This window comes from Ancylobacter tetraedralis (assembly GCF_014195655.1).
Taxonomy (GTDB): domain Bacteria; phylum Pseudomonadota; class Alphaproteobacteria; order Rhizobiales; family Xanthobacteraceae; genus Ancylobacter; species Ancylobacter tetraedralis.
In genome coordinates, this window is the sequence record NZ_JACICD010000008.1 from 1 (window position 1) to 56,332 (window position 56,332).

Sequence of the window (56,332 nt, forward strand, 5' to 3'; positions counted from 1 at the left end):
ACGTTGAGATGGCCGACGATCTTCACCCCGTTCGCCGTGGTGACGACCTCGCCCGGCACGGAGCCTTCGACATTGCCGCCGCGCTCCACCGCGAGGTCGATGATCACCGAGCCCGCCTTCATCGCCGCCACCATCTCCGCCGACACCAGCTTGGGCGCCGGCCGCCCGGGGATCAGCGCCGTGGTGATGACGATGTCCTGCTTGGCGATGTGGCTCGCCGTCAGCGCCGCCTGCTTGGCCTGGTATTCCGCCGACATCGACTTGGCGTAGCCGCCCGCCGTCTCCGCCTGCTTGAACTCCTCGTCCTCCACCGCGATGAACTTGGCGCCGAGAGACTCCACCTGCTCCTTCGCCGCCGGACGAACGTCCGTCGCCGACACGACCGCGCCCAGCCGGCGCGCCGTGGCGATCGCCTGCAGCCCGGCCACGCCCGCGCCCATCACGAACACCCGCGCCGCCGGAACCGTGCCCGCCGCCGTCATCATCATCGGAAACGCCCGGCCGAACTCGGCAGACGCATCGATCACCGCGCGATAGCCCGCGAGGTTCGCCTGCGAGGACAGCACGTCCATCACCTGCGCCCGCGTGATGCGCGGCATCAGCTCCATCGCGAAGGCCGATACGCCGGTTGCCGCCAATTCCGCCAGTTCCGCCTCGTGGCCGAACGGGTCGGCGATCGAGATCACCAGCGCCCCGCGCCCGGCCCCCGCCACCAGTTCCGCCGCCGGACGGCGAACGCCGAGCACGATATCCGCACCCGCCACCGCGGCCGCGTTATCCGCCACAACCCTCGCTCCCGCCCCCTCATACTCCCCGTCGCCGATCCCCGACGCCAACCCAGCACCCGAAGCCACAAAAACCTCAGCCCCTAGGCCGACATAACGCTTAACCGTGTCCGCAGACGCAGACACCCGTGGCTCCGAAGCAGAGCTCTCTTTGACAATCGCGATGCGCATGGTTCAGCTCAGGAGGTGATGATCAGGGCGAGCGTGAGGACGATCAGCAGCCCGAATTGCAGCTTGGGCTTGCCATCCGTGGAGGCGAGGCCGACCGCGGCGCCGGCGATCGAGGCCAGCGTGCCGAGGGTGAACAGGCCCCAATGGCCGTTCGCCCCGCCAATGGCGAAGGACACCATGAAATTGATCAGCGAGAGCGTGCTGACGAAGGTCAGCTTGGTGAAGAGGTGATAGGTGCCTTCGTGCTCGCTATAGTCATTGCCAGCAGCCGTGGCGTACTCCGGCGTTCCGTGATCGGCCATCGCGACCCCCTCCCAAAGTTTTAAAAGCCCGTCATCCGCTTTAACCGAAGACGCCCCCTGCGGCAACGGCGACGACCGCCGCGCTCACGTGAGTCCGACCTGCGCGAGCGCGGCGCCTTGCCGCGCCGTGACGGCCTCGACCGAGAATCCCTCGATCGCCGCCTCGAACAGGGCGTGGAAGTTGAGCTCCGCCTTCAGATGCAGGAACACCCCGCCGAGGCCAATGGCGGCGCGGTCCATGAACACGAATTCGCGCGGCACCTTGACCGGCCCCCGCTCCTTCAGCGCCTTGTGCACGCGGAAGGCCTCGCGCCGGCCATACTCGCCCGGCGCCACCCCGTCCGCGATGGTGCGCACGCGATCGTCGAGCAACGGGCCATAGATGAAGCGCGCCCAGATGTTCAGCACCTCGATCAATTCGCGGCTCAATCCACGGAAGCCCCATGTCTCATAGGCATGCACGGTGCGGGCTTCGTCATTCGCCTCCAGGCCGCGATAGAGATCGACCACGCCGCCGACAAAGGAGGGCGGGAAGATGCGGATGCAGCCATAATCCAGCAGGTTGATGCCGGCCGGCGCCCCCTCCTCTTCGAACACCGTGTAATTGCCCAGATGCGGATCGCCATGGATCACCCCGTGGCGGCTGAAGGGCAGCCACCACGCCGCGAACATGGCGCGGGCAATGGTGTTGCGCTGCTCCAGCGAGTGGTCGACGAAATCGAGCAGCCGCCGGCCCTCCAGCCAGTCCAGCGTGAGCAGGCGGCCGGTGGAGAGGGCGGAATGCACGCCCGGCACCCGCACGCCCGGCTCGTCCGCCAGCATGAGCGCATAGAGCCCGGCATGCAGCGCCTCGCGCCGGTAGTCGAGTTCCTCGCGCACGCGCGCGCCGATTTCCTGGGCGATCTCCGTGGTGTCGATCGCCGGGTCCATGCGCCGGTGCAGGGCGAAGACGAGATCGAGCTGCTTGAGATCGGCTTCCACGGCGGACTGCATGTCGGGATATTGCAGCTTCACCGCCAGTTCGGTGCCGTCGAGCGCGCGGGCACGGTGCACCTGGCCGAGCGAGGCGGCGGCGGTCGGCTCCTTGTCGAAGCTGGAAAAGCGCGCCATCCAGTCCGGCCCGAGCTCGGCGATCATGCGCCGCTTGACGAAGGCCCAGCCCATGGGCGGGGCCTGGTTCTGCAAGGTGGCGAGTTCGGCGGCATATTCGGGCGGCAGCGCGTCGGGAATGGTCGCCATCAACTGGGCGACCTTCATGATCGGCCCCTTCAACCCGCCCAGCGCCGCCGCCAGCGCCGCCGCATTGCCGCCGCGCTGGCCTTCCAGCCCGAGGATGCGGGTGCCGGCGATGCGCGCGGCGACGCCGCCCACACGGGCCCCGACCCGCGCATAGCGCACGGCCCGCGCCGAGAGGCGGTTGGCCTCGCGGTCCGGGCCGGCGTCAGTCGTCGCTGAGCTGGGGCTGGGAGGAACGGGATTGGGGGGAACAGTCTCGTCGGAATCGGACACGGACGGCCTCGCTGGTTACCCTCTAGCTAGGCCCTCTTGCCCCACATGCAACGGCGCCGCGATCACGTCGTCGTCGGACGGCCCACCAGACGCTGCGCCAGCAGCAAGCCGAGCACAGCGAGCGGGGTGAGGAAATCGGTGTAGAGGATGGGCCCGGCATTGCCGGCCGCCTGATTGCCGGTTTCCGCGACCTGCACCACATGTCCGACGCCGGCGCCGCCGAGAAAGCCGAGCATCACCACGCCAACCGCCGCGCGAAAGCCCGGTGAACCGAGAAAGCCGCCGATCAGGCCGGCGACGCCGATCCCGAGATTGGCCATGCCCACCTCGTACTGGAACGGGCTCGGCGCCCAGCCGATCGAGGCGGCGGCCTGCTCGGCGAAGAAAACATGGCCGATGAAGGCCCACACGCCCATCAGCCCCACCGGGAACACGAGAATGTAGCGCAGCAGCCGGTCGAGGATCGCCACCAGCGTGATGGGACGCGCCCCGCGCAGCAGGCTGAAGAGGGCGGCCGCAAGAGCAGCGAGCCATGCCAGAATGGGAACCCAGAAAACCAACGCGCCCTCCCTCGCCCTCGACCGCGGCAGTCTACTCCCCGCGCGCGATGCCCTCCAACACCGCGGCGATGGCGTCGCGATGCTCCGTCATCGCCTTGTAGGCCAGCTGGTCCGCGTCGAGGCCAAGGATCTGTTCGCGCAGCGAGGCCGCCAAAATGCGGCCTTCCGGATGGCGGCGGAAGGCATCGAACGGATCGACATGGATGCGCACGGTGAACAGCATGTCTCCGCTTTCGGGCATGCGCCGCAGCGTCTGGCGCTCGACGCGCACGAAGGCCTCGGGCGCCAGATTGGCGGGATCCTCGAACCAGTGGCGCGGGCGCTCCTTGGATTCGGAGTGGTGCAGTTGCGCGTCCGGGTAGATCGACCAGTTCACCCGCCAGACCGGCTGGTCGACCTTGAGGTTCTCGAAGATGCGGTTCATCACCCGCGCGAGCTTCGACTGGTATCCGGGAACGGATTCATGCAGCCCGTCCAGTGTCTGGCCGAAGCGCTGGGCGAGCGACCAGGAGGAGGGAAAGCACAGCACGGCAGCTACCAGCCGGTAGCCCGCCGGGCTCGGCGTCAGGATCAGCAGGTCGTCGGTGACGATCTGGCCGGCAAGGGCGAGCGGAGCCTCGCTCGCATCATCCAGGTCAAAGCTGCGGCCGGTGGGCAGCACGGTGAGCTGCCGGCCCTCGAGGCGATAGATCTCGGGATAACGCCGGGTGACATGCGCGACGACCAGTTCCAGCGCCTCGCGCTGCGACGTCCGCGTGCCCGGCTCCTCGCGCAGCACCACGTCCCGCTTGTCGCGCAGCAGCGCCGCGCGCTCGGCCAGCCGTGCCGCGATCTGCCGATCCGGCTCGATCCACGCGTCAAGATCGAGCGGGGCGAGGCCGACCGCGAAGGCCTTGCGCGATCCGTCGAACGGCGTGTGGGCGAAGGGGATTGCATCGTCGGTGACGGCGTCGGGGAATTTCTCGGCGGCATTCATGGCGTTGGCACAGGCGGGTCTCGCCGGACCGCCAGCCGGCCCGGACTTCGCGCAGACTAGAATGCATCGACACCGCCGTCAGCCCGGCTTTTCGTCAGCGGCGAGACGACGCAGGCGCGGTCAGGAGGCGCGCACGCTCGCGACCGGCACCATCAATTCGTCCACCACCTCGACGACCCGCTGCTGCCAGGGGGCCGCTCGCACGCCGAAGCGGGCGGCGAACAGGTCGCTCGATAGTTCGGAATTGACCGGCCGGCGCGCCGGCGTGGGATATTCGGCGGTGGTGATGGCGGCAACCTCCGGCCGCCGCCCGGTATGCTGGGCGGCGCGCGCGACGATGGCGGTGGCGAAGCCGTGCCAGGTGGTCGCGCCGCTGCCGGCGAAATGATAGGTGCCCGGCACCGCGGTGCCCGCAGCGAAGGCGGCGGCCGCAGCCAGCAGCGCCTCGGCAATGTCGCGCGAGGCCGTGGGGCAGCCGCGCTGGTCGGCCACCACGGTGAGCCGCTCGCGTTCGCGGGCGAGACGCAGCATGGTCTTGAGGAAATTCGCGCCCTGCGCGCCGAATACCCAGGAGGTGCGCAGGATCGCGTGGCGCTCCAACCCCTCGCGCACCGCGCGCTCGCCCGCCTCCTTGGAAGCGCCGTAGACGCCGAGCGGGGCGACCGGATCGGTCTCGACATAGGCGGTGGGCTTGGTGCCGTCGAACACATAGTCGGTGGACATGTGGACCAGTGCCGCCCCATGCCGCGCGCAGGCGGCGGCGATCAGCGCGGGCGCGGCGGCGTTGACGCGGAAGGCCGCCTCGCGCTCGCTCTCGGCCCGGTCCACCGCGGTATAGGCGGCGGCGTTGATCACCACGGCGGGCTGATGCACGACCAGCGCGCGCTCGACAGCCCCGGCATCCGCGATGTCGATGCGCGCATGGTCGAGCGCGACGAGGTCCACGCCGCGCGCCTCGGCCAGCGCGAGCGTCTCGCGCCCGACCTGGCCGCCGGCCCCGAGGAGAAGCAGCCGGCTCATGTCGCGAGCCCGATGCGTGCGCGATCGTAGCGCGCCTTGAGCGGCTCCCACCACGCGCCATTGTCGAGATACCAGCGCACCGTCTTCTCGATCCCGCTCTCGAAGGTCTCGGACGGCTCCCAGCCCAGCTCGTTCGTCAGCTTGGTAGCGTCGATGGCGTAGCGCGCATCATGGCCCGGCCGATCGGCGACGAAGGTGATGAGCCCCTCGCGCGGCCCGATCGCCGCGTCCGGCACTACCCGGTCCATGATGGCGCAGATGGTGCGCACCACGTCGATATTGCGCCGCTCATTATTGCCGCCGACATTGTAGCTCTCGCCCGGCCGCCCGCGTGTGGCGATCAATTCCAGCGCGGCCGCGTGGTCGTCGACATAGAGCCAGTCGCGCACGTTCTCGCCCTTGCCATAGACCGGCAGCGGCTTGCCTTCCAGCGCATTGAGAATGGTGAGCGGGATGAGCTTTTCCGGGAAGTGGTAGGGCCCGTAATTGTTCGAGCAGTTCGACATCACCACCGGCAGGCCATAGGTGTGGAACCAGGCCCGCACCAGATGGTCGGATGCCGCCTTGGAGGCCGAATAGGGCGAATTCGGCTGGTAAGGCGTGTCCTCGCGGAACAGGCCGTCCGCGCCGAGCGTGCCGAACACCTCGTCGGTGGAAATGTGGTGGAAGCGGAAGCGCTTCTGCGCGCTGGCATCGAGCGACCGCCAGTAGCGCAGCGCCTCGTCCAGCAGCGTGTAGGTGCCGACGATATTGGTATTGATGAAGTCGCCCGGCCCGTCGATCGAGCGATCGACATGCGACTCGGCGGCCAGATGCATCACCAGATCGGGGCGGAACTCCTGCAGCGCGGCGCGGAAGGCCTGCCCGTCGCAGATGTCGGCCTTGAGGAACTGATAGCCGGCATGGCCGTTCACCTCGGCGAGCGAGGCGAGATTGCCGGCATAAGTGAGCTTGTCATAGGTCAGGACCGCACGCCCCTGCCGCACCAGCCGGCGCACCACGGCCGAGCCGATGAATCCGGCTCCGCCGGTGACGAGGACGCGTTGGGCAATGCTGGTCATGCGTGCTGCTCTTCCGTCGCCGGGCCTTTGCGTCACAGGACGAAGGGCGTGTCGAAATCCCTGAGCCGGGGCAGCGCCCGATCCTTGTCCGACAGCACCACATCGGCGGCCGCGACCGGCCAGTCGATGGCAAGGTCGGGATCGCTCCACAGGATACCGGCGTCGTTGGGGCGAGAATAGGGCGCGTCCACCTTGTAGGCGACCAGCGTCTCGGCTTCGAGCGTGCAGAAGCCATGCGCGAAGCCGTGCGGCACCAGCAACTGCTCGCCATTCGCCGCCGTCAGCGTCGCCGCCACCCACCTGCCGAAGCTCGGCGAACCCTTGCGCAGATCCACCGCCACATCGAAGATCGCCCCGCGCAAGACGCGCACGAGCTTCGCCTGCGAGAAGGCGGGGGTCTGGAAGTGCAGCCCGCGCACGACACCGACCTGACGCGACAGCGATTCATTGTCCTGCACGAAGACGAGGTCGATTCCGGCCTCGTCAAAGGCGCGTTTTGCATAGGTCTCGCAGAAATACCCGCGCTCGTCTCCGAACCGCGCGGGCTGGATGAGGATGACGTCGGGGATGGCGAGACGGGTAAAGGTCGTCATGAGGCGAAGCGATGGTCCTGTAGGAACAGAGGGAAGCTTCTAGCCAATCCGGTCGCCGCTTCCAATAGACTTCATGTTGCAACTGCGAAAAATGCCAGCCTGCGCTGTCCGCACGGGACTACGGACCCGCAACCGCCCGGCCTCCAAAGCCTTTGTGCTGCGGGGCCGGGATCTCAGGCCTTCTTGGCGAGGATATCTCGAATTTCGGTCAAAAGTATCTCTTCCTTGGTGGGGGCAGCGGGCGCCGGAGGCTCGGCGGCGGCGTTGCGGCGCAGGCGGTTGATGCCCTTGACCACGAGGAACAGGATCCAGGCGATGATGAGGAAGTTGATCACCACGGTAAGGAAGTGGCCATAGGCAAGCACGGCGCCCTGTTCGCGGGCAGCGGCCAGCGAGTTGGCGGTGACGTTGGCCGACAGGCCGACGAAGTAGTTCGAGAAGTCGAGCCCGCCGAACACGGCGCCGACAACCGGCATGAACAGATCCGAGACGATCGACGTGACGATCTGGCCGAAGGCGGCGCCGATGATCACACCGATCGCCAGATCCACGACATTGCCCTTCACGGCGAATTCACGAAACTCCTTGAGTACCTTGGCCATGACACCCCCTGCTGCAACGCTGCTTCGCCCCCACTCTTCACCGCTCGCCCGATGATCGCAAGCGCCGACATGCGCCGGGGCAGGCGATTGACGCTCCGCCCCTTCCAAAGGCAGTTGCACCCCGCTGGCCGCCGTCAACAGGCGCCGGCCCCTCGCGTGCTTGCGGTGCCCTGCCGCAAGGGCGCATAAAAGAACGACGCCGCCTTTCGCGCGGAACCATCGGGACACCCCATGCTTCAGGCCTGGGTCATCATTGCGGTCGCCCTCGTCTATGTCGGCTTCCTGTTCGCGGTCGCCAGCTATGGCGACCGGCGGGCGGCGCGCGAGCGGCGCGGCCGGGACGGGCGACCCTATATCTACGCCCTCTCGCTGGCGGTCTACTGCACCTCCTGGACCTTCTTCGGCTCGGTCGGCCTTGCCACCACGCAGGGTGTGAATTTCCTGACCATCTATGTCGGGCCGATGCTGGTCTTCGCCTTCGGCGTGCCGTTCCTGCTGCGGCTGGTGCGGCTTGCGAAGGCGCAGAACATCACCTCGATCGCCGACTTCATCGCCGCGCGCTACGGCAAGAGCCAGGGCGTGGCGGCGCTTGTCGCGGTCGTCGCCATCGTCGGCTCGCTGCCCTATATCGCGCTGCAGCTGAAGGCGGTCTCCGCGTCGCTGGTCGCGATGCTGGGCGACTTCGAGGGCCTCGGCCTGCACTACCCCATCGTCGGCGACCTCGCCCTGATGATCGCGGTCGCCATGGCGGTGTTCGCCGTGCTGTTCGGGACGCGGCACATCGATGCCACCGAGCACCAGGAAGGGCTGATGCTGGCGGTGGCGACCGAGTCGATCGTCAAGCTGGTGAGCTTCCTGATCGTCGGCCTGTTCGTTACCTTCGTCATGTTTTCCGGCCCGGCCGACCTGTTCGCCAAGGCGGCGGAGAAGGCCGTGCTGCCCATGCTGACCGAGGGGCTGTCCGCCGATAACTGGGCGGTGATGACGCTGCTCTCGGCGCTCGCCATCATCCTGCTGCCGCGGCAGTTCCACGTGGCGGTGGTGGAGAACACCTCGGAGCGGGAGATCCGCACCGCCTCCTGGCTGTTCCCGCTCTATCTCGTGCTCATCAACCTGTTCGTCATCCCCATCGCGGTGGCCGGCCTCGTCTCGTTTCCGCCCGGCTTCATCGATGGCGACATGTATGTCCTCACCCTGCCGCTCTCGGTGGGCGCGCGGGCGATCGCGCTCATCGCTTTTGTCGGCGGCCTGTCGGCGGCGACCGCGATGGTGATCGTGGAAACCGTGGCGCTGGCGGTGATGGTGTCGAACGACATCTTCATGCCGCTCATGGTGCGCGGCCGGCGGCTGAGCGAGACGGACGACGCCTCCGGGCGGGCGACGCCGCATCTCGACATGGGCCACCGCCTGCTCACGGTGCGCCGCATCGCCATCTTCGCCATCCTGCTGCTGGCCTATCTCTACTATCGCCTCACCGGCGAGGCACAGCTGGCACAGATCGGCCTCCTGTCCTTCGCCGCGGTGGCGCAGTTCGGCCCGGCGCTGCTGCTCGGCCTGGTCTGGCGGCGCGGCACGGCGGCCGGCGCCATTGCCGGCATCGCCGCGGGAATCGCCATCTGGGCCTATACGCTGCTGCTGCCGAGCCTTGTCGATTCCGGCCTGTTCACGCCGCAATTCCTGGTGGAAGGCCCGTTCGGCCTTTCCATGCTGCGCCCGCAGGCGCTGCTCGGCGTCGAGGCCAGCCCGCTGGTGCATGGCGTGATCTGGAGCCTCACGGTGAACGTGCTGTGCTTCTTCACGGTCTCGCTGATGCGCCAGCCCACGCCCATCGAGCGGCTGCAGGCGAGCGTGTTCGTGGAAAGCGACCGCACCCCCTCCGCGCCCAGTTTCCGGCTGTGGCGCTCCCCGGTGACGGTCGGCGAGCTTCTCGCCACCGTGTCGCGCTATCTCGGCGAGGATCGCACGCGCGCCTCGTTCGAGAGCGTCTCGGCCATGCGCGGGGTGACGCTGGAGCCGGGGCGTGAGGCCGACTTCCAGCTCATCCGCTATGCCGAGCATCTGCTCGCCTCGGCGATCGGCGCGGCCTCCTCGCGGCTGGTGCTCTCGCTCATGCTGAGGAAGCGCACCGTCTCCACCAAGGCGGCGCTGAAGCTGCTCGACGATGCCTCGGCGGCGATCCAGTATAATCGCGAGATCCTGCAGACCGCGCTCGACCATGTGCGCCAGGGCATCGCGGTGTTCGACCGCGACCTGCGCCTCATCTGCTGGAACCGGCAGTTCGGCGACATGCTGGACCTGCCACCGGAAATCGTGCGCATCGGCGTCGGCATCGACCAGATCATCCGCTTCAACGCCGGCAACGGCGTGTTCGGCCCCGGCCCGGTGGAGGAGATCGTCCGCGAGAAGCTCGGCCGCTATGCGCGGCGCAACGTCACCTTCCAGGAGCGGCTGTCGCCGCGCGGCGTGGTGATGGAAGTGCGCGTCAACACCATGCCCGATGGCGGCGTGGTGGTGACCTTCACCGACATCACCCCCACCGTGGAGGCCGCCGAGGCGCTGGAGCGCGCCAACGAGACGCTGGAGCGCCGCGTGAAGGAGCGCACGAAGGCGCTGGAGAAGCTCAACACCCAGCTGGCGCAGGCCAAGGCGGAGGCGGACGAGGCCAACATCTCCAAGACCCGCTTCCTCGCCGCCGCCAGCCACGACATTCTCCAGCCGCTCAACGCCGCCCGGCTCTACGCCACCAGCCTGGTCGACCGCGCGCCGGAGGGCGAGGAAGCCCGCCTCGCCCGCAATGTCGATGCCTCGCTGGAGGCGGTGGAAGAAATCCTCGGCGCCCTGCTCGACATTTCCCGGCTCGATGCCGGCGCGCTGAAGCCCGACATCGCCGCCTTCCGGCTCGACGACATCTTTCGCCAGCTGGAACTGGAATTCGCCCCGCTCGCCAAGGAGAAGGGGCTCGCGCTCACCTTCGTCACCAGTTCGGCGGCGGTGCGCTCGGACCGGCGGCTGCTGCGCCGGCTGCTGCAGAACCTCGTCTCCAACGCCATCAAGTACACCCCGCGAGGCCGGGTGCTGATCGGCGTGCGCCACTGGCGCGGCAAACTGCGCGTCCAGGTGCTCGATACCGGGCTCGGCATCCCCCAGGCCAAGCAGAAGCTGATCTTCAAGGAATTCCACCGCCTCGACCAGGGCGCCAAGGCGGCGCGCGGGCTCGGGCTCGGCCTGTCCATCGTGGAGCGCATCTCGCGCGTGCTGGATCATCCGATCAGCGTGAATTCGGCGTCCGGCCGCGGCAGCGTGTTCACCGTCGAGGTGCCGACCGCCCCGCCCATTCCCGCCGAGGTGCCGCGCCTGCTGCCGCGCGCGACGGCGGCGGCCTCGCTCGACGGCCTCACCGTGCTGTGTATCGACAACGACCCCGCCATTCTCGACGGCATGGAGACGCTGCTGACCGGCTGGGGCTGCCGGGTGATCAAGGCGGCGGACGTGGCCGGCGCGCTCACGCTGGTGCGCGAGGCCCGCCTCATGCCGGACGCGCTGCTGGTCGACTTCCATCTCGACGACAGCGACGGCATCGAAGCCGCCAAGCAACTGCGCTGGAAGCTCGACCAGAACCTGCTGGCGGTGCTGATCACCGCCGACCGCTCCAAGCGCGTGCGCGACGCCGCCCGGGCTACCGAGATGGAAGTGCTGAACAAGCCATTGCGCCCCGCCGCGCTGCGCGCACTGCTGGCGCAATGGCGGGCGACGCGGGCGGCGGCGGAGTGAAGCTTGAGCCGGGCCGGCTCAGCCGGGCCTGCACCATTCCATGATGTGGAAATAGGGCACGCGGCGATAGAGATCCGCCTTCGACGGATCGCCGCCTGTGGGGGCCGGCTCGCTGAAATGCGTCAAGTGCAGGCCAAGGTCGAGCAACAGGCTCATATAGGTGCTGAGCGGCCGGTGCCAGTTGAGGATGCGGATGCCGCGCCAGTTCGCCCGGATCGCCCGTTCCTCCAGATAGTGGTCGATGAGGAAGCACGGCTCGCCCTGCGCATCACGCCTCCAGCCATCGGGCTGGCCGGCCGTGTTGAAGCTGGTGAGATTGGCGATGAGCAGGCTTCCGCCGGGGCGCAGGCAGGCCGTCATCCGTGCCAGCGCCGCCGGCAGATCGGCAATATCGATGAGGCTGAGATAGCTCACCACCAGATCGACGGGCGCGGCAAGCTCCAGCGTCTCCGCCCGACCCATTCGATACTCGCCGGCGGGATCGAGCGCGCGGGCCCGGGCGAGAAGCGTCGCGGTGGGATCGATGCCGATGGTGCGCAGGCCGATCGCCTGCATCATGCGGCAGAACCGCCCCTCGCCGCAGCCGACATCCAGCGCGGTTGAAAAGCCGCGGTCGCGGATTCGCGCCAGCATCGGCGTGTCGAGCACGAAGCGCCGGCCGAAATCGCCGCTGTCGCCCTGTTCGTTGATCCAGGCCTGCGCCGATTCATCCCATCCGCCGGATGACGGCACGCTCACGGGTGATGACAGGTTCTCGGGTGCCACACTGCCGCCCCCGCCTCAGCCCGTCGCCTGCGCCCAGTTGCCGCCCTCGATCTTGGAAGCGGCGATCACCGCCTGGGTGCGGCTTTCCACGCCCAGCTTCTGCAGGATGGCGGAGACATGCGCCTTCACCGTCGCCTCGGAAACGCCGAGCTCATAGGCGATCTGCTTGTTGAGCAGGCCTTCCGACAGCATCATCAGCACGCGCACCTGCTGCGGGGTGAGCGTGGCGAGCCGGGCGACCAGCGCCTGCGTTTCCTTGTCCGCGCCGCTCGACAGGTCGACATCGGGCGGGGTCCAGGTGCGCCCTTCCAGCACGGCGGCAATCGCCTCGCGCATCGTGTCGACCGCGCTGGTCTTGGGAATGAAGCCGCTGGCGCCGAATTCCATGCAGCGGCGGATGACGCCGGCTTCCTCGTTGGCGGAGACCACCACGACCGGCACGCCGGGATATTGCGCCCGCAGGTACATGAGGCCCGAGAAGCCGCGCACGCCGGGCATGGTCAGATCGAGCAGCACGAGATCGACATCGCCCTCGCGTTCGAGCAGCGCCTGGAGATCCTCGAAGCCGCCGGCCTCGAATAGTTCGACAGCGGGAAACTGACGGGATACCGCCTCGCGCAGCGCGCCCCGGAACAGCGGGTGGTCATCGGCGATCACCAGCCGGAAACTCATCGTCGTGTCCACTCGCAGCGGTCCTCTCAACCCGCGCGGACATGCGCTCGCCGCACGCCGCGCCGCGATCATGGTCTCGCGGAACCTGGCGGGCAAGCCGGCGGCCGCCATGGGCCGAAGGCGTGCTTACCGGAACCTTCCGTATCGACGTTTAGTGGGCATCGCCGACAAACGCCACCACCAATTCGCGCCGGTGCGCACGGGTCCGGTGCTCCACCAGATAAATGCCCTGCCAGGTGCCCAGCGCCATCCGCCCGCCGATGACCGGCACCGCCAGATGGATGCCGGTGAGCACGCTCTTCACATGGGCGGGCATGTCGTCCGGGCCCTCCATGTCATGCACCCAGCCGGCATCCTCGGGCGCCAGCCGGTCGAGCGCGGCGAGGAGATCGAGCCGCACATCCGGGTCGGCATTCTCCTGGATGGTGAGGGAGGCGGAGGTGTGCCGGCAGAACAGGCTCACCTCGCCGTCCCGCGCCCCGATGGAGCCCAGAAACCGGCTGATCGCCGCGGTGATGTCGGTGAATCCGCGACCCGCCGTCTCGACGCTCAGCAGGGTCGAGAAGCGCCGTGTCACGGGGCTTTCACGCAGTTCGCCCTGCCGGATCCTGCTCATCGTGGTGATCTTTCCCGGTCTCGATGCTGGACGAATGCGCCCGGCTGGGGTTGGATAGAGGACATCAGCCGCCGATGACAGACATCACAAACCCCTCCATCGTCGGAGCGTGCCCTTTCATGGCCACCCCTCTTCTCCACGACGTCCCCGCCTCGCCCCTCATTTCCGATATCGCCCTCGATCCCGCGCTGTTCGACCCATCCGCCATCACGGCCGATACGCGGGCGGTGAATGCCGGCATTCTCAAGGCGCTCGGCGCCATACCCGACCGCTGGGTATTCCCCATGGCCGTGCTGCGCGCGCTGCGGCTGGAGGGCAAGGGCCCCTTCCCGCTGGCGCCGGAGAGCCCTTATGCGCAGGTCGAGGAGATCGACGGCGCGCACGGGCCGGTGCGGCTGCGCATCCTCACCCCGCCGGCGGCGCCGAAGGGCGTCTACCTGCACATTCATGGCGGCGGCTGGTCGCTCGGCTCGGCACGCGAGAATGATGGGCTGAATCACCGCTTCGTCGAGCGCACCGGCTTTGCCGTCGTTTCCGTCGACTACCGGCTTGCGCCCGAGCAGCCCTATCCTCGCGGTCCGGACGATTGCGAGGCCGCTGCGCTCTGGCTGGCGCGCGAGGGAATGGCGCGCTTCGGCACCGATCGGTTCGCCATTGGCGGGGAATCGGCCGGCGCCAACCTCGCGGTGGCCACGCTGCTGCGGCTGCGCGACAAGCACGGGCTCACACCCTTTCGCGGCGCCAATCTCAATGCCGGCTGCTACGACCTCGCCCTCACGCCCAGCGCTCGACACTGGGGCGAGGCGCCGCTGGTGCTCAACACGCGCGACATAAGGGTATTCGTCGGCCACTATCTGCGCGAGGGCGGCGACGTCGAGACGCCGGATATCTCGCCGCTTTTCGGCGATCTCAAGGGCCTGCCGCCGGCGCTGTTCACCATCGGCACCAGCGATGCGCTGCTGGACGATACGCTGTTCATGGCGCCGCGCTGGCTGGCGGCGGGCAATCCGGCGCAGCTCGCCGTCTATCCCGGCGGCTGTCATGTGTTCATCGGCTTCCCCGGCAGCCTCGCCGATCAGGCCCTCGCCCGCATCTGCGCCTTCATCGGCGGCATCTGAGCGCCGGCCGCGATGTCGCTCACAGGCTCTGCTCCTGCGGCGCGGGCTCGCGGCCACGCAGGCGCTCCACCATGTCGAAGAAGCGGCGGAAGGCGTGTTCGGCCATGTCCATGGCCTGATCGAGCCGCTTCTGCGCCTCCTGCGTGCCACTCTCCTCGCCATCCGCTGCCGGAGGAGCGGCGGCGGGTGGTGATGCAGCCGGCGGCGCGGCTTGCGGCGGCACTGGCGCGCCCATGATATCGGGCACGCCGCCGGCGCGGCCCTTTTCCAGCTCGGCGATGCGCGCGTTGAGGCGCGCGATCTCGGCCTCCAGCGCCGCCCGGTCCTCGGGCACCGCCTCGCACACCCACGCGCCCGACTTCATGGAGCAGAAGGAAAGCGCGCCGGTGCGGGTATCGAGCTTCAGCATTCCGCCATTGGCCGGCTGCAGCGTGAAGCGCGGATCCGATGCCACCGGATCCGCTGTCTGCGCAACAGCTGCGGGCATGCCGCCAGGGAAGGCGAGGAGAGCCATCATGGCAAAGACTGCCACGGCAATTTGGCGCGACACGCAAACCATCTGAAAACCTCCCTTATCGCCCGGCAAGGGGCGGATCAGGGCGTCAACGGCGCCCGCCCGCTGGACAACGCGGCGTCCAGCAGTTCGATCCGATCCTGCCCCCAGAAGACCTCGCCGTCGAGCACATAGGAGGGAGAGCCGAACACGTCGGCCTCCACCGCATCCGCGTGGTTGGTCTGGTAGATGGTGCGGGCCTTGTCGCTGTCCGCGGCTTCGACCAGCCCGGCCGGCAGGCCAAGCTCCGCCAGGGTGAGCGCCAGCGTCGCCGGGTCGGCCATGTTCTCCTGCCGCTGCCAGGCGCCCGCACCCAGCCGCCCGACCAGCGGCGCGACATCGTGGCCGGCGATCTGGGCGGCAATGATCAGCCGGTCGGCGAGGCCGGGATCGAACGGCCAGTGCACCGGGGCCAGGTGCAGCTCGATCCCGCGCACGTCCCGCCAGCGCTTCAGTTCCACCAGCCGGTAGCGCTGGCGCGCGGGGTGGCGGCGGGCCAGCGGCAGGCCGCCGGTCTCGGCAAACAACTCGCCCAGCTGGACAGGACGGAAATTGATGCGAAGCCCGTGCCGCCGTGCCACGTCGAGAAAGGCGGCATAGCCAAGAAAGGCCCAGGGGCTGTGGATCGAGAAATAATAGTCGACGGAACGGGACATGCGGCTCTCGGCTGGCGACTCGCGCGGAGCGCACACGCTAGCTCAAGAAGGTGACAGCGAGAAACGCCCTGGCGCAGCTTCAAGCCGGTGACCACCGCCCAAAACGCCAGCAGCGCCCCCGAGGGAGCGCCGCCGTATGCAGGAAGCCGTATGCAGGAACGAGAGGCGTGGTCCGATCGGACTGCGCCCGATCAGGCGGCGTTGCGCACCGGGAAGGCCGCAACCATCTGGCGAAGCTCGCCGATGGCGTCCTCGATTTCCGCCTTCTGGTGTTCGAGAAGACCAAGCTGCTCGACGCACTTCTCGCGGGTCAGCGCCAGACCGCCGGCCGGCATCGGGCCGCCTTCGCGCAGGGCGACCATCGCCTTGATCTCGGCGAGGGTGAAGCCGAGCTTCTTGCCCTTGAGGATGATTTCGAGGCGCGCCCGCTCAGCGGCGCTGTAGAGGCGGGTCAGCCCTTCGCGGCGGGGGGAGAGGAGGCCCTTGTCCTCATAGAAGCGCAGGGCCCGCAGCGTCACGTCGAATTCGCGGGCGAGATCGCCGATGGTGAAGAACGCCGCCTCGGACCCGGACGGGCTCACCTGATTCACTGCACGATCCGCGTCGTAAGAGGAGAAATCCATTGCCGAACTCCGTTGGTTCCGGGGGACACGTCAGGAACGTTGACCGGAGTGTTGCAGATGGGGTTCCGCTAGGGGAGAAAGTCGCACCCGACGTTAGGGAAACTTACTGTTAAATGACAACCTAACCCATTGATTTCATTTGACTGCACACATCGCCTCCGGCGAGACGCGAAAGGCCCATCTGCCGGGGGTAATGAGCCCCCGGGCCTGTCCGGGGTCGGTGAAGGCGCCGCGAGCAGCACAAATCAGAGACCTTCCGAGCCTCGTTCTTAACGCCACATTTACCAAGAAAATGAACAGTCGCGCGGATGAGCCTCCTGCGCCGAGGACGGGCGATTCTCGCCATGTCGGCGCTCGACGCGACGGAGACAGCGGTGAGGCAACGGGTCCCTTCCCTGAGCGGACAGATCGCCCCCGAGGCCTGGCGGGCGATGAGCGATGCCGCCCGCCGCGCGGGGCTGCCGCTCGACGAATGGCTGAAGGCACAGCTCATCGCCTCCAATGCCGGGGTCGCGCAGACGGCCGCCGCCTCGGGCGGCTCGGTCGAGGATCTGCAGCGCCGGGTCGAGGAGCTCTCGGGCGCCATCGACCGGCTGGTCGATTCCGCACCTTCGGCGATCCGGCAGGCAGAGCCCCCGGCGCCAACGAACCGGCGCGCGCCGTCACCCCCGCGATCCGCCGCGCTCGCCGCCACCGATGGGCGGATCGATGCCGCCATCCGGCAGATCAACGAACGGCTCGACGCGCTGAACACGCCGCGCGCCAGCGCACGCCAACACACGACCGTACCGGCGGGCGAGGACATTTCGCGCCCTGCCGAGGCCGTCGCTCGCCGCGATGACCCGCCCGCCGCCACCGACGCCCCGCCGCGCCGGCGCGAGAGGCCCGTACCGGCGGCTCATAGTCCGCAGGCGATCGAAGCCGCCATCGCCGAGATCGCCGCCCGCCAGCAGCAGCTCGACCAGGCGGCCGGCACGCGGCCGCCACGCCCCATCCCCCCGCTGGCGCGCGGCGAGGAGCCGGTGCCCGGCCCGTCTCCGCTCTTCGCGCCATTGCCGGAGCGGCCGGCCGCGCGTCATCCGATGAAGGCCGATCCGCTGGACGCGATCCAGCACGAACTCGGCGAGATGCGCCAGACCATCGCCGACCTCGCGCCCCGTCAGGCGATCGACGAGTTGCAGCGCACCATGATGCGCCTTGCCGATCGCGCCGAGCGCACGCGGGCTGGCGATGACGACATGCGCGCCACCCTCCTCGCGCTGCGCGACATGATCGGCAATCTCAAGCGGCCCGAGCACCCCGGCGTGCTCATCACCCGGGTCGAGCAACTGGAACGCAAGATCGACATCGTCAATGCCAAGACGGTCGATGGCGCCGCCATTGCCCGATTGCAGGCGCAGGCGGGCGAGATCCGCGAATTGCTGGCGCGCGCGCTGTCGACCGATGCGCTGCAGCGGCTGGCGGAGCAGGTCGCGCTGCTGGCCGGCCGCATCGGCCAGATTCCCCGGGTCGACGAGACCACCCTGCAGGCGGCCGTCGCGCCGCTGGAGCGCCGGATCGACGCGCTGGTCGAGCGGATCGACCGCCGGCCGGAGCCGGTCGTGCCGGTGGATGACATTCTCGGGCGCCTCGACGCGCTGCAGAAGGAACTGGCCAGCGCCCGCCGCGAGCCGCCAGCCGGCATGGAGCACCTGTTCCGCGGCATGGCCGAGCGGCTGGAGCGCATCGAGCGGCCCATCCAGCTGCCCGATCACGGCCCGCGCTTCGATGCGCTGAGCCGGCAGGTCGCCGAGATCGCGCAGAAGCTCGACCACGCCGCGACGCCCGCCGCGCAGATCACCGGACAGCTCTCGACCATCGAGCGGGCGGTGAACGACCTTTTCATCCACATGGAGGAGACGCGCGCCACACTACTCGCGACGTCCGGCAATCGCCCGCACCCGACCGGCGGCGGGGGTGGCAGTGGTGGCGCTGGTGCTGGCTTGGGCGACGCGCATGCGCTGCTCAAGCGCGAGATCGCCGCCATCGAGGCGGCACGCGCGTCCGCGCGCCCGCCCCACGCCAACACCGCTCCGTCCTCGCCGGCATTGCGGAATCCCGACGCACCGGCCCACGCCGTCATCCCGGCGAAACCCGTGCGACAGGCCGGCCCGCAGCCCAGCTTCACCCCTCCGCCGGCCTCGATTCCGAAGCCGTTCGAGCCGCAGCTGATGCGCGCGGCGCTGGAGGAACTCGCTCGCTCGCCGCAGGTGGCGACCGCCTATGCGGCGCCCCCCGCCTACCAGCCGGCGGACGACGAGACCGCGACCTACGCTCCCGAAGAGGCGCTCCAAGAGGCGCTCCATGAGACGCCACAAGAGGCGCTCCACGAGACGCCACAAGACGCATCCGGGCAGGCTCCCAAGCCCGCGCCCGAGAAGACACGCCTCATGCCCGGAGCGCTCGGCGATGCGTTCGATCTTCCCGGCGCGCCCGAGGTCCGGGCGCCGCACGGCCCGGTCGGCTCTCCCGGCGCCGCCGCTGGCCAGCCTGGCCGCGCCCATTTCATCGCCCAGGCCCGTCGCGCGACCCAGCCCGGCACACGCGACCGGGCCGACCCGGCCGGTCGCCACGGCGAGCGCGGATCACCGGCGGCGCGCAACACCGCCCGCTGGGCGGCCCGCATCCGCGCCATGCTGCTCATCGGGGCTTGCGGTTCGGCCCTCGCCTATGGCTCGTGGCACGTTCTCGGCACGATGCGGGAGGGGCAACTGCGTGCCGGAGCGCCCGTCCCCGCCGGCAGCCAGCCCACACTGGCCCGCCCGGGCGCATCGAGCCTGCCGCCGGGCGCAGCGCCGCTGCCCGACGACATTACCGGCTCGATCGGCAATGGCCCGCGCGGCGCGCCGGCTGGCCCACCCTCCGCACTGCCCATGCCGGCCGTGCCCCCGGCGACCCCATCCCAGACCGCTCCAACCCAGGCAGCCCCGAACCAGGCAGCCCCGAACCAGGCAGCCCCGAACCTTGCGCCCGGCCCCTCCAGCATGGCCGGGCCGGAAGATCTCCCCCTCGCCATCGGCAGCCAGGGGCTGCGATCGGCCGCGCTCTCGGGCGATGCCGGCGCCGCGTTCGAGGTCGCCAACCGCTTCCAGCAGGGAATGGGCGTGCCGCCCAGCGCCGCGCGTGCCGCGCAATGGTTTGCCTTCGCCGCCGATTGCGGCTCCATTCCCGCCGCCTATCGTCTTGGCGCGCTCTATGAGAAGGGTGCCGAGGGCGTGCCGCGCGACCTCGCGCGAGCCCGCACCCTCTATGAGCAGGCGGCGCGAGCGGGCAACCTGCACGCCATGCACAATCTCGGTGTGCTGCTGGCCTCGGGCACGAATGGACCGCCGGATTATGCACAGGCGGCGGCCTGGTTCACCAGCGCGGCCGAGCACGGCCTGCGCGACAGCCAGTTCAACCTCGCCATTCTTTATGCGCGCGGCTTCGGCGTCGTGGCGGATCCGGTGCAGGCGTGGCGCTGGTTCGCGCTGGCGGCGGCGGCCGGCGACGCACAGGCGGCGGCCAAGCGCGACGCCATCGGCGTGATGCTCGATCCCAAATCGCTCGCCGCCGCCCGCCTCGCGGTGCAGGGCTGGACGCCCGTGATGGCGGATGCCCGCGCCAATGAAGGCACCGGGCCGGAGGCGGGCAAGGCCGCGGACCCCGCAGCCACCGTGCCGCGCAAGACCGCGTTGCGCTGAACCTCGCAATGCTCTGGAGATCGCCCGGCGGCGGGAACGCGGGGCAGGCTTCCCGGCTCAGTGGTCGGGCAGGCAGGCGTGGTGCGCGAAGCGATAGATGCGCGCGCCTCCGGCCAGATGCGCCGCAAAGGCACCGGCAAACAGCCCCTCGATCGCGGGGTCGCGCACGTTGAGACCGCCGGCATAGGCCCCCAGCGCCGGCATGACCAGGCGCTTGCCGTCCGTGGCGAAGCAGCGCCGGCGCAGGCTCTGGCCGCGCACCACAAGGCGGGCCACCGGGTGCAGGTGCCCGGCGATCTCGCCCTCGCTGTCGCCGGCCTGGGGTTCGTGACGCAGGGTGATGGGGCCGATCGTCAGTTCGTTCACATGGCTGCCGCCGAGCCCCGGCATCGGGTCGGGATCGTGATTGCCGGCCACCCAGATCATCTCGCGCCCGCGCAGCAGGCGGGCGAGCGCCCCGCGCTCCTCGCCGCCCAGCCGCTCGGCGCCGCGTCGGTCATGGAAGCTGTCGCCGAGCGAAACCACCGCGCGCGGACGCCAGCGATCGACGATCTGGGCCAGCACGGCCAGCGTGGCGCGGCTGTCATAGGGCGGCAGCAGCGCGCCGCGTGCCGCCATCGCCGAGCCCTTTTCCAGATGCAGGTCGGCGACGATGATAAGCCGCTCGGCCGGCCAGTAGAGCGCGCCGGCCGGGTCCAGCACGAAACGCGTACCCGCAAGCGGGAAGCCCCCCTCCCCTTGCCGCTCGATGTCATAACGCACGGCACGAACCGTCGTCGACGTCACGCGTCGCCTCCCTGATCAGCTCTTCCTCGGCTTCAGCCAGCAGTGCTTCGCTCGCATTGCCCGCCACTCTCTCGCGACCGATCTCCAGCATCACGGGCACGGCGAGGGGCGACACGCGCCGCAGTGCAATATGCTCGATTCGCCCCGAAATTCGAACCAACATGTCGGACAGACGGCGAATATCCAGAAGCCCCGTCGCCGCATCCGCGCGGGCGGCGCGCAGCAGCACATGGCCCGGCTCATGTCGGCGCAGCACGTCATAGACGAGGTCGGTCGACATGGTCACCTGCCGCGCATTCTTCTCCTTTCCGGGAAAGCGCCGCTCGATCAGCCCGGCGATGACCGCGCATTGGCGGAAGGTGCGCTTCATCAGCGCGGATTCGTCGAGCCACGCCTCCAGGTCGTCGCCCAGCATGTCGGCGTCGAACAGCGCGTCGAGGTCGAGCCGGCCCTGCGCGATGGCAAGCGACAGGTCGGAAACGCCATAGATCGCCAGCGCGTAATCGTTCGCCATGAAGCCGAGCGGGTTCAGCCCTGCCCGGTCCAGCCGGCGCGTCAGCAGCATGCCGAGCGTCTGGTGGGCGAGCCGCCCTTCGAACGGATAGGCGACGAGATAATGCCGCCCGCCGCGCGGAAAGGTCTCGATCAGCAGGTCGTCGCGTCCCGGCAGCCGCGAGCGCAGCTTCTGCAGGTCTAGCCAGTCATGCACCTGCCCCGGCAGGCTCGCCCAGCGCGCCGGGTCGGCCAGCAGGGCGCGCACGCCCGAGGCGAGGAAGGTGGAGAGCGGAAACTTGCCGCCGGCATAGGAGGGTACTTTCGGATCGGTGGCGCTGGTGCGGGCGACGCGTACCTCATCATCGACGATGGCGAGATAGTGCAGCACTTCGCCGGCGAAGACGAACGTGTCGCCCGGGCTCAGCATCTCGACGAAATACTCCTCCACCTCGCCCAGCACCCGGCCGCCAAAGCGCGATTTCGCGCTGGTGAGGCGCACCTTGAGCATGGAGGATTCGACGATGGTGCCGACATTCAGCCGGTATTGCTGCGCCACCTGCGGATTGGCGACGCGCCAGCGCCCATCCTTGCGCGGGCGGATGCGGGCGAAGCGCTCATAAGCGCGCAGCGCGTAGCCGCCGGTGGCGACGAAATCGACCACGTCGTCGAAATCCGCCCGCGTCAGCCCCGCATAAGGCTCGGCGGATGTCACCTCGGCATAGAGATCGTCCACGGCAAAGGGCTCGGCGCAGGCCATGCCGAGCACATGCTGGGCCAGCACGTCCAGCGCTCCGCGGCGCTCCACGGCGCCATCCTGCGCCCCCGCGCGCACCGCTTCCAGCGCGGCGCGGCATTCCAGCACCTCGAAGCGGTTCGCCGGCACCAGCACGGCCCGCGAGGGCTCGTCCAGCCGGTGATTGGCCCGGCCGATGCGCTGCATCAGCCGCGAGGAGCCCTTGGGCGCGCCAACATTCACGACGAGATCGACCGCGCCCCAGTCGATGCCGAGGTCCAGCGAGGAGGTGCACACCACCGCCTTCAGCTTCCCCTCGCCCATCGCCGCCTCCACGCGCCGGCGCTGCGAGACGTCGAGCGAACCGTGATGCAGGGCGATCGGCAGATTGGCGTCGTTGACGCGCCACAGTTCCTGGAAGAGCAGTTCCGCCTGCATGCGCGTGTTGACGAAGACCAGCGTCGTCGTGTTGGCCACGATCAGCGCGTAGATCTCTTTCAGCGAATGGCGCGCCGTGTGCCCTGCCCAGGGCACATGGGCGACGCTCTCCAGCATGGAGAGCTCAGGCGCCGCGCCGGCCTCGGCGATGACCAGATCGCCCATTTCCGGCTCGCCTGTTTGAGGCACCAGCCAGCGGCGCAGCGTGTCGGGGTCCGCCACGGTGGCGGAGAGGCCGACGGTCTGCACCCCGGGCGCCAGTTGCCGGAGCCGCGCGAGACCGAGCGACAGCAGGTCGCCACGCTTGGAGCCGGCCAGCGCGTGCAGCTCATCGAGCACGATGCGCCGGAGATCGCCGAACAGATGGGCGGCATCGCCCGAGGCGATGAGCAGCGCGATTTGCTCGGGCGTGGTGAGCAGGATATCCGGAGGATCGCGCCGCTGGCGCTGGCGGCGCGAGGCGGGCGTGTCGCCGGTGCGCGTCTCGATGCGGATGGGCAGGCCCATCTCGGCCGCCGGCCGCTCCAGATTGCGCGCGACATCCACGGCCAGCGCCTTGAGCGGGGAGATATAGAGCGTGTGCAGGCCCGGCGGGCGCGGACTGTTGCTGCGCCGCTGCGCGCGCGCCGCCAGCTCGATCAGGCTCGGCAGGAAGCCGGCCAGCGTCTTGCCCGCGCCGGTGGGCGCGATCAGCAGGGTGGAGCGGCCGAGCCGCGCCTTGGCGATCAGCTCCAGCTGATGCGCGCGAGGGGCCCAGCCACGGCTGGCGAACCAGCCCGCGAACGGCTCGGGCAACAAGGCGGTCTCGTCGTCGCGGTGGGGATCCATGGTCGGCACCGCGACAAGCTAATGCGTCGGCGCCCAATTGCGAGGGGTCAGGCGCGCCGCGCCACCACCACCAGCCCCGGCACCGGCTTTTCCTTCTCGGTGCGGGTGGATGCCGCATCGCAGGAGACCAGCGCCAGCCCCGCGCTCGCCAGCGCTCCGCGCACATAGGCCTCGCCATGGGCGAAGCGCAGCGTGTCGCGCAGCAGGATGCCCTGCCCGGCATGCGTTTCCACGGTGAAGGCGGCGAGCCCGCCCGGCTCCAACACGCGGCGGGTCTCGGCCAGAATGGGGCCGAGATCGTCCAGATAGCAGAAGGCATCGCCGGCGAAGATCAGGTCCGCGTCCTCGCCCGGGCGCTGCGTGAGGAAGGACACCATCTCCCCCGCCACCGCCCGCTCATAGACGCCGCGCCTGCGAGCCAGCGCGATCATGTTGGGCGAGAGGTCGACACCCACCATCGCCCCGACATGATCGGCCAGTAGCATCGCCACCAGCCCGGTGCCGCAGCCCAGATCCAGCCCGCGCGCGAAGGCGTAAGGCCGCCCGAGCGCGACGCAGGCGTCCGCCAGCGCCGCGTCGATCAGTTCCGGCCCGCGATAGGACAGGCGCGCCAGCGCGGCGTCGAAGCGATCGGCATATTGATCGAACAACGTGCGCACATAGGCTTCGCTCATGCCGGCCTCGGCGGTGCCGCCGAGCCGGGCGATGCGCAGCCCGGCGCCGAGCGTATCGCCGGGATCGAGCACCAGCGCCTGCCGGTAGGCCTCCAGCGCGCCAGACGCATCATCCACCTCACGCGCTTCGCCGAGCAGGAACCAGCCCGGCGCGTAATGCGGCGCGCGCGCCATCGCCTCATCCAGCAGCCGCGCGGCGTCGGCCGCATTGCCTTCCGCCAGCAGCGCGCGCGCCCAGTCGAGCCGGCGGTCGACCAAGGGATCCCCGGAGGAAAGAAACAGCCGGCCGTCGCTCATGATGGGGGGCTCTCGCGAAAAGGCGGTGGGGCGCCCTATATAGGTTCCGCGATGCGCCCGGAAGAGCTTCTCCATTCGACCCCGCAGGGCCTCTACTCGCCCGCCGGCGGCTTCTACATCGATCCCACGCGCCCGGTTCCCCGCGCGCTGATCACCCATGGCCATTCCGACCATGCCCGCGCCGGCCACGGCGCCGTGATGGCGACGCGCGAGACGCTCGACATCATGGCGATCCGCTATGGCGAAGCCTTTGCCGGCGCGACGCAGGTCGCGCCCTATGGCGCCCGGCAGGAGGTGAACGGCGTCGCCGTCACCTTCCACCCGGCCGGGCATATTCTCGGCTCGGCGCAGATCGCGCTCGACTGGAAGGGCTGCACCATCGTCGCCTCGGGCGACTACAAGCCGGGCGCCGATCCCACCGCCGCGCCGTTCGAGCCGGTGCGCTGCCATGTGTTCATCTCGGAGGCGACCTTCGGCCTGCCGGTGTTCCGCCATCCCGACCCGCTCAAGGAGACGGAAAAGCTCACCGCTTCGCTGGCGCTCTTCCCCGAGCGGGCGCATCTGGTCGGCGCCTATGCGCTCGGCAAGGCGCAGCGGGTGATGGCGCTGCTGCGCGCCGCCGGCTACACCCGGCCCATTCTCATGCATGGCGCGATGGAGCGGCTGACAGCCTATTACGCCGCGGAGGGCATCGATCTCGGCGAGGTCCGCCTCGCCCGCGACGCGTCGCCGGCGGAGCGGGCCGGCGCGGTAGTCATCTGCCCGCCGAGCGCGCTGGGCGACGTGTGGTCGCGCCGGTTCGGCGATCCCGTCACCGCCTTCGCCTCGGGGTGGATGCGCATTCGCGCCCGCGCCCGCCAGAACGGCGTGGAACTGCCGCTGATCCTTTCCGACCATGCGGACTGGGACGATCTCCAGGCCGCCATCCTCGCCACCGGCTGCGAGGAACTCTGGGTCACGCATGGGCAGGAAGACGCGCTGGTGCACTGGGCCGGGCTTGCCGGCCTGCGCGCCCGGCCGCTGCACATGGTGGGCTATGGCGAGGAGGAGGCGGACAACGCCGCCGCGCCCGATGCGCCCGCGCCCGCCGCAGGCGACGGCGAGGCCTCCGCATGAACCGCTTCGCCGCCCTGATCGACCGCCTCGCCTATGAGCCGCGCCGCAACGGCAAGATCGCGCTGATCGCCGATTATTTTCGCCACACGCCGGATCCCGAGCGCGGCTGGGCGCTCGCCGCGCTGACCGGCGCGCTCACCTTCCGCAATGCCAAGGCGGGGCTGATCCGCCAGCTGATCGCCGAACGTACCGACCCCGTGCTGTTCGCCCTCTCCTATGATTATGTCGGCGACCTCTCCGAGACCGTCGCGCTGATGTGGCCGGCCCCGCCGCGGCGAAGTGAGGAAGGCCCCTCACCCGCCCCTCCCCCCCTGGGGGAGAGGGCATTGGAAACGTCCTCGGGAAATGGCGAGGAGGACGTCCCGCTCGAAGCCATCGTCCACGCCTTCACCCATATGGGCCGCGCCGAACTGCCGGCCGTGCTCGCCGCCCTGCTGGACCGGCTGGACGAGACCGGGCGCTGGGCGCTGCTCAAGCTCATCACCGGCGGCCTGCGCATCGGCGTCTCGGCCCGCCTCGCCAAGACGGCGGTGGCGACGCTGGGGAGCCTCGCGCCGGACGATATCGAACTGGTCTGGCCGGGCATGGCGCCGCCCTATGAGAGCCTCTTCGCCTGGGCGGAGGGAACCGGCCCGCGCCCGCAGACCGACGACCCCGCCCCGTTCCGCCCGGTCATGCTGTCGCACGCCATCGAGGACGCGGATTTCGCCGCGCTCGACGCCGCCCAATTCCGCGCCGAATGGAAATGGGACGGCATCCGCGTGCAGGCCGTGCGCGGCCGGGGGGCGGACGGGCGGCATGTCACGCGGCTCTACAGCCGCACCGGTGAGGATATCTCGCCCGCCTTTCCTGATCTGGCGCAGGCGCTCGCCTTCGACGGGGCGGTGGATGGCGAATTGCTGGTCCTGCGCGAGGGTCGGGTGCAGTCCTTCAACGTCCTGCAGCAGCGGCTCAACCGCAAGGCCGTCTCACCCAAGCTCATGCTCGACTATCCCGCGCATATCCGCGCCTATGACCTTCTGGTCGCGGAGGGCGAGGATCTGCGCGACCTGCCCTTCGAGGCCCGCCGCGCCCGGCTGGAGGCGCTGGTCGCCGCCCATCCGGCGCAGGAGGGGCTCGACCATTCCCGGCTCGATCTCTCGCCGCTGGTGCCCTTCACCAGCTGGGACGCCCTTGCCGCCGCCCGAGCCGACCCCGGAGCCCATGGCGCGGGCGCGGATGCCGAGGCAGTGGAGGGCGTGATGCTGAAGCGCGCCGACAGCCCCTATCTGCCCGGCCGCCCCAAGGGCCCGTGGTGGAAATGGAAGCGCGATCCGCACAGCGTCGATGCGGTGCTGATGTACGCCCAGCGCGGCCATGGCAAGCGTTCGTCCTTCTATTCCGACTACACGTTCGGGGTGTGGACGGGGGAAACCTCGGGGACGGGCGAACTGGTGCCGGTCGGCAAGGCCTATTTCGGCTTCACCGACGCCGAACTCGCCGAGATCGATCGTTTCGTGCGGCGCAACACCGTCAATCGCTTCGGGCCGGTGCGCGAAGTGGTGCACACGCCGACCGAGGGGCTGGTGCTGGAAATCGCGTTCGAGGGACTGGCGCGCTCGCCCCGCCACCGCTCGGGCCTTGCCATGCGCTTCCCCCGTGTCGCCCGCCTGCGCTGGGACAAGCCGCCCGGCGAGGCCGACCGGCTGGCGACGCTGGAGGCGATGATCGGCACCGGGGATGGCGAGCGCGAGCGCGCTCCCCGCCGCCCCTCCCGCGTGGTAGGGAAGCGGCCGGCACCATCCGAGGGAGCGTGAGTCGATGGCCGAGAACCCGTTCGCCCGCTGGATGGGCGGCTCGCCCCTATGGGTGCTCATGCGGCTGCTGCTGCTCTCGCTGGTGGTCGGCGTCATCCTCTCCGCGCTCGGGCTGGATCCGATGAACATCTTCACCAGCCTGGAGCGGCTGGTGCGCCACCTGTTCAGCTTCGGCTTCGACACGATCGAGCGGCTGTGGCGCTATGTCGTGCTCGGCGCGGTCATCGTCATCCCGCTCTGGCTCATCACCCGCCTCGCCAGCCGGGGCAAGTAGGCCGGTGAACTTCGCGCCCGCCGGCCGGGTGGAGGTGACCTCCCGGCGCTTTCTCACCCTCGCGCTTCCCGCCACGCTGGCGCAGATGACGACGCCGCTGCTCGGCCTGGTGGCCACCGGCGCCATCGGCCGGCTGGGCGATGCGGTGCTGCTCGGCGCGGTGGCGGTCGGGGCGCTGCTGTTCGACTTCGCGTTCTGGATCTTCGGCTCGCTGCGCATGGGCACGGCGGGGCTGACAGCGCAGGCGCTCGGGCGCGGCGAGAGCGTGGAACTGCGCGCCGTGCTCTACCGCGCGCTGGTTATTTCCGCCGCCATCGGCGTGGTGCTGATCGCGCTCAACGTGCCGATCGGCACCGCCGCCTTCACCCTGATGGGGGCGAGCGAGGGAGTGCACGCCGCCGCCGCTCTGTATTTCTCGGTGCGCATCCTCTCGGCCCCGTTCGCCATCGGCAATTTCGCGCTGCTGGGCTGGCTGGTCGGCATCGCCCGCACCGATATCGGCCTCGGGCTGCAGATCCTGATCGCCGGGGTGAATGCGGCCGCCACCGTGCTGTTCGTGCTGTACTGGGATTTCGGCATTGCCGGCGCCGCGGCCGCCAACGTTCTGGCCGAGATCACCGGCACGCTGATCGGCCTTGGCGCCGCGGCCCGGCTGATGGGCGCGAACTGGCGCGCGCCGTGGCGCATCGTGCTGGACCGCGCCCGGCTGGTCGAGACCCTCGCCGTCAACAGCGACATCATGATCCGCACCGGCCTGCTGATGGCGGTGCTGGTGTTCTTCACCAGCCAGGGCGCGCGGACGGACGACGTGACGCTGGCCGCCAATGCCGTGCTGTTCAACATCGTTATGGTCGCCGCCTTCTTCCTCGACGGCTTCGCCACCGCCGCCGAGCAGATCTGCGGCCAGAGCGTGGGGGCACGAGACCATCCCGGCTTCCGCCGCGCCGTGCGGATGGCGCTCGGCTGGGGCTTCGGCTTCGCGCTGCCGGCGACGCTGGCGCTGGTCCTGTGGGGCGGTGCGTTCATCGACCTGCTCACCGCCAATCCTGAGGTGCGCGCGCTCGGCCGCGAATTCCTGCCGCTGGCCGCGCTGACGCCGCTGTTCGGGGTCGCCGCCTTCGCCTATGACGGCATCTATGCCGGCTCCACATGGTCGCGCGACATGCGCAACATGATGCTGCCGGCGGTGGCGCTGTATTTCCTCGTCTGGTGGCTCACCCTGCCGCTCGGCAATACCGGGCTGTGGCTCGCCTATCTCGCCTTCATGGGCGGACGCGGCCTGTTCCAGGCGCTGCGCATGCCGGCGCTGGAGCGGCGGACCTTCGCCCGACCCTTGCCGGCTTGACGGCCGGCGGGGGCGGCGGGAGGATCACGCCGCCGGCCCTTCAGGCAAGAATAACAGGCCGGAGAGCGGGAGGATGTCATGCACATGCGCACCGCCACGGCTGCCGTGGCGCTTCTGCTCGCGTTCGCGCTTCCGGTAGCCGCCGACGGCTCGGGCGATTCGACCGCCGTGAGCACGCGCGACGGCGAGTACATCGACAAGGCCGGCAACCCGACCTTCAAGATCGACAAGGACGGCACGGTCGACTGGTACACGTCGGTCGGCTACATCCGCTACACCGCCAATTGCATGCAGTGCCACGGCCCGGACGGGCTCGGCTCAAGCTTCGCCCCGTCTCTGGTCGACGCCCTGCGGACGCTTGTCTACAGCCAGTTCGTCGATACCGTGACGAACGGCAAGACGAATGTCAGCGCGAGCCAGGATCTCGTGATGCCGGCCTTCGGGGTGAACCCGAACGTGATGTGCTATCTCGACGCCATCTTCGTCTATCTCAGGGCGCGCTCGGACGGCGCGCTCGAACGCGGACCGCCGCCGAAGAACGCCCCCAAGCCCGCCGGCTACAGCGCCGCGGAGAACGCCTGCATGGGGTGAGATCGCCGGTCAGCCCGGAAACGGCGTGACCACGATATCGCGCGCGCGCCGGCCGGTCAGCGCGGCGAGCGTCGTTTTCTCCTTGGCGAGGCGCGCGGCGATGCCCTGCTTGAGGCGCGGCACCAGGCCGAGGCCTTCATAGACCAGCGCCGAATAGAGCTGGATGAGGCTCGCCCCCGCCTCGATCTTGGCGAGAGCCGTCTCGGCGCTGTCGATCCCGCCCACGCCGATGAGCGGGAAGGCGCCGTCGGTGCGCACATAGGTCTCCGCCAGCATGCGTGTCGAGAGCGCGAAGAGCGGCCGGCCGGACAGGCCGCCGGTCTCGCCCCGGTGCTTCGAGGCGAGGCCCGCCGGGCGCGCGATGGTGGTATTGGAAACGATCAGCCCGTCGATCCGCCGCCGCCGCGCCACCTGCACCACGCCGTCGAGATGGGCGAGCGCGAGATCGGGCGCGATCTTGAGCAGCAGCGGCACGCGCGGGGCGAGGCGGTCGCGCGCCTCGATAAGGCGGGCCAGCAGGTCGTCCAGCGCGCGCTCCTCCTGCAGGTCGCGCAGGCCCGGCGTATTGGGCGAGGAGACATTGGCGGTGAAATAGGTGGCGAGGCCGGCAAAGGCCTCGATCCCCGCGACATAATCGGCCGCGCGGTCGGTGCTGTCCTTGTTGGCCCCGACATTGACGCCGACAATGCCCGGCCGGCCCGCCCGCGCCGCGAGCCGCCCCCGGGCGGGACCATGGCCGCCGCTGTTGAAGCCATAGCGGTTGATCACCGCGCGGTCCTGCGTGAGGCGGAAATTGCGCGGGCGCGGATTGCCGGGCTGCGGGCGCGGGGTGATGGTGCCGACCTCGACGAAGCCGAAGCCGATGCCGAGCATGGCGTCCGGCACCTCGGCCTCCTTGTCGAAGCCGGCCGCCAGCCCCACCGGGTTGGGAAAGCGCAGGCCGAAAGCCTCGACGACGAGGCGCGGATCCTCCGCCGGCGCCGGCCGGGGCGGCAACACGGCGAGCGCGCGGATGGCGAGGCCGTGCGCGGTCTCGGGATCGAGCAGCCGCGCGAAGGGCAAGGCGAAGTCGGCGAGCGTGCTCATCAAACCATGCTCCGGATGTCGGCCGTCGAAGGTCAGCCTGCCAGTTCAGGAAAAACGTGCCGCCCGTCCGCACCGAGCGGCAGCGGGCGTACCCACGCCACCGCATGGAGCGGGAGAGCGGCATAGAGATGGGGAAACAGCGCGCCCCCGCGCGAGGGCTCCCAGCATAGCGCGGCGGGGTCCAGCGCCGGAGTGCGCACCGCGACCAGCAGCAGGTCCTCGTGACCGGCAAAGTGCCGGGCCGCGGTCTCCGCCACCTGCGCCCGCGTGGAAAAGTGGATGAAGCCGTCGGCGATATCCACCGGTGCGCCCACAAAGCGTCCCGCCGCCTCCGCTTCCTGCCAGAGCCCGCGCGGGGCAATCTTGTAGATGAGCGTGTCAGTCGTCGTCATGTTCGGCGCCTCGCGGCTCGCCAAGGTCGGCACGGCTCGCCAAGATCGGCTCGCCCAGTCGGCGCGGCCCGCCCGCGCCTGAGACAGGCCTCTAGCTTCACCCGGCCACGCTGGCAATGGATGAGCAGAGGCCTTCACAGGAGGGCCGCGACGTTTTCTCAAGAACCGGCACCGATGGCGCAGGGAAACGACGTGCCCCGCCCTGCCGCTCAGCCCTTTGCCGGCGTCGTTTCGATCGGTGGCCATGCGTGAAAGCGATATGGCGCATGGACTCATGAGCCGCTTTATAGCGGGTGTCGGCGCGGCGCTCCAGATGCGCGAGCGTGCATTCGAATGCACGTTAAAGTAGCAATTTGTCTGGACTTGCCTTCAAATAGGTTCTAATTCCCAGACTCGGACAAAATCCCCGAATCTCAGGTGGCGCCATGCTGACCCATGCCCAGATTTGGCGTGCCGTCGACCGTCTGGCGCAACAGCACGGCTTGAGCACCTCGGCGCTCGCCCGTCGCGCGGGGCTCGATCCGACCGCCTTCAACCGCTCCAAGCGCGAAGCTCCCGATGGGCGGCCGCGCTGGCCCTCCACCGAAAGCATCGCCAAGGTTCTGGCCTCCACCGGCACCGGCATCGACGATTTCATGACGCTGGTGACGGGCGCGGCCGGCGCACGGCGCGCGATTCCCCTCATCGGCTTCGCGCAGGCCGGGGCGGGCGGCTATTTCGACGATGCCGGCTTTCCCGCCGGCGGCGCCTGGGAAGAGATCGAGTTTCCCAATGTCGGCGACGAGCACGCCTATGCGTTGGAAATAGCTGGCGATTCCATGCTGCCGCTCTATCGCGACGGCGATATCGTGGTGGTGTCACCCACCGCGCCGGTGCGGCGCGGCGACCGCGTCATCGTCAAGACGCGCGAGGGGGAGGTGCTGGCGAAGGAACTCAAGCGCCGCACCGCGCGCACGCTGGAGCTGCGCTCGCTCAATCCCGATCACGCCGACCGGACCTTGCAGGAGAAGGACATCGCCTGGGTCGCGCGCGTGCTGTGGGCCAGCCAGTAGAAGGCTGGCCCACGCCGACGCACCGGGGCGAGAACCCGCCCCGGCATATGGCCTCGTTCAGCAGCGAACGGCGATCGCGTTGCCGTAGCGATCGCGCGTCCAGCATTCGCGCGGAGTAGTCGCGGCGCCGATGACCGCGCCGGTGCCGGCACCCACCGCCGCACCCACGGCCGCGCCCGTCCCGCCGCCGGCAATGCCGCCGATGATCGCTCCGGTGCCGCCGCCGATCAGCGCACCGCCGGTCGCGCGGCGCTCGGTGGTCGTGCAGGCGGCCATGCTCAGCGCGACAGCGGATATGGCGATGATTTTCAGCATGTGTTTTCTCCCCGGGACACTCGCCGCCCCCACATGGACGGCACCATGCGGCTGGGCGCCGCATCACCAACGCGGTAACGTGGAAGGGGCCGGATGGTTCCGGGCGGGTAGCCCCATCCGTGGCTTCACCTATGCGATCCACTCTTTCCCAGGGCCCGAAGATACGATAATCATATTTATATATATGATTTATATACTAAACTGCCGCGATCACGCGCCTGACTGTGCCTGGAGGCCATCATGACCATCCGCCTTGGAGACGTCGTCCCCGATTTCGAAGCCGAGACCACCGAAGGTCCGATCAAGTTCCATGAATGGCTCGGCGATTCCTGGGGCGTGCTGTTCTCCCACCCCCGGAACTTCACCCCCGTCTGCACCACCGAACTCGGGCAGGTCGCGCGGCTGAAGCCGGAATTCGACCGCCGCAATGTGAAGGTCATCGGCCTGTCGGTCGACCCGCTCGCCGCGCATGACGTGTGGGCCGCCGATATCGCGGAGACCCAGGGCTACGCCCCGAACTTCCCGCTCATCGCCGACCCGGACCGCAAGGTCGCCGACCTCTACGACATGATCCACCCCAACGCGTCCGACACGATGACGGTGCGCTCCGTATTCGTCGTCGGGCCGGACAAGAAGCTCAAGCTCTCGCTTACCTACCCCGCGAGCGCGGGGCGCAACTTCGACGAGATCCTGCGGGTGATCGATTCGCTGCAGCTCACCGCCACGTACGGCGTCGCCACACCGGCGAACTGGAAGGACGGCGATGATGTGATCATCACCCCCGCGGTCAGCGACGAAGCGGCGAAGGAGAAGTTTCCGCAGGGCTGGAAAACCCTGAAGCCCTATCTGCGCATCGTCGCCCAGCCGGGCAAGTGAGGTCAGGACATCCGGGCCGGGGGTCGTAGCGACGAACCGGGATCGCCCCCCATGGGGCACCATCCCGGCGGCGGCGCTCCCGGATCCGACAGATGCCTGCCGCGCGGCCATTCCCGGGCGGACCGATCACCCCCCCGATCGGCCCGCCTTTTCGTCAGCGGTTGATCAACTTGCGATACTGGATGAAGCCCGTGCGCTCGGCGACGGCGTTGTAGAGCCGCTGCGCCGTGGTGTTGGTCTCGTGGGTCAGCCAGTAGACCTTCACCGCCCCCTGAGCCGCCGCATCGGCATGGACATGGTCGATCAGCGCGCGCCCCACGCCCTTGCCGCGCTGGTCACCATCGACGAACAGGTCGTTGAGATAGCAGTAATCGCCCTCCGCCCAGGTCGAGCGGTGGAACAGCCAGTGCACCAGGCCGACCGCGCGGCCGTCCGTGTCGAAGGCGAGCGCCCCGCGCACCGGCTCGGCTGGGTCCATCAGGCGCGCCCACGTGGTCTGCGTCACCGCTTCCGGCAGTTCGGCCTCGTAGAAGGTGAGATAGGCCTGCCAGAGCGGGCGCCAGATCGCCTCGTCATCCGTGCCGAGTGGCCGGATCGCGCCGTTTGTCGAGCTCATGCCAGTATCCTTCCCTTCATCGATCCCGCGCCGCGCAGGAACTCGGCGGCCGCCATCGCCCGCCCGCCGGCCTTCTGCACCTCGACCAGCCGCACCGCGCCCGCGCCGCAGGCAATGGCCAGGCCGTCATCCAGCACCTCGCCGGACATCGCGCCTTCGCGGCGCGCCTCGCCCGCCAGCGTGGAGCGCAGCACCTTCACCCGCGCCCCGTCGAGCTCGAACCAGGCGCCGGGGAACGGCGCGAGCCCGCGTATGTGGTTGTGCACGTCCCGCGCCGGCTGCCGCCAGTCGATGCGGGTCTCGCCCTTCTCGATCTTGGCGGCATAGGTGACGCCGGCCTCCGGCTGCGGCGTGAAGCCGAGCGCGCCGCGCTCCAACGCCGCCAGAGCCCGGCCGATCAGGTCGCCGCCGGTGATCATCAGCCGGTCATGCAGTTCGCCCGCCGTCATGTCCGGCCCGATGGCGACGCGCTCGACGAGTCCGACCGGCCCGGTATCGAGCCCGGCTTCCATCTTCATCACCGCGATGCCGGTTTCCATGTCGCCTGCCATGATGGCGCGCTGGATCGGCGCGGCCCCGCGCCAGCGCGGCAGCAGCGAGGCATGCAGGTTGAGACAGCCCAGTCGCGGCAGGTCGAGGATCGCCTGCGGCAGCAAGCGCCCATAGGCCACCACCACGGCCACATCCGCCTCATGGCCGGCGAAGGTGGTGACAGCCTCCTCGCCGCGCAGCGTGGAGGGGGTGAGAACGGGGATGCCCAGCCGCTCGGCGGCACGGTGCACCGGCGATGGCACGAGATCCAGCCCGCGCCGCCCGCCCGCCGCCGGCGCGCGGGAATAGACGGCCACCACCTCGTGGCCGCTGCCGACGATCTCGACCAGCGTCGGCACCGCGAAATCGGGCGTGCCCATGAAGACGATGCGCATGGAAGCTCCAGCGGGCACGGAATGCGGGGGACGGGATGCGAGGCTCACGGCATGGAGACACGCGGAGCGGGCGGGATCAGGCCCCGTCGCGCTCCTTCTCCTTGGCGAGCTTGGTGAATTTCTTCATCACCCGGTCGCGCTTGAGCTTGGAGATGTGGTCGATGAACAGCACGCCATCGAGATGGTCGACCTCGTGCTGGACGCAGGTCGCGAACAGCCCGTCCGCCTCGACCTCCTGGGTCTCGCCGTTCAGGTCGAGATAGCGCACCCTCACCCGCTTCGGGCGTTCGACATCCGAATAATAATCGGGAATCGACAGGCAGCCCTCCTGATAGACCGACATTTCCTCGGAGACGCCGATGATCTCCGGGTTGATCAGGGCCACCGGGCGCTTCTTCTCTTCCTCGTCGGCCTCGCTGTCGCGCGCGCCGACATCGATGGTGATGATGCGCTCGGGAATGCCGACCTGGATGGCGGCAAGGCCGACGCCCGGCGCGTCATACATGGTCTCGAACATGTCTTCGACGATGGCGCGCACGCGCGCGTCGACGCGCGTGACGGGATCGGAGATCAGCCGCAGACGGTTATCGGGAAGGATGACGAGAGGACGAATGGACATGGTGCTGAAATAAGCGCTGCCCCCGCCGCGGTCAACGGAACGGTAACCCACGAGATGGCAATGTTCACTTTTCGTTCGCATGAGAAATGAAATCTGCTAGAAGGCCCGCATGGATCAGGTCCTGTTCGTTCTCGGCGGCTATCCCGTCACCCTCCTCGAAGCAGGCGCCTGTGCCGTGGCGCTTGGCCTGCTCATGCTGCTCGCGCTGCTGAGGGCGGTGGCCGTGGGGGCGCGCCGCAACGCACAGGAGGCCGACGAGCAGGCCCGCCGCGCCGAGGACCTGGAGGAGCAACTCGCCGCGCTCGCCCGCACCCAGGCCGAGACGATCGGCCGGGTGCAGTCCATGGCCGAAGTGCTGGCGCAGCGCCAGGGCGACCTCGCCCGCGCCGTCGCCGACCGGCTGGACGCCTCCTCGCATCGCGTGGGGGAGAGCCTCGCCCGCTCGGCCGAGGCGACGCACGAGAATCTCAGCCGGCTGAACGAGCGGCTCGCCGTGGTGGAACAGGCCCGCGTGAGCCTGGGCGAACTTTCCGGCCAGGTGATGAGCCTGCGCGAGACGCTGGCCAACAAGCAGGCGCGCGGCGCCTTCGGCGAAGGCCGGCTGCAGGCGATCGTCGCCGACGGATTGCCGCGCGACAGCTATGCCTTCCAGCACACGCTCGCCAGCGGGCGCCGCGCCGACTGCGCCATCTTCCTGCCGGGCGACGGCCGGCCGCTGCTGATCGATTCCAAGTTCCCGCTGGAAGCCATCACCGCCTTCCGCGAGGCCGCGACTCCCGAGGCGCGCAAACAGGCGGAGACGCGGCTGAAAGGCGATGTCGGCAAGCATATCGGCGACATTGCCGAGCGCTATCTCGTCAGCGGCGAGACACAGGATATCGCGCTGATGTTCGTGCCCTCCGAATCGGTCTTCGGCGAGTTGCACGAACATTTCGACGAGGTGATCCAGCGCGCCTTCCGCGCCCGGGTGATCCTGGTCTCGCCCTCGCTGCTCATGCTCGCGGTTCAGGTGGTGCAGGCCATCTGCAAGGATGCGCGCATGCGCGAGCAGGCCGACCTCATCCGCGCCGAATGCGGCAAGCTGGTTGCCGACGTGGTGCGGCTGCGCGATCGGGTCGGCAATATCGCCCGCCATTTCGGCCAGGCCAGCGAGGACGTGGCGCAGGCGCTGACCTCCGCCGACAAGATCGCCCGGCGCGGCGCCCGCATCGAGCAGCTGGAATTCGACGCCGACACCGGCGCGGAGAGCGCCGCTACGGAACGCGCCGAACCGCTGCCCGACCCGCTCTCGCTGCCCCTCGGCCGGCGCGGCGCGGCGCAATAGCGTCCTCACAAGGGTGTGCCGCGGCCCCGGCTTAAACGGGGCCGCCGGTTGGGGCCGGACCGCTCACCGCGTTTTTCATCCTTCCAATTCGCGAAAGCCGCGTTCTCTGATAGATTGATAGGATCCTTCTATCGTCTGGCGTCGGGAAAGCGTTGCGTGATCGATCGGTTTGAACTTCTTATGGCCCTCGCCAAGGAGCGCCATTTCGGCCGCGCTGCCGAAGCCTGCGGCGTGACGCAACCCACCCTTTCGGCCGGACTGAAACAGCTGGAGGAACAGCTGGGCGTGCGCCTCGTCGAGCGCGGTTCACGTTTCATCGGCTTCACGCCCGAGGGCGAGCGCGCCCTGCAATGGGCGCGGCGGGTGATCGGCGACGTGCGCGCCATGCGGCAGGAGATCGCCGGCATGCGCAAGGGCCTGTCCGGTCATCTGCGCATCGCCGCCATCCCCACCGCCATGCCCATGCTCTCGGAGCTGACCACCCCGTTCCACGAGAAGCATGCCGATGTGCGCTTCACGCTGATTTCCGCCAGTTCCAACGAGGTGCTGCGGCTGATCGAGAATCTGGAGGCCGATGCCGGCGTCACCTATCTCGACAATGATCCCGTCGGCAGGCTGAAGACGCTGCCGCTCTACAAGGAAGGCTACCGCTTCATCACCTCCGCCAGCGCCCCGCTCGGCGATCGCGCCTCGGTGACGTGGGAGGAGATCGGCCGGGTGCCGCTGTGCCTGCTCACCCCCGACATGCAGAACCGGCGCATCGTCGACAAGCAGCTTCAGGAAGCGGGGCACCCCGCCCTGCCGATGCTGGAAGCCAATTCGACCATCGCCCTGCTCTCGCATGTGCGCACCGGCAAATGGGCAAGCGTCGTCGCCAAGCCGCTGGCCGACGTGTTCGCCTTCCCGCCCAATATCCGCTCCATACCCATCGAAGCGCCGGAGGTTCTGCACCAGATGGGCCTTGTCGTGCTCGACCGCGAGCCGATGACGCCGATCGTCACCGCACTGATGCAGGAGGCGCGGCTGGTGGCGCCGGGCCTCGCCGAGCGTATCTGAACGGGCGTCGCCGCGTTTTTCAACACAGGGGCCAAACGCCTTTGCCGGCAACGGAACCACGAGCGCGTCCGCCCGTTGTTCCCGCACGCGGCGCAGGTGCCGCAACAGCGGAGGCTTTCCATGCTCGGTTGGGCACTTACCTTCCTCGTGGTCGCGCTGATCGCCGCGGTGCTCGGCTTCGGCGGCATCGCCGGCACGGCGATCGAAATCGCCAAGATCATCTTCTTCGTGGCGATCATCCTGTTCCTGGTCTCGGCCGTGGTCGGCGTGCTGCGCGGCCGCTCCAGCCGGATGCCCTGATCGCCCGAACCGCACCCGACGGATCGCAACGCAATCGGCCGCCCCTCGCCAAGGGGCGGCCGTTCTCGTCGAGGCGGGAGCGGGTGACGGGGATGCCCGATCGGCGGACTTCCGTTGCCGGGCGCCCGCCGGACGGCGCGCCTGACGGGCGCGGCGGCGCGCGCGGAGAGCCGGTCCTGCCCCCGGCGCGCACCCCGTCACCCGCCCGGAAGCCTGTCGGCCGGCGCCACGTTATCGCTCACGAAAAGAGAGGTTCAGAGATGTGGCGGGGCTCAGACCCGCTCGCCGGCGACCACGACCGCCCGCGTCGTCTTGTCGGGACCGAAGTCGCCGATATCCTCGATGGCGAGGAGTTCGCCCAGCCGGCGACGCGCGCGATTGACCCGGCTCTTGATGGTGCCGACCGCGCACTGGCAGATATCCGCCGCCTCCTCATAGGAGAAGCCGGAAGCCCCCACCAGCACCAGCGCCTCGCGCTGATCCGGCGGCAGCTTGTCCAGCGCCATGCGGAAATCCTCGAAATCCAGATGTGTGTTCTGGTCGGGATTGGTCGTCAGCGTTGCGGCGAAAGCGCCATCGGAATCGGGCACCTCGCGCCGGCGCTTGCGATATTCCGAACGAAACAGGTTGCGCAGGATGGTGAACAGCCAAGCCGGCAGGTTGGTGCCGGGCCGGAAGCTGGAAATGTTGCCGAACGCGCGCAGCAACGTTTCCTGCACCAAGTCATCCGCCCGATCCACGCTGCCGCTGAGCGAGATGGCGAAGGCCCGGAGATTGGGAATGGCGGCAATGATCTCGTCACGCAGGCCGGGATCGAACTTGCTCACGATCGCCCCCCCTCCCCGTCCGGTCCATCGCCAACCTTGGGCTGATCGAGCTTGGCCAGCAGATCGAGAAAACGATCCGGCACGCCCTGGCGCACGACGTCATCGTACATCGCCCGCAGGTGCTGGCCGATCTTCGCCTGGATGTCGCTTCCAAGCGTCGAGCCGCTGGCTTCCGACATGTGTTCACCGGTCAGAGATTCCGCGCTGGCGGAGGCCCCTCCGGACTGCTCTTGATTCATCTTCTCTTTTCCCGACATCGAGCCCCCGAGGGACAAGGTTGGCTCCGTCGCTCCGTGCCCAGCGATAACGACGCCAGGGCGGGTCGGTTCCGGCACCATTGCGATTTTCGATCGATTTTTTTTCGACACTATGGAACCACGGTCCGCCAGACACGTTAATGGATGCTTGCCTTTATGCATCTGGGGAGACGCGTGTGAGCACTTCGCAACTGGTCGCGCAGCACCTTCCGTTCCTGCGCCGTTATGCTCGTGCGCTCGGCGGAAGCCAGTCCGCTGGCGACGCCTATGTCACGGCCATGCTTGAAACGCTGATCGCCGATCCATCCACGCTCGATCGCGGGGTGGATACGCGCGTCGCGCTCTATCGTCTGCTCACCCGCCTGTGGGATTCGGTGTCCATCAATGCGGTCTCCGAGCCGGCCGCCTCCACGTTTCACGGGGAGAACCGCCTCGGCCATATAACGCCGGTGGTGCGTCAGGCGTTCCTGCTGGTCTCGCTCGAAGGCTTCAGCGAAGAAGACGCCGCCGCCGTTCTCGAGATCGACGTGCCGACGCTCCGTCACCTGGTCGCGGATGCCGGGCGCGAGCTGGCCGCCGAGATCGCCACCGATGTGCTCATCATCGAGGACGAGCCGTTCATCGCGCTCGATCTTGAGGGGCTGGTCGAGGGGCTCGGCCACCGCGTCACCGGCATCGCCCGCACGCACAGCGAGGCGGTGAGCCTCGCCCGCCGCAAGACGCCGGGGCTGATCCTTGCCGACATCCAGCTGGCCGACGGCTCGTCGGGTCTCGATGCGGTGAACGAATTGATCAGCGGCGTCGAAGTGCCGGTCATCTTCATCACCGCCTATCCCGAGCGCTTCCTCACCGGCGTGCGGCCCGAGCCCGCCTTCCTCATCGCCAAGCCGTTCCAGCCCTCCACCGTGGCGGCCGTGATCAGCCAGGCCCTGTTCTTCGAGCGCAAGGCGCGGCCGCGCGAGCAGCGCGCCACCGCCTGATTGGCCCCGATGCCATCCTTTCAAATGAGCTTCATTGACGACGCCGCGCGCTGGATCACGATCATTTCGTGCCTCGCCATCGCGGGTGGCGTTCTGCTGCTGATAAACAAGCGCCCGGAGCTTTCCGGGCGCATGAAGTTTCTCGGCTATATGCTGAGCGTGCTTCTCCTCACCCTCGCGCTGCTGTCGATGCTGGCACTGAGCGACGGCACCAACATGCAGTGGCAGCAGAGTCTGGTCCGCGTCGGCCTCGCCGTGGTCAACGCCGTCGGCGCCGTGGCGCTGCTCACAAATCTCCGCGCGCTGGTCAATCTGCCGCTGCCGGCCCAGGTGGCCAGCGAGCAAAGACGTCTCACGCTGGAACTCGCCACCGTGCTGCAACGTTACGAGATGGCACTGCGCGGGTCCAACGTCGCCATTTTCACGCAGGACAGCGATCTTCGCTACACTTCGGTGAGCAAGCCGCTCTTCGGCTTTCCCGTCGAACAGGTGTTGAACGCGACCGACGCGGAACTCCTGGGCGATGCGCGATCCGGGCCAATCCACCTCCTGAAGCGCGAGGCCCTGATGACGAGCGAATTGCGCAAAGGCGAGACCGAGGTCGAGGAATACGGCACCAAGCGCTGGTACGATCTCCATATCGAACCGCTGCGTGACCTCTCCGGCGCCACGATTGGCCTCACCGGGGCGGCGGTCGATGTCACCGAACGCAAGGAGAACGAACAGCACCTGCGGCTGTTGATGCGCGAACTGACGCACCGTTCCAAGAACCTGCTTGCGGTGATCCAGGCCATGGCGCGGCAGACCGCCCGCCATGCCGGCTCGATCGACGAGTTCGTCGAGATCTTCAGCGCCCGGCTCCAGGCGCTCGCCCGCTCGCATGACCTCCTGGTGCAGGAAGGCTGGCATGGCGCGTCGCTTAACGACATGGTGCGCTCGCAGCTCGGCCATCATTTCGATCACGAGCGCAGCCAGGTCACGGTGAGCGGTCCCGACATCTTCCTGAAGCCGGAAGCCGCGCAGAATATCGGCCTGGCGCTTCACGAGCTTTCCACCAACGCCGCCAAATACGGCGCCCTCTCGGTGCCCGGCGGACAGGTGGCGATCAGCTGGGCGCGCCGCGTGCCGGAAGCCGGCGGCGGGTTCGAACTGTCCTGGATCGAAAAGGGCGGTCCGCCGGTCACGCCGCCCCGCGCACGCGGCTTCGGCTCGCTGGTGATCGAACGCAATCTCGCCCGCGCACTGGACGGCAAGGTCGATCTCGAATTCGATCCCACCGGCCTGCACTGCTCCGTGTCGGTTCCCGAACAGCATCTCACGCCCGGACGCTGACGGCCCGCGCGCCTCGGCCCTCCCTCCCAAGGCCGCACAACCTCGGCCGAGGGCTTTCGCAAATGCCGGGACGGGTGCGGAACCGAAAGACGTTAACCACGTTTATGCCTATGTTGGAACGAGGTGGCGGGGCCGTGCGGCCCGGTCGCCACATCGGGCCAACCGGCGTTTCCAGCAACATCACTCCACGCGGAAGACATTCCGGCGAGGGCAGCGGGCTTCGGCTCAGCGTCGCCCGGCGTCCATCTTTCGCATGGCACAAGCTGAGCGGAGGACGACATGCACGCGTTCGCCACCATGGCCGGCCGGATGGCCGGCAAGAGCTCTCTCTATCTTCTCGGCGCGGCCTCGGGCTTCGCCGTCGCCATTCCGCTGACGGCGGCCGCGGTCGGGGCCGGCGCCTCGGCATGGTCGAACCCGATCGTGGCTGGGCTTCACGGCCCGGCAGCCGTGCTGCAGGCACCCATGGTGAACCGTGCAGCCAAGGGCTCCCGGCTGGATATCCGCATTCCGAGCGCGCCCGGCGGCTCTTCGATGGTCGCCCGCAGCGACCTGGCAGCGGGCGTGGTCCAGACCTCCGGCCCGGCGCCGATGGCGGGCGCCACGGCGGATGCCACCGGGCAGCCGATGCCGCGTCCGCGCGCCATGCAGGCCCCGCGCGGATGCCTTTCGTCGATCGGAGTCACGCGCTCGAACCTTGTGACCGACGAAACGGTTGTCTGCGTTGCCGATGCGTCGATCATCAACAGCATCCAGTAACACCCACGCGAACTATCAATATACTGCCGGAATCTCACGGTTCTGTCAGCTCGATGCAAGCCCGTTTTTCTTTTCCCTGCGGAACCTCATCTGATCCAGCACGTTGACAGGGCAGACGGTCGACAGACCGCACCGTTACGGACGAAGATCAGTACAGGAGAAAGACGATGCCCAACAAGCTTGCCACTCTCACGGCCGTCGCCGCCCTGTCGCTTGCGCCCGCCATGGCCCTTGCACAGACCCCGGCCCCGGCAACCACCCAGCCGCCCGCCGCCAGCCCGATCGCCCCGGATGCCGGAGTGCCGCAGGCGCCCGCGTCGGAAATGCCCAATGGCACGGCGACCGGTTCGCCCGCCCCCGGCGTGAACGCGACCGCGACGCCGACCACGGTTCCCGCAACGCCGAAATTCGTCAGCGCCCAGTCCAGCGGCCAGTGGCTGGGATCGGACCTGATCGGTACCGACGTCGTCACCTCGACCGATGAGAAGCTCGGCTCCATCAGCGACCTCGTGGTCGAGCGCGACGGCACCATCGCCGCGGCGGTGATTGATGTCGGCGGCTTTCTCGGCATCGGCGCCAAGCCGGTCGCGGTGTCCTTCGTGTCGCTGACCCCGGCCCCGACCGACACCGGCACGAAGATCGTGGTGGCTCTCACCAAGGAAGAGCTGAACGCGGCGCCCGAGTTCAAGACACTGGAGAAGGCCCGCAGTGAGACTTCGGACGCCACCACCCCGAAGACCAACTGACGGCTCAGTTCCCCCGCTTTCGCTTGTCAGACGCACATGCCCGGTCCTTTGGCCGGGCATGTTGCGTTGCGGGTGGGGTCCGCGGAATGCCGGTATCCGCGTGCGCGGCGCGGTGAACGATGACGCGGCGTGCAGGATCAGGTAAAGCCAAGGACTGATCAGCCGGACGTGACCATGAACGAACTGCCCCGCCGCCGCCGCACCGAGCATCCCTTCAAGGAACTGTTCGACCTCGACGCCCTGCGCGTGGAGCTTTCCGCTCTGGCCGAAAGGGTGCTCGGCGAAAGCCGCTCCGGCGCGGAGATCGAGCTGCGCGGCCAGATGGCGCGGCGCCTCAAGCAGGCCTACCAGCAGGGCCACGCGGTGGCGCTGCGCTGGCTGATGGAGGAAGGCTCCGGCCGCCGCTGCGCCGAGCGTCTCTCGCGCCTGCAGGACGAGATCATCCAGCTCGTGCACGAATTGGCGGTGCAATATCTCTACCGCTCCGACAACCCCTCCACCGCCGAGCGAATGGCGATCGTCGCGGTGGGCGGCTATGGGCGCGGCCTCATGGCGCCGGGCTCGGACACCGACATCCTGTTCCTTCTCCCCTACAAGCAGACCGCCTGGGGCGAGAGCGTCGCCGAGGCCATCCTCTATGTGCTGTGGGACATGGGGCTGAAGGTCGGCCATGCCACGCGCTCGGTCGACGAGTGCATCCGCCAGGCACGCGCCGACATGACCATCCGCACCACCCTTCTGGAAGCGCGGATGCTGCTGGGCGAGCGCGCGCTGTTCGACGAGCTGATCGAGCGGTTCGACCGGGAAGTGGTGCAGGGCACCGGCGCCGAGTTCGTCGCCGCCAAGCTTGCCGAGCGTGAGGAGCGGCTGAAGCGCACCGGCCAGTCGCGCTATGTGGTCGAGCCGAACGTGAAGGACGGCAAGGGCGGCCTGCGCGACCTGCACACGCTGTTCTGGATCGCCAAATATGTCTACCGCGTGCGGGAGACGCGCGAACTGGTCGCCAAGGGCGTGTTCACAGCCGACGAGGCGAAGATCTTCCGCCGCTGCGAGGATTTCCTCTGGTCGGTGCGCTGCCACCTGCACTTTCTCAGCGGCAAGGCCGAGGAGCGCCTGTCCTTCGATCTCCAGCGTGAGATGGCCGAGCGCCTCGGCTATGTCGCCCATCCCGGGCTGAAGGATGTCGAGCGCTTCATGAAGCACTATTTCCTCGTGGCCAAGGATGTCGGCGACCTCACCGCCCTCGTCTCGGCCGCGCTGGAGGAGCGGCACGAAAAGCCGGTGCCGCGGCTCAACCGCATGATCGCCCGGCTGCGCCGCTCGCCGCGCCGCACGCTGAAGGAAAGTGCCGATTTCATCGTCGACAATGACCGCATCAATGTCGCCGATTCCAGCGCCTTCGGCCGCGATCCGGTCAATCTCATCCGCATCTTCCACCTCGCCGGCAAGCACGGCCTCGCCTTCCACCCGGACGCGATGCGCCTCGCCACCCGGTCGCTCAAGCTGATCGACCCGCGCGTGCGTGAGAATCCGGAGGCGAACCGGCTGTTCCTGGAGATTCTCGGCTCGCGCGCCAGCCCGGAAATCGTTCTGCGCCGCATGAACGAGACCGGCGTGCTCGGTCGCTTCGTGCCGGAATTCGGCCGCGTCGTGGCGATGATGCAGTTCAACATGTATCATTCCTACACGGTGGACGAGCACCTCATCCGCTCGGTGGGCGTGCTCTCGAAGATCGAGCGCGGCGAGCGGCCGGAATTCGGGCTCGCCAACGAACTGGTGCAGCAGATCAAGCACCGCACGCTGCTCTATGTCGCGGTGTTCCTGCACGATGTCGCCAAGGGCCGGCCCGAAGACCATTCGATCGCCGGCGCGCGGGTCGCCCGCAAGCTGTGCCCGCGCTTCGGCCTCTCGGCGAGCGACACCGACACGGTGGCCTGGCTGATCGAGCAGCATCTCACCATGTCGACCATCGCCCAGTCGCGCGACCTGTCCGACCGCAAGACCATCGAGAACTTCGCCAGCGTGGTGCAGAATCTGGAGCGCATGAAGCTCCTGCACATCCTCACCACCGCCGACATCGCCGCCGTCGGTCCCGGCGTGTGGAACAACTGGAAATCGCAGTTGCTGCGCACGCTCTATTACGAGACCGAGCCGGTCATCACCGGCGGCTTCTCCGAGAGCAATCGCAGCCAGCGCGTGGCCCGCGCGCAGGCCGAATTCCGCGCCGCCCTGCCGGAATGGGACGGCGTCGCGCTGGATGCCTATGTCGGCCGCCACTATCCCAGCTACTGGCTGCAGACCGACCGCGACCAGCAGGTCACGCAGGCCCGCTTCATCCTGGCCGCCGAGGCCGATGGGCACGCCCTCGCCACCACCGCCCAGACCGACCCGCAGCGCGGCGTGACCGAACTCACCGTCTTCGCGCCCGACCATCCCAAGCTGCTGGCGGTCATCGCCGGCGCCTGCGCCAGCGCCAACGCCCATATCGTCGACGCGCAGATCAGCACCACCACCGACGGACGCGCGCTCGACACCATCGCCCTCACCCGCGCCTTCGAGCGCGACGAGGACGAGTTGCGCCGGGCCGAGCGCATCGCCGCCAATATCGAGAAGTCGCTTTCGGGCGAGATCCGTCTGCCCGAGGTGGTGGCCCGCAAGTTCACCAAGCGCCCGCGTGCCTTCACGGTGGAGCCCGAGGTCACGCTCAACAATTCCTGGTCGAACAAGCACACGGTGGTGGAGGTCTCGGGCCTCGACCGGCATGGCCTGCTCTACGGACTGACGCAGACCCTCTCGCGGCTCAACCTCAACATCGCCTCCGCGCATGTGGCGACCTTCGGCGAGCGGGCGGTGGACGTGTTCTACGTCACCGACCTGATGGGCGCGAAGATCATGGGCGCCGCCCGCCACTCCGCCATCCGCCGCGCGCTGCTGGCCGTGCTCGACGCCGACGACGAGGCGAACGCGGCGTAGGAGGGGCTGGCGGGCGCGCCCCGGGGGCGGTATCGACATCCCGTCGACACCGCCCGGAGCCGCCGCATGCACGAGATCGCGCTGATACTGGTGTGCCTCGCCCTTGGCGTGGTGCTGCGCTGGAGCGGGCGGCTGCCGGACAATGCCGGCAAGGTGCTGTCGGGCTGGGTCATCAATGTCGCGCTGCCGGCGGCGGCGCTGGAGAGTTTTCACAAGCTCACCGTGCATCCCGACTGGTGGCTGGCGGCGGCGACGCCGTGGCTCGGTGTGGCCATCGCCATCATCGTGCTGGTGCCACTGTGCCGGGCGCTCGGCTGGTCGCGCGGGCGGACCGGCGCGCTGATCCTCGGCGCCGGCTGGGGCAACACCTCCTTTGTCGGCCTGCCGATGATCGCCGCCTTCGCCGGCAGCCAGTGGCTCGGCCTCGGCATCGTCATCGACCTGTTCGGCTCCTATCTCGCCCTCTCGACGCTGGGCCTCGCCATCGCGGCGGTGGCGAGCGAGGGGCGGCTGGACCTCAAGGCGGTGGGCCGGCGCATCGCCACCTTCCCGCCCTTCATCGCCATCCTCATCGCCTTCGCCACCAATCACCTCGACCGCCCGGACTGGCTCGACGCGATCGTCACGGCGCTCGCCGCGACGCTCACCCCGCTCGCGCTGGCGGCGGTGGGCTACGCGCTGCGCATCGACCGGCTGAAGCGCCACCTCGCGCCGCTGGCGGTCGGGCTCGCGCACCGGCTGTTCCTCGCCCCGGCGCTGCTGATCCTGCTCTACGCCGCGCTGGGCCAGGCGTCCGACCCGGTGGCGAAGATCGCCATGCTGGAAATGGCCATGCCACCCATGCTGGGGGCAAGCGTCATCGCCATGGACAATGATCTCGAGCCCGACCTCATCGCCGCGCTGATCGGCATCGGCGTTCCGCTCTCCATGTTCACGGCCTGGGGCTGGTGGACACTCGTCGCGAGCCTGTAGGCCGCCCCATTCCCGCCCCTTAACACCCCTTTAAACGCCGCGGTTTAGAGTTCGTTTACCGACCGGCGAAGGGGTTGCACGGGTTTCATGTTCAGGCGTCAGGGCGAGATGGAGCGGCGCGAGCCGGTGCTGAGCGCACCCGGTGGCCCGGCCGAGCTTCGCCTGTCGCCCGACGACCGGCCGACCCTGCCCGCCCATGCCATGGCGCGCGAGCGCGCCGGGGGCGGACGCGCCCGGCAGGGCAGCGGAAAAGGCAGCGGCACGGCAAGCGGCAAGGGCAGCGGGGGCGGAGCGACTTCCGGCGGCAGCGGCGGACGTCGGCGCCGCGCACGCCGGCCCGGGCTGCTCCGCCGGCTGTTCTACTGGGGCATCGTGCTCGGCATCTGGGGCGTGATCGCGGTCGGCGTGCTGATCGGCTACGAGGCGAGCCAGCTGCCGCCGATCCAGAACCTCGCCATTCCCGACCGGCCGCCGACCATCACCATCCAGGGCGCCGACGGCAAGCCGATCGCCGTGCGCGGCGAAATGGGCGGCGCCAGCGTGCCGCTGCGCGCGCTGCCGCCCTATCTGCCGCAGGCCTTCGTCGCCATCGAGGACCGCCGCTTCTATTCGCATCACGGTGTCGACCCGCTCGGCCTTGCCCGCGCCGTGATGGTGAACCTGACGCGGGGCCGGGTGCGCGAGGGCGGCTCGACGCTGACCCAGCAGCTCGCCAAGAACCTGTTCCTCACGCAGGAGCGCACGCTCTCGCGCAAGATCCAGGAACTGATCCTCTCGATCTGGCTGGAGACGAAATATTCCAAGAACGAGCTGCTCGAACTCTACATGAACCGCGTCTATTTCGGCGCCGGCGCTTATGGCGTCGAGGCGGCGGCGCAGCGCTATTTCGGCAAGTCCGCCCGGCAGGTGACGCTCTCGGAAGCGGCGATGCTCGCCGGCCTCGTCAAGTCGCCCTCCGCGCTGGCGCCCACCCGCAACCTGGAGGGCGCGCAGGCCCGCGCCGAGGTGGTGCTGGCGGCGATGGTCGAGGCCGGCTTCATCACGCCGCAGATGCAGCAGGTCGCACTCGCCCGCCCCGCGACGCTGGCCAAGGCGCAGGGCGCCGATTCCACCGGCTATGTCGCGGACTGGGTGATGGACCAGCTGAAGACGCTGGTCGGCCCGATCGACCGCGACATCACGGTGCAGACCACCATCGATCCCGCCTTGCAGACCGTCGCCGACCGTGCGCTGAGGGACACGCTGGCCAAGAACGGCAAGAAATTCGACGTCGAGCAGGGCGCCATCGTGCTGATGGACACCGAGGGCGGCGTGCGCGCGCTGGTGGGCGGGCGCTCCTATGAGGAAAGCCAGTTCAACCGCGCCATCACCGCCAAGCGCCAGCCCGGCTCCTCCTTCAAGCCCTTCGTCTATCTCACCGCCACCGAGCGCGGCCTGACCCCCGAGACCGTGCGCGAGGACGCGCCGATCCAGATCAAGGGCTGGAAGCCGGAGAACTTCTCCAAGGAGTATCGCGGCCCGGTGGACCTCAAGACCGCGCTGTCGCTCTCGCTCAACACGGTGGCGGTGCGCCTCGCGCTGGAAGTGGGGCCGGACGAGGTGATCAAGACGGCGCACCGGCTGGGCATCATGTCGAAGCTGGAGCCCAACGCCTCCATCGCGCTCGGCACCTCGGAAGTCTCGCTGATGGAGATGGCGAGCGCCTACGCGCCCTTCGCCAATGGCGGCATCGCGGTCACCCCGCACGTCATCGCCAGCGTGCGCGACAAGGCCGGCAAGAGCCTGTTCACCTATGCCGCCCCGGTGAGCAACCTCGTCGTGGCGCCGCCGCATGTCGCGATGATGAACCGCATGATGCAGGCGACGCTGCTGACCGGCACGGCGCGCCGCGCCGACCTGCCGGGCTGGCCGGCGGCGGGCAAGACCGGCACCAGCCAGGATTACCGCGACGCGTGGTTCATCGCCTATACCGGCCGCTTCATCGCCGGCGTGTGGATGGGCAACGACGATTCATCCCCGACCAGGAAGCTCGGCGGCTCCACCCTGCCGGTCGGGGTGTGGAGCGAGGTGATGAAGGCCGCGCACAAGGACATTCCCCCGGTCGCCCTGCCCGGCGCCGGGACCTACCTGCCCGGCCAGATGCCCCCGGGCATGGCTCCCGGCGACGTGCCGGAGGAACCCGTCGTCACCGGTGGCCCGCAGCCCCCCACGGCCCCGCGCCCCGGCCTCGACAACTGGCTGATGGATCGCCTGTTCGGTCGCAGCTGACGGCCGCTTGGCCTGACCTTCCCCGCATGGGGAGGAAGCACATCGCGCCGCCGGCGGCGATTGGCTCAGTCTTCGTCCGCGCCGTAGCGGTGCAGTTCGGCGCCGTGCTTTTTCAGCCACGCCTCGGCTGCGACGCGCTCGGGGAACAGGCGGTCCACATGCGCCCAGAAGCGCGGCCCGTGGTTCATCTCCCGCCGGTGCGCCACTTCATGCGCGGCGAGATAGTCGAGCACGAAGCCCGGCGCCAGGATCAGTCGCCAGGAGAAGGAGAGCGCGCCGGTCGAGGAGCACGAACCCCAGCGGCTCGCCGTGTCGCGCAGCGTGACGCGGGCGATGCTGACGCCCAGCGCCAGTGCATGGCGCCGCGCCGCTTCCGTGAGCGCGCCACGCGCCTCGCGCTTGAGAAAATCACCGATCCGCCGGCCGACATGGGCTGCCTCTCCCGCGACATAGAGCACCGGCGCGCCATCCTCCGTGCCGGTCCACACCGTGCCGCGAGCGCCGGGCCGGTGGAGAATGCGGTGGGGCGTGCCGCGTAGCGGGATCACCGCGCCGGGGACGAAGGCGACGGTCTGCGGCAGCCGGGCCAGCCGGACACGGATCCAGCCGACATGACGCCGGGCGAAGTCATAGGCTTCGTTGATCGTGCCGCGCGCCGGCAGCGTCAGCACCACGTCGCGCGAGGCGGCCCGCACTCGCAGCGTATAGCGCCGCGCGCGCGGATTTCGCCGCAAGGCGATTAGGATCGGCTCGCCGTCGAGATCGAGCCGGAATTCGGCCGGCTCGGCGGGCGGCGCAATGCGCGATGTCGGCGCGGCCTTCTTCGGCGCGCCGGGACGCGAAAACAACGGAGGGAGAAACAGCATCAGACCACCGGGCCGGAGAATCTGGTCGCCATTATGACGCCCCCTCCGGCCGACGCCAGCTTCCTGCGGCGGCGCTCAGCGCACCGCGCGGCGGCGGTTGCGGTCCTGCACCGGCTGGTAGGCGATGCGGGCATGGTAGGCGCAATAGGGCAGACCGGTCTTGGTGCGGCTGCCGCAATAGAAGAAGTCCGACTTGCCGGGATCGCCCACCGGCCAGCGGCAGGTGAACTCGGTGAGATCGAAAATGGTGCAGCGCTCGGTCATCGGCACGACATTGGCGACGGGATCGCGCAATTCCGTCGGCTCCGGCTCCTCCACCGGGCTCATGACGGGCGCGAGCGCCACGTTGCCCTGCACCATCGGGCGGGCCACCGGACCGGTGGGCGCGGGACGCGGCTTGCGCGGGCGCGCGGCCGGCGCCGCAATGGCCTTGGCGCGACCGGAAAGGCCGAGACGATGCACCTTGCCGATGACCGCGTTGCGCGTGACACCGCCCAGCTCCGCAGCGATCTGGCTGGCCGAAAGTCCCTCGGACCAGAGTTTCTTGAGCAGCTCGACGCGCTCGTCGGTCCAGTTCATTGCGGTGCCTCCTTCGCGATCAACCATCCGCACACGGAATCCCTCTGCCCTCCGGTCAAGCGAGCCCGCCGGGAACAAACGCCGCCAACGCCACAGGGAATGCCGCCGCACGAGATGTCGTATCTGACGGGTGGGAGGCTACAATATGCGCAGACTCACGCACAGTAGGTTCACGTCCGAAACGATCGTTTTCCCCAACTCAGAGTCCGCACTGCAACACTCCGTTAAGGAGTTGAGTCGGATCAGGCACTTGGCGGGTCGCCCCTTGATACGCGTGATCGCGTCCTCGCGCGACGAAGCCATGTTGACCCACGCCCCCTATCCTATAAAATTCGTGCTTCGGGTGCCGCCCCCGCAAGGGCGGCACGTTTCGTTTTGGGGCAGGTCCGGGCTGGCAAGGCGCCAGTGCCGCCTGCGTGTGGAGAGAGGGAGGGGAGAGATGATTGACCCCATCCTGCCGACCTATAACCGTGTGAACCTTGTTTTCGAGCGCGGCGAAGGCGCCTGGCTCTTCACGCGCGAGGGGCAGCGATATCTCGACTTCACCGCGGGCATCGCCGTGAACGTGCTGGGCCATGCCCATCCCCACCTCGTGGCGGCGCTGACCGAGCAGGCGGGCAAGCTCTGGCACATGTCCAACGTGTTCCGCATCGAGGGCGGCGAGCGCCTGGCCGAGCGTCTCAAGGCGGCGACCTTCGCCGACACGATGTTCTTCACCAATTCGGGTGCGGAAGCGCTCGAATGCGCGATCAAGATGGCGCGCAAGTACCACACGGCGAACGGCGCGCCGGAGCGCTACCGCATCATCACCTTCGAGGGCGCCTTCCACGGACGCACGCTCGCCACCATCGCCGCCGGCGGCAACCCGAAATACCTGGCCGGCTTCGGCCCGGAGACGCCCGGCTTCGACCAGGTGCCGTTCGGCGACATCGAAGCGGTGAAGGCCGCCATCGGCCCGGAGACCGGCGGCATCCTCATCGAGCCCGTGCAGGGCGAGGGCGGCGTGCGCTCGGCCTCGTGGCCGTTCCTGCGCGAGCTGCGCGCGCTCGCCGACGAGCACGGCCTGCTGCTCATCCTCGACGAGGTGCAGTGCGGCGTCGGACGCACGGGCAAGTTCTTCGCCCATGAATGGGCCGGCATCACGCCGGATATCATGGCCGTGGCCAAGGGCATCGGCGGCGGCTTCCCGGTCGGCGCGTGCCTGGCCAAGGAAGAAGCCGCCAAGGGCATGACCGCCGGCACGCATGGCTCTACCTATGGCGGCAATCCGCTCGCCATGAGCGTGGCCAATGCGGTGCTCGACGTGGTGCTGGCCAACGGCTTCCTCGATCACGTGCAGGCGACCTCCGCGCGGCTGCGCCAGCGCCTTGCCGAGCTGAAGGACCGCCACCCCGCGGTGGTCGCCGAAATCCGCGGCGAGGGCCTCCTGCTCGGCATCCGCACCCATGTGCCGAATACCGACGTGGTCGCCGCCATGCGCGAGGAGCACATGCTCGCGCCGACCGCGAGCGACAATGTGGTCCGCCTGCTGCCGCCGCTGAACATCGGCGACGCGGAGATCGAGGCCGCCTTCACCAAGCTCGACGCCGCTTTCACCCGCATCGAGAACGGCCTGAAGGACGAAGCCCTGAAGGGAGCGGCCGCATGAGCGCCGGCAATGGAGGCTCGCCAACGGGCGGGGCCGTGAAGCACTTTCTCGACCTCGACGCGCTGCCGTCGGGCGAGCTGCGCGAGCTGATGCGCTTCTCGCACGACCTCAAGAAGCGGCGGAAGCTCGTCGCCGCCGAGAAGCCCTTCGCCGGCAAGGTGCTGGCCATGGTGTTCGACCAGCCATCGACCCGCACGCGCATCTCCTTCGACATCGCCATGCGCCAGCTGGGCGGCGAGACCATCATGCTGACCGGCGCGGAAATGCAGCTCGGGCGCGGCGAGACCATCGCCGACACCGCCAAGGTGCTGTCGCGCTATGTCGACGCCATCATGATCCGCATCCTCGACCATGCCGCGCTCGAGGAACTGGCGGCCCATGCCAGCGTGCCGGTCATCAACGGTCTGACGCGCGAGTCCCATCCCTGCCAGATCATGGCCGATGTCATGACCTTCGAGGAGCACAAGGGCTCGATCCAGGGCCGCACCGTGGCCTGGACCGGCGACGCCAACAACGTCCTGGCCTCCTGGGTGCACGCCGCCCAGCGCTTCGACTTCGCGCTCAACGTCGCCACCCCGCCCGAGCTCGCCCCGCGCCCGGCGCTGGTCGACTGGGCGCGCGCCAATGGCGCCCGGGTGCAGTTCACCCATGAGGCCGAGGCGGCGGTAGAGGGGGCCGATTGCGTCGTCACCGACACCTGGGTGTCGATGGGCGACGTGGAGGCGGAGCGGCGCCACAACCTGCTCAAGCCCTATCAGGTCAACGGCGCGCTCATGCGCCGCGCGGCGCCGGATGCCATCTTCATGCACTGCCTGCCGGCCCATCGCGGCGAGGAAGTGACCGACGAGGTGATGGACGGCCCGCAATCGGTGGTGTTCGACGAGGCCGAGAACCGCCTGCACGCGCAGAAGGGCATTCTCGCCTGGTGCCTCGACGGCGCCGGGGTCTGAGAGCCTGACGCCGGCTGGGGGGGCCTCACCGTCCGCCTTCTAGATCCCCGGCCCGGGCCGGGGATCGCCACATCATACCGGACCGGGCCGGCGGCGGCCCGCAAGGACGGCCGGCGGAACCGCTTCCGCGGCGTGACGCGCCCTCCCCCCCCTTGACGGCGCGCGACGTGCCTGCGACCCCCTCGCGCAACGGCTTCCTCGCACCCATATTGGCGGGCGACATGACAACACATCCCGACACCCATTCCCGTTCGCCCGCCGCGCTCGCGGTGGATGACCTCGTCACCCCCTTCCACGTCGACGGCCTCGACGTGCGCGGACGCGTCGTGCGCCTGGGCACCACGCTGGACGCGGTACTGGCCCATCATGCCTATCCGCCGGCGGTCAAGCGCCTGCTCGGCGAGGCCGTGGCGCTGACCGTGCTGCTGGGCTCGACGCTGAAGATTTCCGGCCGCTTCATCCTGCAGACCCGCACGGACGGGCCTGTGGACCTGCTGGTGGTGGATTTCACAGCCCCGCAGGATGTGCGCGCCTATGCCCGCTTCGACGCCGAGCGCCTTGCCGCGCTGGTGGACGCCGCGCCGGGCGGGCGGCCGGACAGCGGCGCCCTGCTCGGGCGCGGGCATCTGGCGATGACCATCGACCAGGGCCTCTCCGTGAACCGCTATCAGGGCGTGGTGGCGCTGGAGGGCGGCGGGCTGGAAGACGCCGCGCACCAGTATTTCACCCAGTCCGAACAGATCCCCACCCGCGTGCGCCTCGCCGTGGCGGAGGAACTGCGCTCGGGCGCCGCGACCTCGTCGTGGCGCGCCGGCGGAATGATGGTGCAGTTCCTGCCGACCGAGGGCGGGCGGGTCCGCCCGGTCGACCTTCATCCGGGCGACGCGCCCGAGGGCACGGAGCTTCCCGAGCCGGCCGAAGACGACGCCTGGCTGGAGGCCCGCTCGCTGATCGGAACGCTGGAGGATATCGAGCTGGTCGACGACGACCTGTCCAGCGAGCGCCTGCTGTTCCGCCTGTTCCACGATCGCGGCGTGCGGGTGTTCGAGGCCGAGAAGGTGGTGGCCAAGTGCTCCTGCTCGCGCGAGCGGGTAACCGGCGTGCTCGCCAGCTTCTCGCGCGAGGAGCGCGAAAGCCTCATCGAGGATGGCAAGATCACCGTCACCTGCGAATTCTGCGGCCGCAGCTACGGCTTCGAGGCCACGGAAGTGGTGGGGCCGGAGGAGCCGGACGCCGAGGCGACGCCGGGCTGAGCGATACGCGGGTCACGCCCCTTCATGGGGCGCCGCTTGACGGTGCCCCGAGGCTGCCCCGCTCACCCCGGCCCTATCTCGCGCACTCCGCGATCAGGCCGGTGAGAAAGCGTTCGCAGGCGCGCAACTGTGCCACGTCGATGAACTCGTCGGGCTTATGCGCCTGGTCGATCGAGCCCGGCCCGCAGATCACGGTGGGAATGCCCTGCGCCTGGAAATGGCCGCCTTCGGTGCCGTAGGATACGGTGTAGGTGCGGTTCTGCCCGGCGAGGCGCAGCGCCAGAAGCTCGGCTTCCGAGCCGGTTTGCGGGCGGAGCGGGGGCACCCGGTAGATGAAATCGGTGACGATGGAGGCTTCCGGCGCGCTGGCCCGCAGCTTGGGCAGCACCACGCCCTGCGCAAAGCGCTCGAAGCGGGCGAGCAGCGCCGGCTCGTCGAAATCCGGCAGGCCGCGCACATTCCAGCGGATGGCGCATTGGCGCGGCACGATGTTGCCGGCGGTGCCACCCTCGATCACCGTCACCTGCAGGGTGGTGTTGGGCGGGTCGAAGCGCCCGCTCGCGTCGCCGGCCTCGATCAGTTCCGCACGGTAGCGGTCGAGTTCGCCCACCAGTTCGGCGGCGGCGAAGATGGCATTGGCGCCCAGTTGCGGCATGGAGGAATGCGCCTCCCGCCCGGTCACCGTGGTGAGATAGGCAATGCCGGACTTATGGGCGTCCACCACGCGCATCGAGGTCGGTTCGCCGACGATGCAGGCGCGGGGAAGCGGCAGATCGACACCCAGCTTGCGCACCGCCGGCACGACGCCGGTACAGCCGATTTCCTCGTCATAGGACACCAGAAGGTGGATCGGCGTTGAAAGATTCGCCGCCGTCATCTGCGGCACCAGCGCGAGGCAGGTCGCCACGAAGCCCTTCATGTCGCAGGAGCCGCGACCATAGAGCCGGTCTTCCCGGGGGGTCAGCTCGAACGGATCGGTGCTCCAGGGCTGGCCGTCGACCGGCACCACGTCCGAATGACCGGACAGGCACACCCCGCCGACACCCGCCGGGCCGATGGTGGCGAACAGGCTGGCCTTCTGGCCATCCTCGCTCGGCACGATCACGCTGGCGACGCCATAGGCCTCCAGATAGTCCCGCACGAATCCGATGAGGGCGAGATTGGAGTTGCGGCTCGTGGTGTCGAAGGCGACCAGGTGGGCGAGCAGTTCTTCGGTCGTCGTTCGTCCGGCCAGCATGATCGTCCTCGTTACACGCGTCGCCCCATCATAGAACCGAATGCGTACCAGAGCACGCTCGGATCTGATGGCGGCGCAATCCGATCGGGTCGCGCATTCTCTATCATTGGTCTGGCGGCGGATGCACCGACCCGGTGGGTCGACCTGAGCGGACCCGGCTCTAGCGCCGCCAGAAGCTCGGCAGAAACAGCACGAGCACCGTGAACAGTTCGAGCCGGCCCATCAGCATGCCGAAGGACAACAGCCAGATGACATGGTCCGGCAGCCCGGCAAAGTTCTGCGCCGGCCCCACAACTGTGCCCAGCCCCGGCCCGACATTCGCCACCGCCGTGATCGAGGCCGAGAACGCGGTGATGAGATCGAAGCCCAGCGCGTTGATGGCAATGGCGATCAGCATGAACGAGGTCAGATAGAGAAAGGCGAAGGACAGCACCGAGGCCACCACGTCGTCGCCGATCGGCTGCCCGCCATAGCGCACGGGAAACACGCCGTTCGGGTAGATGATGCGCTTGAGGTGCTGCACCAGCGCCGAGCCGAGGATGGCGATGCGGAAGGTCTTCATGCCGCCGGCGGTCGAGCCGGTGCAGGCGCCGAGGAACAGCAGGATGAAATAGAGCGCCTCGGTCGGCGGCCCCCATTGGGTGTAGTCGGTCGCCACGAACCCGGTGGTTGACA

Annotated in this window: 53 protein-coding genes (1 of these 53 cut by a window edge); 23 read left to right on the plus strand and 30 right to left on the minus strand. The window is 69.0% G+C overall.

Annotated features, from left to right (window positions below):
- The 9 genes from FHS55_RS18215 to mscL form a co-directional block, all read right to left on the minus strand.
- On the minus strand, positions 1-956 hold a 956-nt coding region (locus tag FHS55_RS18215; protein ID WP_183191221.1), incomplete at its 3' end, for an NAD(P) transhydrogenase subunit alpha.
- An 8-nt stretch (positions 957-964) separates the two neighbouring features.
- On the minus strand, positions 965-1,258 hold the full coding sequence (locus FHS55_RS18220; RefSeq protein WP_183191222.1) for an aa3-type cytochrome c oxidase subunit IV: 294 nt from the start codon (positions 1,256-1,258) through the stop codon (positions 965-967).
- Positions 1,259-1,342: 84 nt separating this feature from the next.
- Positions 1,343-2,656: an ABC1 kinase family protein gene (locus tag FHS55_RS18225; RefSeq protein WP_343056280.1), complete on the minus strand. Its 1,314-nt coding sequence runs from the start codon at positions 2,654-2,656 to the stop codon at positions 1,343-1,345.
- A 173-nt stretch (positions 2,657-2,829) separates the two neighbouring features.
- On the minus strand, positions 2,830-3,327 hold the full coding sequence (locus tag FHS55_RS18230; protein ID WP_183191224.1) for a DUF6790 family protein: 498 nt from the start codon (positions 3,325-3,327) through the stop codon (positions 2,830-2,832).
- 31 nt (positions 3,328-3,358) lie between these two features.
- A complete protein-coding gene (locus tag FHS55_RS18235; protein WP_183191225.1) occupies positions 3,359-4,303 on the minus strand; it encodes a heme-dependent oxidative N-demethylase family protein in 945 nt (314 codons plus the stop codon).
- 120 nt (positions 4,304-4,423) lie between these two features.
- Positions 4,424-5,323: a dTDP-4-dehydrorhamnose reductase gene (gene rfbD, locus FHS55_RS18240; RefSeq protein ID WP_183191226.1), complete on the minus strand. Its 900-nt coding sequence runs from the start codon at positions 5,321-5,323 to the stop codon at positions 4,424-4,426.
- Positions 5,320-6,384 carry a dTDP-glucose 4,6-dehydratase gene (gene rfbB, locus FHS55_RS18245; RefSeq protein WP_183191227.1) on the minus strand — a complete coding sequence of 355 codons (1,065 nt, stop codon included), beginning with the start codon at positions 6,382-6,384 and terminating at the stop codon, positions 5,320-5,322. Before rfbB ends, rfbD begins: the two co-directional genes overlap by 4 nt.
- Positions 6,385-6,416: 32 nt before the next feature.
- A complete protein-coding gene (gene rfbC / locus FHS55_RS18250) occupies positions 6,417-6,977 on the minus strand; it encodes a dTDP-4-dehydrorhamnose 3,5-epimerase (protein WP_183191228.1) in 561 nt (186 codons plus the stop codon).
- A 173-nt stretch (positions 6,978-7,150) separates the two neighbouring features.
- Positions 7,151-7,579, minus strand: coding sequence for a large conductance mechanosensitive channel protein MscL (gene mscL / locus FHS55_RS18255; protein ID WP_183191376.1), 429 nt, complete (start codon positions 7,577-7,579; stop codon positions 7,151-7,153).
- 231 nt (positions 7,580-7,810) lie between these two features.
- Between mscL and FHS55_RS18260 the strand changes: the two genes are divergently transcribed.
- On the plus strand, positions 7,811-11,350 hold the full coding sequence (locus FHS55_RS18260; protein WP_183191229.1) for a hybrid sensor histidine kinase/response regulator: 3,540 nt from the start codon (positions 7,811-7,813) through the stop codon (positions 11,348-11,350).
- A gap of 18 nt (positions 11,351-11,368) precedes the next feature.
- Here FHS55_RS18260 and FHS55_RS18265 read toward each other — a convergent pair whose 3' ends face one another.
- The 3 genes from FHS55_RS18265 to FHS55_RS18275 form a co-directional block, all read right to left on the minus strand.
- Positions 11,369-12,115: a class I SAM-dependent methyltransferase gene (locus FHS55_RS18265; protein WP_425485832.1), complete on the minus strand. Its 747-nt coding sequence runs from the start codon at positions 12,113-12,115 to the stop codon at positions 11,369-11,371.
- A gap of 15 nt (positions 12,116-12,130) precedes the next feature.
- Complete coding sequence (locus FHS55_RS18270) at positions 12,131-12,787, minus strand: response regulator transcription factor (protein WP_183191231.1); 657 nt, start codon at positions 12,785-12,787, stop codon at positions 12,131-12,133.
- A gap of 151 nt (positions 12,788-12,938) precedes the next feature.
- The gene (locus FHS55_RS18275; RefSeq protein ID WP_183191232.1) at positions 12,939-13,403 is read right to left on the minus strand and encodes a secondary thiamine-phosphate synthase enzyme YjbQ; all 465 of its coding nucleotides are present in this window, start codon (positions 13,401-13,403) and stop codon (positions 12,939-12,941) included.
- Positions 13,404-13,522: 119 nt separating this feature from the next.
- Between FHS55_RS18275 and FHS55_RS18280 the strand changes: the two genes are divergently transcribed.
- Entirely contained in the window at positions 13,523-14,521 is a 999-nt protein-coding gene (locus FHS55_RS18280; protein WP_183191233.1) for an alpha/beta hydrolase, read from the plus strand.
- 19 nt (positions 14,522-14,540) lie between these two features.
- On the opposite strand, the gene FHS55_RS18285 is transcribed toward FHS55_RS18280, so the two are convergent.
- The 3 genes from FHS55_RS18285 to FHS55_RS18295 all read right to left on the minus strand — a co-directional run bounded on the left by FHS55_RS18285 (position 14,541) and on the right by FHS55_RS18295 (position 16,353).
- Positions 14,541-15,038: a hypothetical protein gene (locus tag FHS55_RS18285; protein WP_183191234.1), complete on the minus strand. Its 498-nt coding sequence runs from the start codon at positions 15,036-15,038 to the stop codon at positions 14,541-14,543.
- 77 nt (positions 15,039-15,115) lie between these two features.
- A complete protein-coding gene (locus FHS55_RS18290) occupies positions 15,116-15,730 on the minus strand; it encodes a 2-hydroxychromene-2-carboxylate isomerase (RefSeq protein WP_183191235.1) in 615 nt (204 codons plus the stop codon).
- A gap of 191 nt (positions 15,731-15,921) precedes the next feature.
- Entirely contained in the window at positions 15,922-16,353 is a 432-nt protein-coding gene (locus tag FHS55_RS18295; protein ID WP_183191236.1) for a MerR family transcriptional regulator, read from the minus strand.
- A 374-nt stretch (positions 16,354-16,727) separates the two neighbouring features.
- Here FHS55_RS18295 and FHS55_RS23850 point away from each other — a divergent pair, with 374 nt between their 5' ends.
- Positions 16,728-20,075 carry a tetratricopeptide repeat protein gene (locus FHS55_RS23850; protein WP_183191237.1) on the plus strand — a complete coding sequence of 1,116 codons (3,348 nt, stop codon included), beginning with the start codon at positions 16,728-16,730 and terminating at the stop codon, positions 20,073-20,075.
- Between the two features lie 57 nt (positions 20,076-20,132).
- Here the strand turns inward: FHS55_RS23850 and pdeM are convergent, their stop codons facing one another.
- From pdeM to FHS55_RS18315, 3 genes are read right to left on the minus strand one after another with little or no spacing between them, the layout of a single operon-like run.
- Positions 20,133-20,861 carry a ligase-associated DNA damage response endonuclease PdeM gene (gene pdeM, locus FHS55_RS18305; RefSeq protein ID WP_343056266.1) on the minus strand — a complete coding sequence of 243 codons (729 nt, stop codon included), beginning with the start codon at positions 20,859-20,861 and terminating at the stop codon, positions 20,133-20,135.
- On the minus strand, positions 20,827-23,355 hold the full coding sequence (locus tag FHS55_RS18310; protein ID WP_183191238.1) for a ligase-associated DNA damage response DEXH box helicase: 2,529 nt from the start codon (positions 23,353-23,355) through the stop codon (positions 20,827-20,829). The genes pdeM and FHS55_RS18310 overlap by 35 nt, the downstream gene beginning before the upstream one ends.
- Before the next feature lie 47 nt (positions 23,356-23,402).
- Positions 23,403-24,326 (minus strand): class I SAM-dependent DNA methyltransferase, encoded by a 924-nt coding sequence (locus tag FHS55_RS18315; RefSeq protein WP_183191239.1) that lies wholly within the window; start codon positions 24,324-24,326, stop codon positions 23,403-23,405.
- Between the two features lie 51 nt (positions 24,327-24,377).
- Here FHS55_RS18315 and FHS55_RS18320 point away from each other — a divergent pair, with 51 nt between their 5' ends.
- The 5 genes from FHS55_RS18320 (at position 24,378) to FHS55_RS18340 (ending at position 29,448) form a co-directional block, all read left to right on the plus strand.
- Positions 24,378-25,442 carry a ligase-associated DNA damage response exonuclease gene (locus tag FHS55_RS18320; RefSeq protein ID WP_183191240.1) on the plus strand — a complete coding sequence of 355 codons (1,065 nt, stop codon included), beginning with the start codon at positions 24,378-24,380 and terminating at the stop codon, positions 25,440-25,442.
- Positions 25,439-27,238 carry a cisplatin damage response ATP-dependent DNA ligase gene (locus tag FHS55_RS18325; protein ID WP_183191241.1) on the plus strand — a complete coding sequence of 600 codons (1,800 nt, stop codon included), beginning with the start codon at positions 25,439-25,441 and terminating at the stop codon, positions 27,236-27,238. Before FHS55_RS18320 ends, FHS55_RS18325 begins: the two co-directional genes overlap by 4 nt.
- Positions 27,239-27,242: 4 nt before the next feature.
- On the plus strand, positions 27,243-27,512 hold the full coding sequence (locus FHS55_RS18330) for a DUF6460 domain-containing protein (RefSeq protein WP_183191242.1): 270 nt from the start codon (positions 27,243-27,245) through the stop codon (positions 27,510-27,512).
- 4 nt (positions 27,513-27,516) lie between these two features.
- Positions 27,517-28,857 (plus strand): MATE family efflux transporter, encoded by a 1,341-nt coding sequence (locus FHS55_RS18335; protein WP_343056267.1) that lies wholly within the window; start codon positions 27,517-27,519, stop codon positions 28,855-28,857.
- A gap of 84 nt (positions 28,858-28,941) precedes the next feature.
- Positions 28,942-29,448: a c-type cytochrome, methanol metabolism-related gene (locus tag FHS55_RS18340; protein WP_183191378.1), complete on the plus strand. Its 507-nt coding sequence runs from the start codon at positions 28,942-28,944 to the stop codon at positions 29,446-29,448.
- Between the two features lie 9 nt (positions 29,449-29,457).
- Here FHS55_RS18340 and FHS55_RS18345 read toward each other — a convergent pair whose 3' ends face one another.
- Positions 29,458-30,534, minus strand: coding sequence for a quinone-dependent dihydroorotate dehydrogenase (locus FHS55_RS18345; RefSeq protein ID WP_183191244.1), 1,077 nt, complete (start codon positions 30,532-30,534; stop codon positions 29,458-29,460).
- A gap of 32 nt (positions 30,535-30,566) precedes the next feature.
- Positions 30,567-30,926 (minus strand): DUF952 domain-containing protein, encoded by a 360-nt coding sequence (locus FHS55_RS18350; protein ID WP_183191245.1) that lies wholly within the window; start codon positions 30,924-30,926, stop codon positions 30,567-30,569.
- A 425-nt stretch (positions 30,927-31,351) separates the two neighbouring features.
- Between FHS55_RS18350 and FHS55_RS18355 the strand changes: the two genes are divergently transcribed.
- Positions 31,352-31,978 (plus strand): S24 family peptidase, encoded by a 627-nt coding sequence (locus FHS55_RS18355; RefSeq protein ID WP_183191246.1) that lies wholly within the window; start codon positions 31,352-31,354, stop codon positions 31,976-31,978.
- A 57-nt stretch (positions 31,979-32,035) separates the two neighbouring features.
- Here the strand turns inward: FHS55_RS18355 and FHS55_RS18360 are convergent, their stop codons facing one another.
- Positions 32,036-32,293, minus strand: coding sequence for a YMGG-like glycine zipper-containing protein (locus FHS55_RS18360; protein ID WP_183191247.1), 258 nt, complete (start codon positions 32,291-32,293; stop codon positions 32,036-32,038).
- Positions 32,294-32,533: 240 nt separating this feature from the next.
- Between FHS55_RS18360 and FHS55_RS18365 the strand changes: the two genes are divergently transcribed.
- Positions 32,534-33,169: a peroxiredoxin gene (locus FHS55_RS18365; RefSeq protein ID WP_183191248.1), complete on the plus strand. Its 636-nt coding sequence runs from the start codon at positions 32,534-32,536 to the stop codon at positions 33,167-33,169.
- 154 nt (positions 33,170-33,323) lie between these two features.
- On the opposite strand, the gene FHS55_RS18370 is transcribed toward FHS55_RS18365, so the two are convergent.
- From FHS55_RS18370 to def, 3 genes are all read right to left on the minus strand, one after another.
- Positions 33,324-33,785: a GNAT family N-acetyltransferase gene (locus tag FHS55_RS18370; protein ID WP_183191249.1), complete on the minus strand. Its 462-nt coding sequence runs from the start codon at positions 33,783-33,785 to the stop codon at positions 33,324-33,326.
- The gene (gene fmt / locus FHS55_RS18375) at positions 33,782-34,711 is read right to left on the minus strand and encodes a methionyl-tRNA formyltransferase (RefSeq protein ID WP_183191250.1); all 930 of its coding nucleotides are present in this window, start codon (positions 34,709-34,711) and stop codon (positions 33,782-33,784) included. The genes FHS55_RS18370 and fmt overlap by 4 nt, the downstream gene beginning before the upstream one ends.
- 76 nt (positions 34,712-34,787) lie before the next feature.
- Entirely contained in the window at positions 34,788-35,330 is a 543-nt protein-coding gene (gene def / locus FHS55_RS18380; RefSeq protein WP_183191251.1) for a peptide deformylase, read from the minus strand.
- A gap of 109 nt (positions 35,331-35,439) precedes the next feature.
- Here def and FHS55_RS18385 point away from each other — a divergent pair, with 109 nt between their 5' ends.
- The 3 genes from FHS55_RS18385 to FHS55_RS18395 all read left to right on the plus strand — a co-directional run bounded on the left by FHS55_RS18385 (position 35,440) and on the right by FHS55_RS18395 (position 38,010).
- Complete coding sequence (locus tag FHS55_RS18385; RefSeq protein WP_183191252.1) at positions 35,440-36,654, plus strand: DNA recombination protein RmuC; 1,215 nt, start codon at positions 35,440-35,442, stop codon at positions 36,652-36,654.
- 156 nt (positions 36,655-36,810) lie between these two features.
- Positions 36,811-37,710, plus strand: a complete 900-nt coding sequence (locus FHS55_RS18390) for a LysR substrate-binding domain-containing protein (protein ID WP_183191253.1) — start codon at positions 36,811-36,813, stop codon at positions 37,708-37,710.
- A gap of 120 nt (positions 37,711-37,830) precedes the next feature.
- On the plus strand, positions 37,831-38,010 hold the full coding sequence (locus FHS55_RS18395; RefSeq protein ID WP_183191254.1) for a DUF1328 domain-containing protein: 180 nt from the start codon (positions 37,831-37,833) through the stop codon (positions 38,008-38,010).
- A gap of 272 nt (positions 38,011-38,282) precedes the next feature.
- Here FHS55_RS18395 and FHS55_RS18400 read toward each other — a convergent pair whose 3' ends face one another.
- Positions 38,283-38,837: a sigma-70 family RNA polymerase sigma factor gene (locus FHS55_RS18400; protein WP_306890629.1), complete on the minus strand. Its 555-nt coding sequence runs from the start codon at positions 38,835-38,837 to the stop codon at positions 38,283-38,285.
- Positions 38,834-39,016, minus strand: a complete 183-nt coding sequence (locus FHS55_RS18405) for a NepR family anti-sigma factor (RefSeq protein WP_246340285.1) — start codon at positions 39,014-39,016, stop codon at positions 38,834-38,836. The genes FHS55_RS18400 and FHS55_RS18405 overlap by 4 nt, the downstream gene beginning before the upstream one ends.
- A gap of 254 nt (positions 39,017-39,270) precedes the next feature.
- Here FHS55_RS18405 and FHS55_RS18410 point away from each other — a divergent pair, with 254 nt between their 5' ends.
- The 7 genes from FHS55_RS18410 (at position 39,271) to FHS55_RS18440 (ending at position 49,124) form a co-directional block, all read left to right on the plus strand.
- Positions 39,271-40,074: a response regulator gene (locus FHS55_RS18410; protein ID WP_343056268.1), complete on the plus strand. Its 804-nt coding sequence runs from the start codon at positions 39,271-39,273 to the stop codon at positions 40,072-40,074.
- A 24-nt stretch (positions 40,075-40,098) separates the two neighbouring features.
- Complete coding sequence (locus tag FHS55_RS18415; protein ID WP_246340269.1) at positions 40,099-41,406, plus strand: sensor histidine kinase; 1,308 nt, start codon at positions 40,099-40,101, stop codon at positions 41,404-41,406.
- 279 nt (positions 41,407-41,685) lie between these two features.
- Complete coding sequence (locus tag FHS55_RS18420; protein ID WP_246340271.1) at positions 41,686-42,165, plus strand: hypothetical protein; 480 nt, start codon at positions 41,686-41,688, stop codon at positions 42,163-42,165.
- Positions 42,166-42,332: 167 nt separating this feature from the next.
- The gene (locus FHS55_RS18425; RefSeq protein ID WP_183191258.1) at positions 42,333-42,911 is read left to right on the plus strand and encodes a PRC-barrel domain-containing protein; all 579 of its coding nucleotides are present in this window, start codon (positions 42,333-42,335) and stop codon (positions 42,909-42,911) included.
- A gap of 174 nt (positions 42,912-43,085) precedes the next feature.
- Positions 43,086-45,884: a [protein-PII] uridylyltransferase gene (locus tag FHS55_RS18430; protein ID WP_183191259.1), complete on the plus strand. Its 2,799-nt coding sequence runs from the start codon at positions 43,086-43,088 to the stop codon at positions 45,882-45,884.
- Between the two features lie 66 nt (positions 45,885-45,950).
- Positions 45,951-46,856 carry an AEC family transporter gene (locus tag FHS55_RS18435; RefSeq protein ID WP_183191260.1) on the plus strand — a complete coding sequence of 302 codons (906 nt, stop codon included), beginning with the start codon at positions 45,951-45,953 and terminating at the stop codon, positions 46,854-46,856.
- Positions 46,857-46,943: 87 nt separating this feature from the next.
- Positions 46,944-49,124 carry a transglycosylase domain-containing protein gene (locus FHS55_RS18440; RefSeq protein WP_183191261.1) on the plus strand — a complete coding sequence of 727 codons (2,181 nt, stop codon included), beginning with the start codon at positions 46,944-46,946 and terminating at the stop codon, positions 49,122-49,124.
- Between the two features lie 65 nt (positions 49,125-49,189).
- On the opposite strand, the gene FHS55_RS18445 is transcribed toward FHS55_RS18440, so the two are convergent.
- Together FHS55_RS18445 and FHS55_RS18450 are read right to left on the minus strand one after the other, a co-directional pair.
- Positions 49,190-49,990 (minus strand): M48 family metallopeptidase, encoded by an 801-nt coding sequence (locus FHS55_RS18445; protein ID WP_183191262.1) that lies wholly within the window; start codon positions 49,988-49,990, stop codon positions 49,190-49,192.
- Positions 49,991-50,065: 75 nt separating this feature from the next.
- A complete protein-coding gene (locus FHS55_RS18450; RefSeq protein WP_183191263.1) occupies positions 50,066-50,569 on the minus strand; it encodes a GcrA family cell cycle regulator in 504 nt (167 codons plus the stop codon).
- Between the two features lie 439 nt (positions 50,570-51,008).
- Between FHS55_RS18450 and FHS55_RS18455 the strand changes: the two genes are divergently transcribed.
- From FHS55_RS18455 to FHS55_RS18465, 3 genes are all read left to right on the plus strand, one after another.
- Positions 51,009-52,217 carry an aspartate aminotransferase family protein gene (locus FHS55_RS18455; protein ID WP_183191264.1) on the plus strand — a complete coding sequence of 403 codons (1,209 nt, stop codon included), beginning with the start codon at positions 51,009-51,011 and terminating at the stop codon, positions 52,215-52,217.
- Positions 52,214-53,167: an ornithine carbamoyltransferase gene (argF, locus tag FHS55_RS18460; RefSeq protein ID WP_183191265.1), complete on the plus strand. Its 954-nt coding sequence runs from the start codon at positions 52,214-52,216 to the stop codon at positions 53,165-53,167. Before FHS55_RS18455 ends, argF begins: the two co-directional genes overlap by 4 nt.
- A gap of 221 nt (positions 53,168-53,388) precedes the next feature.
- Positions 53,389-54,420 carry an Hsp33 family molecular chaperone gene (locus FHS55_RS18465; RefSeq protein WP_183191266.1) on the plus strand — a complete coding sequence of 344 codons (1,032 nt, stop codon included), beginning with the start codon at positions 53,389-53,391 and terminating at the stop codon, positions 54,418-54,420.
- Between the two features lie 73 nt (positions 54,421-54,493).
- Here the strand turns inward: FHS55_RS18465 and argE are convergent, their stop codons facing one another.
- Both argE and FHS55_RS18475 read right to left on the minus strand, forming a co-directional pair.
- Complete coding sequence (gene argE, locus FHS55_RS18470) at positions 54,494-55,657, minus strand: acetylornithine deacetylase (RefSeq protein WP_183191267.1); 1,164 nt, start codon at positions 55,655-55,657, stop codon at positions 54,494-54,496.
- 160 nt (positions 55,658-55,817) lie between these two features.
- On the minus strand, positions 55,818-56,332 hold the 3' end of the coding sequence (locus FHS55_RS18475; RefSeq protein ID WP_183191268.1) for a potassium transporter TrkG. It continues 937 nt past the right edge of the window; 515 of the gene's 1,452 nt are visible here — the last part of the coding sequence; its start codon lies beyond the right edge, outside the window; it ends in the stop codon at positions 55,818-55,820.

Bases quoted from the DNA above. Each gene is read 5' to 3' on its own strand.
- FHS55_RS18220 (WP_183191222.1), bottom strand. From the start codon at position 1,258: ATGGCCGATCACGGAACGCCGGAGTACGCCACGGCTGCTGGCAATGAC.
- FHS55_RS18235 (WP_183191225.1), bottom strand. From the start codon at position 4,303: ATGAATGCCGCCGAGAAATTCCCCGACGCCGTCACCGACGATGCAATC.
- rfbD (WP_183191226.1), bottom strand. From the start codon at position 5,323: ATGAGCCGGCTGCTTCTCCTCGGGGCCGGCGGCCAGGTCGGGCGCGAG.
- rfbB (WP_183191227.1), bottom strand. From the start codon at position 6,384: ATGACCAGCATTGCCCAACGCGTCCTCGTCACCGGCGGAGCCGGATTC.
- rfbC (WP_183191228.1), bottom strand. From the start codon at position 6,977: ATGACGACCTTTACCCGTCTCGCCATCCCCGACGTCATCCTCATCCAG.
- mscL (WP_183191376.1), bottom strand. From the start codon at position 7,579: ATGGCCAAGGTACTCAAGGAGTTTCGTGAATTCGCCGTGAAGGGCAAT.
- FHS55_RS18260 (WP_183191229.1), top strand. From the start codon at position 7,811: ATGCTTCAGGCCTGGGTCATCATTGCGGTCGCCCTCGTCTATGTCGGC.
- FHS55_RS18270 (WP_183191231.1), bottom strand. From the start codon at position 12,787: ATGAGTTTCCGGCTGGTGATCGCCGATGACCACCCGCTGTTCCGGGGC.
- FHS55_RS18275 (WP_183191232.1), bottom strand. From the start codon at position 13,403: ATGAGCAGGATCCGGCAGGGCGAACTGCGTGAAAGCCCCGTGACACGG.
- FHS55_RS18280 (WP_183191233.1), top strand. From the start codon at position 13,523: ATGGCCACCCCTCTTCTCCACGACGTCCCCGCCTCGCCCCTCATTTCC.
- FHS55_RS18285 (WP_183191234.1), bottom strand. From the start codon at position 15,038: ATGATGGCTCTCCTCGCCTTCCCTGGCGGCATGCCCGCAGCTGTTGCG.
- FHS55_RS18290 (WP_183191235.1), bottom strand. From the start codon at position 15,730: ATGTCCCGTTCCGTCGACTATTATTTCTCGATCCACAGCCCCTGGGCC.
- FHS55_RS18295 (WP_183191236.1), bottom strand. From the start codon at position 16,353: ATGGATTTCTCCTCTTACGACGCGGATCGTGCAGTGAATCAGGTGAGC.
- FHS55_RS18310 (WP_183191238.1), bottom strand. From the start codon at position 23,355: ATGGATCCCCACCGCGACGACGAGACCGCCTTGTTGCCCGAGCCGTTC.
- FHS55_RS18315 (WP_183191239.1), bottom strand. From the start codon at position 24,326: ATGAGCGACGGCCGGCTGTTTCTTTCCTCCGGGGATCCCTTGGTCGAC.
- FHS55_RS18320 (WP_183191240.1), top strand. From the start codon at position 24,378: ATGCGCCCGGAAGAGCTTCTCCATTCGACCCCGCAGGGCCTCTACTCG.
- FHS55_RS18325 (WP_183191241.1), top strand. From the start codon at position 25,439: ATGAACCGCTTCGCCGCCCTGATCGACCGCCTCGCCTATGAGCCGCGC.
- FHS55_RS18330 (WP_183191242.1), top strand. From the start codon at position 27,243: ATGGCCGAGAACCCGTTCGCCCGCTGGATGGGCGGCTCGCCCCTATGG.
- FHS55_RS18340 (WP_183191378.1), top strand. From the start codon at position 28,942: ATGCGCACCGCCACGGCTGCCGTGGCGCTTCTGCTCGCGTTCGCGCTT.
- FHS55_RS18345 (WP_183191244.1), bottom strand. From the start codon at position 30,534: ATGAGCACGCTCGCCGACTTCGCCTTGCCCTTCGCGCGGCTGCTCGAT.
- FHS55_RS18350 (WP_183191245.1), bottom strand. From the start codon at position 30,926: ATGACGACGACTGACACGCTCATCTACAAGATTGCCCCGCGCGGGCTC.
- FHS55_RS18355 (WP_183191246.1), top strand. From the start codon at position 31,352: ATGCTGACCCATGCCCAGATTTGGCGTGCCGTCGACCGTCTGGCGCAA.
- FHS55_RS18360 (WP_183191247.1), bottom strand. From the start codon at position 32,293: ATGCTGAAAATCATCGCCATATCCGCTGTCGCGCTGAGCATGGCCGCC.
- FHS55_RS18365 (WP_183191248.1), top strand. From the start codon at position 32,534: ATGACCATCCGCCTTGGAGACGTCGTCCCCGATTTCGAAGCCGAGACC.
- FHS55_RS18370 (WP_183191249.1), bottom strand. From the start codon at position 33,785: ATGAGCTCGACAAACGGCGCGATCCGGCCACTCGGCACGGATGACGAG.
- fmt (WP_183191250.1), bottom strand. From the start codon at position 34,711: ATGCGCATCGTCTTCATGGGCACGCCCGATTTCGCGGTGCCGACGCTG.
- def (WP_183191251.1), bottom strand. From the start codon at position 35,330: ATGTCCATTCGTCCTCTCGTCATCCTTCCCGATAACCGTCTGCGGCTG.
- FHS55_RS18385 (WP_183191252.1), top strand. From the start codon at position 35,440: ATGGATCAGGTCCTGTTCGTTCTCGGCGGCTATCCCGTCACCCTCCTC.
- FHS55_RS18395 (WP_183191254.1), top strand. From the start codon at position 37,831: ATGCTCGGTTGGGCACTTACCTTCCTCGTGGTCGCGCTGATCGCCGCG.
- FHS55_RS18405 (WP_246340285.1), bottom strand. From the start codon at position 39,016: ATGTCGGAAGCCAGCGGCTCGACGCTTGGAAGCGACATCCAGGCGAAG.
- FHS55_RS18415 (WP_246340269.1), top strand. From the start codon at position 40,099: ATGAGCTTCATTGACGACGCCGCGCGCTGGATCACGATCATTTCGTGC.
- FHS55_RS18420 (WP_246340271.1), top strand. From the start codon at position 41,686: ATGCACGCGTTCGCCACCATGGCCGGCCGGATGGCCGGCAAGAGCTCT.
- FHS55_RS18425 (WP_183191258.1), top strand. From the start codon at position 42,333: ATGCCCAACAAGCTTGCCACTCTCACGGCCGTCGCCGCCCTGTCGCTT.
- FHS55_RS18430 (WP_183191259.1), top strand. From the start codon at position 43,086: ATGAACGAACTGCCCCGCCGCCGCCGCACCGAGCATCCCTTCAAGGAA.
- FHS55_RS18435 (WP_183191260.1), top strand. From the start codon at position 45,951: ATGCACGAGATCGCGCTGATACTGGTGTGCCTCGCCCTTGGCGTGGTG.
- FHS55_RS18440 (WP_183191261.1), top strand. From the start codon at position 46,944: ATGTTCAGGCGTCAGGGCGAGATGGAGCGGCGCGAGCCGGTGCTGAGC.
- FHS55_RS18445 (WP_183191262.1), bottom strand. From the start codon at position 49,990: ATGCTGTTTCTCCCTCCGTTGTTTTCGCGTCCCGGCGCGCCGAAGAAG.
- FHS55_RS18450 (WP_183191263.1), bottom strand. From the start codon at position 50,569: ATGAACTGGACCGACGAGCGCGTCGAGCTGCTCAAGAAACTCTGGTCC.
- FHS55_RS18455 (WP_183191264.1), top strand. From the start codon at position 51,009: ATGATTGACCCCATCCTGCCGACCTATAACCGTGTGAACCTTGTTTTC.
- argF (WP_183191265.1), top strand. From the start codon at position 52,214: ATGAGCGCCGGCAATGGAGGCTCGCCAACGGGCGGGGCCGTGAAGCAC.
- FHS55_RS18465 (WP_183191266.1), top strand. From the start codon at position 53,389: ATGACAACACATCCCGACACCCATTCCCGTTCGCCCGCCGCGCTCGCG.
- argE (WP_183191267.1), bottom strand. From the start codon at position 55,657: ATGCTGGCCGGACGAACGACGACCGAAGAACTGCTCGCCCACCTGGTC.